The organism is Cupriavidus sp. FW216-B1 (assembly GCF_058789195.1).
Window position 1 is genome coordinate 1 of record NZ_JBYTEL010000024.1, and the last position, 55,143, is coordinate 55,143.

53 protein-coding genes (1 of these 53 only partly in view) are annotated in these 55,143 nt (G+C 70.4%); 41 read left to right on the forward strand and 12 right to left on the reverse strand.

The window, feature by feature from the left end:
• The coding region (locus AC3WXD_RS30190; RefSeq protein ID WP_492325310.1) for a methyl-accepting chemotaxis protein at positions 1-1,667 on the reverse strand (1,667 nt) is incomplete at its 3' end.
• Between the two features lie 393 nt (positions 1,668-2,060).
• On the opposite strand from AC3WXD_RS30190, the gene tam reads away from it, so the two are divergent.
• From tam to AC3WXD_RS30205, 3 genes are all read left to right on the forward strand, one after another.
• Positions 2,061-2,831 carry a trans-aconitate 2-methyltransferase gene (tam, locus tag AC3WXD_RS30195; RefSeq protein WP_020202683.1) on the forward strand — a complete coding sequence of 257 codons (771 nt, stop codon included), beginning with the start codon at positions 2,061-2,063 and terminating at the stop codon, positions 2,829-2,831.
• 115 nt (positions 2,832-2,946) lie between these two features.
• Entirely contained in the window at positions 2,947-3,327 is a 381-nt protein-coding gene (locus tag AC3WXD_RS30200) for a DUF427 domain-containing protein (RefSeq protein WP_020202684.1), read from the forward strand.
• Between the two features lie 94 nt (positions 3,328-3,421).
• A complete protein-coding gene (locus AC3WXD_RS30205; RefSeq protein ID WP_492325311.1) occupies positions 3,422-4,321 on the forward strand; it encodes a lysophospholipid acyltransferase family protein in 900 nt (299 codons plus the stop codon).
• A gap of 257 nt (positions 4,322-4,578) precedes the next feature.
• Here the strand turns inward: AC3WXD_RS30205 and AC3WXD_RS30210 are convergent, their stop codons facing one another.
• Positions 4,579-6,162, reverse strand: a complete 1,584-nt coding sequence (locus tag AC3WXD_RS30210; protein ID WP_492325312.1) for a Fic family protein — start codon at positions 6,160-6,162, stop codon at positions 4,579-4,581.
• A 147-nt stretch (positions 6,163-6,309) separates the two neighbouring features.
• On the opposite strand from AC3WXD_RS30210, the gene AC3WXD_RS30215 reads away from it, so the two are divergent.
• From AC3WXD_RS30215 to loiP, 22 genes are all read left to right on the forward strand, one after another.
• The gene (locus tag AC3WXD_RS30215) at positions 6,310-7,266 is read left to right on the forward strand and encodes a TIGR03571 family LLM class oxidoreductase (protein WP_492325313.1); all 957 of its coding nucleotides are present in this window, start codon (positions 6,310-6,312) and stop codon (positions 7,264-7,266) included.
• Positions 7,267-7,529: 263 nt separating this feature from the next.
• Positions 7,530-8,537, forward strand: a complete 1,008-nt coding sequence (locus AC3WXD_RS30220) for a sulfate ABC transporter substrate-binding protein (protein WP_020202688.1) — start codon at positions 7,530-7,532, stop codon at positions 8,535-8,537.
• Positions 8,538-8,618: 81 nt separating this feature from the next.
• Positions 8,619-9,269, forward strand: coding sequence for an NADPH-dependent FMN reductase (gene ssuE, locus AC3WXD_RS30225; protein ID WP_020202689.1), 651 nt, complete (start codon positions 8,619-8,621; stop codon positions 9,267-9,269).
• Positions 9,270-9,413: 144 nt separating this feature from the next.
• Entirely contained in the window at positions 9,414-10,448 is a 1,035-nt protein-coding gene (locus tag AC3WXD_RS30230) for a sulfonate ABC transporter substrate-binding protein (protein WP_454731710.1), read from the forward strand.
• A gap of 89 nt (positions 10,449-10,537) precedes the next feature.
• Positions 10,538-11,701 carry an FMNH2-dependent alkanesulfonate monooxygenase gene (gene ssuD / locus AC3WXD_RS30235; RefSeq protein ID WP_492325314.1) on the forward strand — a complete coding sequence of 388 codons (1,164 nt, stop codon included), beginning with the start codon at positions 10,538-10,540 and terminating at the stop codon, positions 11,699-11,701.
• An 11-nt stretch (positions 11,702-11,712) separates the two neighbouring features.
• Positions 11,713-12,522 (forward strand): aliphatic sulfonate ABC transporter permease SsuC, encoded by an 810-nt coding sequence (gene ssuC, locus AC3WXD_RS30240; protein ID WP_020202692.1) that lies wholly within the window; start codon positions 11,713-11,715, stop codon positions 12,520-12,522.
• A 23-nt stretch (positions 12,523-12,545) separates the two neighbouring features.
• Positions 12,546-13,403: an ATP-binding cassette domain-containing protein gene (locus AC3WXD_RS30245; protein WP_020202693.1), complete on the forward strand. Its 858-nt coding sequence runs from the start codon at positions 12,546-12,548 to the stop codon at positions 13,401-13,403.
• A 208-nt stretch (positions 13,404-13,611) separates the two neighbouring features.
• On the forward strand, positions 13,612-13,827 hold the full coding sequence (locus AC3WXD_RS30250) for a TOBE domain-containing protein (RefSeq protein WP_006161487.1): 216 nt from the start codon (positions 13,612-13,614) through the stop codon (positions 13,825-13,827).
• A 38-nt stretch (positions 13,828-13,865) separates the two neighbouring features.
• Positions 13,866-14,774, forward strand: a complete 909-nt coding sequence (locus tag AC3WXD_RS30255; protein ID WP_059412883.1) for an EAL domain-containing protein — start codon at positions 13,866-13,868, stop codon at positions 14,772-14,774.
• The gene (locus AC3WXD_RS30260; RefSeq protein WP_059412882.1) at positions 14,771-15,448 is read left to right on the forward strand and encodes an RBBP9/YdeN family alpha/beta hydrolase; all 678 of its coding nucleotides are present in this window, start codon (positions 14,771-14,773) and stop codon (positions 15,446-15,448) included. Before AC3WXD_RS30255 ends, AC3WXD_RS30260 begins: the two co-directional genes overlap by 4 nt.
• Positions 15,449-15,675: 227 nt before the next feature.
• Complete coding sequence (gene cysT / locus AC3WXD_RS30265; RefSeq protein WP_020202696.1) at positions 15,676-16,620, forward strand: sulfate ABC transporter permease subunit CysT; 945 nt, start codon at positions 15,676-15,678, stop codon at positions 16,618-16,620.
• A gap of 1 nt (position 16,621) precedes the next feature.
• Positions 16,622-17,560 carry a sulfate ABC transporter permease subunit CysW gene (gene cysW / locus AC3WXD_RS30270; RefSeq protein ID WP_059412881.1) on the forward strand — a complete coding sequence of 313 codons (939 nt, stop codon included), beginning with the start codon at positions 16,622-16,624 and terminating at the stop codon, positions 17,558-17,560.
• Positions 17,557-18,681 carry a sulfate/molybdate ABC transporter ATP-binding protein gene (locus AC3WXD_RS30275; RefSeq protein WP_020202698.1) on the forward strand — a complete coding sequence of 375 codons (1,125 nt, stop codon included), beginning with the start codon at positions 17,557-17,559 and terminating at the stop codon, positions 18,679-18,681. Before cysW ends, AC3WXD_RS30275 begins: the two co-directional genes overlap by 4 nt.
• Positions 18,678-19,625, forward strand: coding sequence for a CysB family HTH-type transcriptional regulator (locus AC3WXD_RS30280; protein ID WP_020202699.1), 948 nt, complete (start codon positions 18,678-18,680; stop codon positions 19,623-19,625). Before AC3WXD_RS30275 ends, AC3WXD_RS30280 begins: the two co-directional genes overlap by 4 nt.
• 251 nt (positions 19,626-19,876) lie before the next feature.
• Positions 19,877-20,083 carry a LiaI-LiaF-like domain-containing protein gene (locus AC3WXD_RS30285; protein WP_492325315.1) on the forward strand — a complete coding sequence of 69 codons (207 nt, stop codon included), beginning with the start codon at positions 19,877-19,879 and terminating at the stop codon, positions 20,081-20,083.
• 234 nt (positions 20,084-20,317) lie between these two features.
• A complete protein-coding gene (locus AC3WXD_RS30290) occupies positions 20,318-21,517 on the forward strand; it encodes a sensor histidine kinase (RefSeq protein ID WP_020202701.1) in 1,200 nt (399 codons plus the stop codon).
• A gap of 54 nt (positions 21,518-21,571) precedes the next feature.
• The gene (locus tag AC3WXD_RS30295; RefSeq protein ID WP_059412878.1) at positions 21,572-22,408 is read left to right on the forward strand and encodes a LytR/AlgR family response regulator transcription factor; all 837 of its coding nucleotides are present in this window, start codon (positions 21,572-21,574) and stop codon (positions 22,406-22,408) included.
• Between the two features lie 92 nt (positions 22,409-22,500).
• The gene (gene rraA, locus AC3WXD_RS30300) at positions 22,501-22,998 is read left to right on the forward strand and encodes a ribonuclease E activity regulator RraA (protein ID WP_059412877.1); all 498 of its coding nucleotides are present in this window, start codon (positions 22,501-22,503) and stop codon (positions 22,996-22,998) included.
• 2 nt (positions 22,999-23,000) lie between these two features.
• Positions 23,001-23,423: a gamma-glutamylcyclotransferase family protein gene (locus AC3WXD_RS30305; protein WP_059412876.1), complete on the forward strand. Its 423-nt coding sequence runs from the start codon at positions 23,001-23,003 to the stop codon at positions 23,421-23,423.
• A gap of 99 nt (positions 23,424-23,522) precedes the next feature.
• Positions 23,523-24,494 (forward strand): alpha/beta fold hydrolase, encoded by a 972-nt coding sequence (locus AC3WXD_RS30310; protein ID WP_492325316.1) that lies wholly within the window; start codon positions 23,523-23,525, stop codon positions 24,492-24,494.
• A 385-nt stretch (positions 24,495-24,879) separates the two neighbouring features.
• Positions 24,880-26,172, forward strand: a complete 1,293-nt coding sequence (gene aceA / locus AC3WXD_RS30315; protein WP_020202706.1) for an isocitrate lyase — start codon at positions 24,880-24,882, stop codon at positions 26,170-26,172.
• A gap of 444 nt (positions 26,173-26,616) precedes the next feature.
• A complete protein-coding gene (gene loiP, locus AC3WXD_RS30320) occupies positions 26,617-27,369 on the forward strand; it encodes a metalloprotease LoiP (RefSeq protein ID WP_081651378.1) in 753 nt (250 codons plus the stop codon).
• Positions 27,370-27,498: 129 nt separating this feature from the next.
• On the opposite strand, the gene AC3WXD_RS30325 is transcribed toward loiP, so the two are convergent.
• Both AC3WXD_RS30325 and AC3WXD_RS30330 read right to left on the reverse strand, forming a co-directional pair.
• On the reverse strand, positions 27,499-27,933 hold the full coding sequence (locus AC3WXD_RS30325) for a universal stress protein (RefSeq protein ID WP_020202708.1): 435 nt from the start codon (positions 27,931-27,933) through the stop codon (positions 27,499-27,501).
• A gap of 108 nt (positions 27,934-28,041) precedes the next feature.
• A complete protein-coding gene (locus tag AC3WXD_RS30330; RefSeq protein ID WP_156173877.1) occupies positions 28,042-28,989 on the reverse strand; it encodes a LysR family transcriptional regulator in 948 nt (315 codons plus the stop codon).
• Between the two features lie 251 nt (positions 28,990-29,240).
• Between AC3WXD_RS30330 and AC3WXD_RS30335 the strand changes: the two genes are divergently transcribed.
• Both AC3WXD_RS30335 and aceB read left to right on the forward strand, forming a co-directional pair.
• On the forward strand, positions 29,241-29,942 hold the full coding sequence (locus AC3WXD_RS30335) for a haloacid dehalogenase type II (protein WP_454731704.1): 702 nt from the start codon (positions 29,241-29,243) through the stop codon (positions 29,940-29,942).
• A 43-nt stretch (positions 29,943-29,985) separates the two neighbouring features.
• Positions 29,986-31,572 (forward strand): malate synthase A, encoded by a 1,587-nt coding sequence (aceB, locus tag AC3WXD_RS30340; protein ID WP_020202711.1) that lies wholly within the window; start codon positions 29,986-29,988, stop codon positions 31,570-31,572.
• A 96-nt stretch (positions 31,573-31,668) separates the two neighbouring features.
• On the opposite strand, the gene AC3WXD_RS30345 is transcribed toward aceB, so the two are convergent.
• Positions 31,669-32,565, reverse strand: coding sequence for a LysR family transcriptional regulator (locus tag AC3WXD_RS30345; protein ID WP_492325317.1), 897 nt, complete (start codon positions 32,563-32,565; stop codon positions 31,669-31,671).
• A gap of 118 nt (positions 32,566-32,683) precedes the next feature.
• Between AC3WXD_RS30345 and AC3WXD_RS30350 the strand changes: the two genes are divergently transcribed.
• The 3 genes from AC3WXD_RS30350 to AC3WXD_RS30360 all read left to right on the forward strand — a co-directional run bounded on the left by AC3WXD_RS30350 (position 32,684) and on the right by AC3WXD_RS30360 (position 35,327).
• The gene (locus tag AC3WXD_RS30350) at positions 32,684-33,601 is read left to right on the forward strand and encodes a dihydrodipicolinate synthase family protein (RefSeq protein ID WP_492325318.1); all 918 of its coding nucleotides are present in this window, start codon (positions 32,684-32,686) and stop codon (positions 33,599-33,601) included.
• 118 nt (positions 33,602-33,719) lie between these two features.
• The gene (locus tag AC3WXD_RS30355; RefSeq protein WP_492325319.1) at positions 33,720-34,679 is read left to right on the forward strand and encodes a Bug family tripartite tricarboxylate transporter substrate binding protein; all 960 of its coding nucleotides are present in this window, start codon (positions 33,720-33,722) and stop codon (positions 34,677-34,679) included.
• 216 nt (positions 34,680-34,895) lie between these two features.
• Entirely contained in the window at positions 34,896-35,327 is a 432-nt protein-coding gene (locus tag AC3WXD_RS30360; protein ID WP_492325320.1) for a CHRD domain-containing protein, read from the forward strand.
• A 38-nt stretch (positions 35,328-35,365) separates the two neighbouring features.
• Here AC3WXD_RS30360 and AC3WXD_RS30365 read toward each other — a convergent pair whose 3' ends face one another.
• Positions 35,366-36,058, reverse strand: coding sequence for a cytochrome b/b6 domain-containing protein (locus AC3WXD_RS30365; RefSeq protein ID WP_492325321.1), 693 nt, complete (start codon positions 36,056-36,058; stop codon positions 35,366-35,368).
• A gap of 65 nt (positions 36,059-36,123) precedes the next feature.
• Complete coding sequence (locus tag AC3WXD_RS30370; RefSeq protein WP_020202717.1) at positions 36,124-36,939, reverse strand: IclR family transcriptional regulator; 816 nt, start codon at positions 36,937-36,939, stop codon at positions 36,124-36,126.
• Between the two features lie 208 nt (positions 36,940-37,147).
• On the opposite strand from AC3WXD_RS30370, the gene AC3WXD_RS30375 reads away from it, so the two are divergent.
• Genes AC3WXD_RS30375 through AC3WXD_RS30410 form a run of 8 tightly spaced genes read left to right on the forward strand, consistent with a single transcriptional unit; the run spans position 37,148 to position 44,875 of the window.
• Positions 37,148-38,257 carry an ABC transporter ATP-binding protein gene (locus AC3WXD_RS30375; RefSeq protein ID WP_029043538.1) on the forward strand — a complete coding sequence of 370 codons (1,110 nt, stop codon included), beginning with the start codon at positions 37,148-37,150 and terminating at the stop codon, positions 38,255-38,257.
• Positions 38,254-39,135: an ABC transporter permease gene (locus AC3WXD_RS30380; protein ID WP_059412869.1), complete on the forward strand. Its 882-nt coding sequence runs from the start codon at positions 38,254-38,256 to the stop codon at positions 39,133-39,135. Before AC3WXD_RS30375 ends, AC3WXD_RS30380 begins: the two co-directional genes overlap by 4 nt.
• 5 nt (positions 39,136-39,140) lie before the next feature.
• Entirely contained in the window at positions 39,141-39,935 is a 795-nt protein-coding gene (locus tag AC3WXD_RS30385; protein WP_020423762.1) for an ABC transporter permease, read from the forward strand.
• Positions 39,932-40,291 carry a (2Fe-2S)-binding protein gene (locus tag AC3WXD_RS30390; RefSeq protein WP_492325322.1) on the forward strand — a complete coding sequence of 120 codons (360 nt, stop codon included), beginning with the start codon at positions 39,932-39,934 and terminating at the stop codon, positions 40,289-40,291. The genes AC3WXD_RS30385 and AC3WXD_RS30390 overlap by 4 nt, the downstream gene beginning before the upstream one ends.
• The gene (locus AC3WXD_RS30395) at positions 40,288-41,685 is read left to right on the forward strand and encodes an FAD/NAD(P)-dependent oxidoreductase (protein ID WP_492325323.1); all 1,398 of its coding nucleotides are present in this window, start codon (positions 40,288-40,290) and stop codon (positions 41,683-41,685) included. Before AC3WXD_RS30390 ends, AC3WXD_RS30395 begins: the two co-directional genes overlap by 4 nt.
• The gene (locus AC3WXD_RS30400; protein ID WP_020202723.1) at positions 41,678-42,856 is read left to right on the forward strand and encodes an NAD(P)/FAD-dependent oxidoreductase; all 1,179 of its coding nucleotides are present in this window, start codon (positions 41,678-41,680) and stop codon (positions 42,854-42,856) included. Before AC3WXD_RS30395 ends, AC3WXD_RS30400 begins: the two co-directional genes overlap by 8 nt.
• Positions 42,856-43,914, forward strand: coding sequence for an extracellular solute-binding protein (locus AC3WXD_RS30405; protein ID WP_020202724.1), 1,059 nt, complete (start codon positions 42,856-42,858; stop codon positions 43,912-43,914). The genes AC3WXD_RS30400 and AC3WXD_RS30405 overlap by 1 nt, the downstream gene beginning before the upstream one ends.
• Before the next feature lie 22 nt (positions 43,915-43,936).
• Positions 43,937-44,875 (forward strand): 2-hydroxyacid dehydrogenase, encoded by a 939-nt coding sequence (locus AC3WXD_RS30410; RefSeq protein WP_492325324.1) that lies wholly within the window; start codon positions 43,937-43,939, stop codon positions 44,873-44,875.
• Positions 44,876-45,748: 873 nt separating this feature from the next.
• On the opposite strand, the gene AC3WXD_RS30415 is transcribed toward AC3WXD_RS30410, so the two are convergent.
• Genes AC3WXD_RS30415 through AC3WXD_RS30425 form a run of 3 tightly spaced genes read right to left on the reverse strand, consistent with a single transcriptional unit; the run spans position 45,749 to position 49,988 of the window.
• Positions 45,749-47,227: a SidA/IucD/PvdA family monooxygenase gene (locus AC3WXD_RS30415; RefSeq protein WP_492325325.1), complete on the reverse strand. Its 1,479-nt coding sequence runs from the start codon at positions 47,225-47,227 to the stop codon at positions 45,749-45,751.
• On the reverse strand, positions 47,224-48,606 hold the full coding sequence (locus AC3WXD_RS30420; RefSeq protein WP_492325326.1) for an LLM class flavin-dependent oxidoreductase: 1,383 nt from the start codon (positions 48,604-48,606) through the stop codon (positions 47,224-47,226). Before AC3WXD_RS30420 ends, AC3WXD_RS30415 begins: the two co-directional genes overlap by 4 nt.
• Before the next feature lie 35 nt (positions 48,607-48,641).
• Positions 48,642-49,988: an LLM class flavin-dependent oxidoreductase gene (locus AC3WXD_RS30425; protein WP_059412864.1), complete on the reverse strand. Its 1,347-nt coding sequence runs from the start codon at positions 49,986-49,988 to the stop codon at positions 48,642-48,644.
• Between the two features lie 426 nt (positions 49,989-50,414).
• On the opposite strand from AC3WXD_RS30425, the gene AC3WXD_RS30430 reads away from it, so the two are divergent.
• Positions 50,415-51,896, forward strand: a complete 1,482-nt coding sequence (locus tag AC3WXD_RS30430; protein ID WP_492325327.1) for a vWA domain-containing protein — start codon at positions 50,415-50,417, stop codon at positions 51,894-51,896.
• Positions 51,897-51,998: 102 nt separating this feature from the next.
• Here AC3WXD_RS30430 and AC3WXD_RS30435 read toward each other — a convergent pair whose 3' ends face one another.
• Entirely contained in the window at positions 51,999-52,871 is an 873-nt protein-coding gene (locus AC3WXD_RS30435) for an alpha/beta fold hydrolase (protein WP_454731696.1), read from the reverse strand.
• Positions 52,872-52,929: 58 nt separating this feature from the next.
• Positions 52,930-53,370: a VOC family protein gene (locus AC3WXD_RS30440; protein WP_059412861.1), complete on the reverse strand. Its 441-nt coding sequence runs from the start codon at positions 53,368-53,370 to the stop codon at positions 52,930-52,932.
• A 198-nt stretch (positions 53,371-53,568) separates the two neighbouring features.
• Here AC3WXD_RS30440 and AC3WXD_RS30445 point away from each other — a divergent pair, with 198 nt between their 5' ends.
• Both AC3WXD_RS30445 and AC3WXD_RS30450 read left to right on the forward strand, forming a co-directional pair.
• A complete protein-coding gene (locus AC3WXD_RS30445) occupies positions 53,569-54,039 on the forward strand; it encodes an SRPBCC family protein (RefSeq protein WP_020202733.1) in 471 nt (156 codons plus the stop codon).
• Between the two features lie 110 nt (positions 54,040-54,149).
• On the forward strand, positions 54,150-55,143 hold the 5' portion of the coding sequence (locus tag AC3WXD_RS30450) for a DHA2 family efflux MFS transporter permease subunit (protein ID WP_029043544.1). Its footprint extends 410 nt past the window's final position; 994 of the gene's 1,404 nt are visible here — the first part of the coding sequence; its start codon is at positions 54,150-54,152; the stop codon falls past the right edge of the window.

Consider the following 55,143-nt stretch of genomic DNA (forward strand, 5'->3'; position numbering starts at 1 on the left):
GGGGGGGGGGGGGGGGGGGGGGGGGGGGGGGGGGCGGCGCGCGCCGGCACCGCCGCCGGCCGCGTTGCGGCGGGAAGGGCCCGGCGCGCGGGAAGGGTGGGGCGGGCGGGCACGCCGGCGGCGGCCTGGGCGCCGAGCCGGAACACGGCCACCGTGTCCTTGAGCTTGCCGGCCTGTTCCTCGAGCGACTGCGCGGCCGCGGCCGCTTCCTCGACCAGCGAGGCGTTCTGCTGGGTGACTTCGTCCATCTGGCTCACCGCCCGCGCGACCTGGTCGATGCCGCTGGTCTGTTCGACCGAGGCGGCCGAGATCTCGCCCATGATGTCGGACACGCGCTGGATGTCGCGGATGATCTCGGTCATGGTGGCGCCGGCCTGGTCGACCAGCGTGGTGCCGGTGGTGACGCGCGCCGAGGACTTGTCGATCAGGTCCTTGATCTCCTTGGCCGCGCTCGACGAACGCTGCGCCAGCGTGCGCACTTCGCCGGCCACCACCGCGAAGCCGCGGCCCTGCTCGCCGGCGCGCGCCGCTTCCACGGCGGCGTTGAGCGCCAGGATGTTGGTCTGGAAGGCAATGCCTTCGATGATGCTGATGATGTCGGCGATGCGCGCCGAGCTTTCGTTGATCTCGCTCATGGTCGAGACCACGTTGCGGATCACCTCGCCGCCGTGGTTGGCGGTTCCCGACGCGGTGGCGGCCAGCGAGGCGGCCTGGCGCGCGTTGTCGGCGTTCTGCTTCACGGTGCCGGTGAGTTCTTCCATGCTGGCGGCGGTCTGCTCCAGCGAGGCGGCCTGCTGCTCCGTGCGCGACGACAGGTCGACGTTGCCGGCGGCGATCTGCTTGGTGGCCGCGGCGATGGTCTCGCTGCCGGTGCGCACGGCCAGCACGGTCTGCGCCAGCCCGTCCTGCATGCGCGCGATGCCCGCCAGCAACAGGCCCATTTCGTCCTGGGAGTGCACGTGGACGGTGCGGCTCAGGTCGCCGGCGGTGATGTACTCGAAGTGCTCCAGCGCGGCCTCGAGCGGCCGCGCGATGGCGCGGCGCAGCGCCAGCCAGCTGTAGACGGCAAGCGCGAGGCCGCCGAGCAGCGCGACCACGGTGATGGTGCGGAAGCGCGAGAAGGAAGCCTCGGCATCCTCGTAGCTGGTGCGGGCGCGCTCGGTCTGCAGCTTGCTGAGCGCCTCGGCGCTGGACTGCAGCGCGGCGTAGAACGGCGTGTGCGCGACGCCGGTGGCGATGATCTTCTCATGGTCCCCCGACCTGATCGCGTCGGTGAAGGTATCGAGCGCGCCGTACAGCGCCTTGCGCTTCGCGCTCACTTCCTGGGCCAGGCGGTCTTCCTCCGCGTCGCGCGGCAGCGCCAGGTAGCGCTGCCAGGCGGCATCGGCGTTGCTGAGGAATTTCACGTTGCGCGCCAGCAGCTCGGCGGCGTGGGGCGAGGCCGGGTCCAGGGCGGCGCTGAACAGCGAGGTCCGCACGCGGCCCAGCCAGCTATCGGCCTCGGCGATGGCGATGGCGCTCGGCAACTGGTTGGCGTAGGTCGCGTGGTTGGCCTCGTTGCTGCGCGTCATGCCGAGCAGGCCGAGCGCCCCGACCACGACCAGGAGGAGGGAAAGCACGAACATCGCGATGGCGAGCCGGGCCTTGATGGTGAGCTTCGATAGCATTGCTTGATCCATGTATTGAGGAAAATCTCAATACGTATTTACGGCAGGGGCGATGCCGGCTGAAGCTGTACCGCCGCGTGCGCGCAGCGGCGGCACGCGCCCACGCGCGTCGGCGCCTGCGAAGCGGGTCCGCGCGCTATGCGTATTCCTGAGGCGGCGGCTGGCGGCGCAGGCGTTGGAACCCAGCAGAATCAAGGGATTGGGGCGCGTGCGGCGGCGCCCGCGCGGGAGCGGCGCGGGCATGCGTCGTTGCCGTTGTCCGTCAGGCCGGACAATGATTCCGCCGCCCGGGACAATAATCCGGCCCGGGCGGGTGCGTCCGGCGCCTCGCCAGGCGCGGTCGTTCGGGCCTATGCTCACGGCTTGTCAGGCACGAACAGCGAAGGAGCACAAATGACGTGGTCAGCCCAGCAGTATGTGAAATTCGAGAACGAACGCACCCGCCCGGTGCGCGACCTGCTGGCCGCCGTGCCGGGGCGCGCGCCGCGCCTTGCCGTGGACATCGGCTGCGGCCCCGGCAATTCGACCGAGGTGCTGGCGGCCAGCTTCCCGGGCGCCAGCGTCACCGGCCTCGACAGCTCGGCCGACATGATCGCCGCCGCGCGCAAGCGCCTGCCCGCGCTGCAGTTCGAAGTGGCCAGCATCGAGCACTGGCAGGCCCCCGGCCCCTACGACCTCATCCTCGCCAACGCGGTGCTGCAATGGCTGCCCGACCACGAGCGCCTGCTGCCGGCGCTGGCCGCCAAGCTGGCGCCCGGTGGCAGCCTCGCCATCCAGGTGCCGGACACGCTCGACACGCCCGCGCACCGCCTGATGCGCGACGTCGCCGCCGACGGCCCGTGGGCCGCCCGGCTCGCCGCCGCCGCGCAGGCGCGCACCACGCTGGCCCGCCCGGACTGGTATTACGCGCTGCTGCGCGCGCACTGCGGCACCGTCGACGTCTGGCAGACCACCTACTACCATGCGCTGGCGGGCGGCCCGGCGGCCATCGTGGAATGGTTCAAGGGCACCGGCCTGCGCCCGTTCCTCGATCCGCTCGACGAAGCCCAGCGCGGCGCCTATCTCGAGCGCTACACGGCGGAAGTGGCGCGCGCCTACCCGCTCCTGGCCGACGGCTCCGTGCTGCTGCCGTTCCCGCGCTTCTTCATCGTGGCGACGCGCTGAGGCGGGCCGGGCCGGCGCGGGAAAGGGTACCGAACCGGGGCGCCGGGCTGCGCTGGCGCCGGCATCGAAGTAACATTGCGGACATGGCGCCAGCCCGCACCCGGAGACCTTCCCCATGAACACGAAAACAGTCAAGATTCCCGGCCCCGATCACCCGATCACGATCGCCGCCAATCCCGGGCGCGTCGTCGTCAGGGCCGGCGGCGCGGTGGTGGCCGATACCCGCGCGGCGCTGACGCTGTGCGAGGCGTCCTACCCGGCGGTGCAGTACGTGCCGCGCGCGGACGTGGACATGGCGCGCCTGGAGCGCACCGACCATGCCACCTATTGCCCGTACAAGGGCGATTGCGCCTACTACAGTATTCCCGCGGGCGGCGCGCGCGCCGCCCGCGCGGTGTGGACCTACGAGCATCCCTACGCGGCCGTGGCGCAGATCGCCGGCTATCTCGCGTTCGACCCGGCCAGGGTCGACAGCATCGAAGTCACCGCCGGCTGAGCGCCGGCCGATCAATCTGCACAGGACCCGCTGCAAGTGCTTGAATGCATGAATGCGCGTGGCGACAGCCACGCACCGACGAACTGATGACAACATGGATGACCATTTTCGGCACGGGGCAGGTGCGCTGCCCATCTTGTTCCGGCTGCTTGCCAGGCTGCCGCTGCCACTGCTGCAGGCCACCGGGCGCCTGCTCGGCAAGCTGGCCTACGCGGCGCCGGGCCGCTACCGCGAGCGCCTGCGCGCCAACGCCGCCATCGCCGGCTATGCGGATCCCGCCTTCGCGCGCCACGCCGCCGGCGAAGCCGGCGCCATGATCATGGAACTGCCGCGGGTCTGGTTCCGCACCCAGCAGAGCGTGGGCCAGGTGGTCACCGACGACTGGCAGGTGGTGCAGGACGCCGTCGACGACGGCCGCGGCATCCTGTTCCTGACGCCGCACCTGGGCTGCTTCGAGATCACCGCGCGCTACACCGCCCAGCGCCTGCCGCTGACCGTGATGTTCCGCCCGCCGCGCAAGGACATCATGGCGCCGCTGCTGGATGCCGCGCGCGGCATGTCGGGCCTGCAGGTGGTGCCGGCCACCTCGCAGGGCGTGCGCGCCTTCGTGCGGGCGCTGCGCCAGGGCAACGCGGTCGGGCTGCTGCCGGACCAGGCGCCGAGCTTCGGCGATGGCGTGTGGGTGCCGTTCTTCGGCCGCCTGGCCTACACCATGACGCTGCCGGGCAAGCTCGCCATGCAGACCGGCGTGCCGATCATCCTGGCCGCGGGCGAGCGGCTGCCGCAAGGGCGCGGCTGGCGCATGCACTACGTGCGCCTGCCCGAACTGCCGGCCGCGGCGCCGGCGCAGGCGGCGCTGCTCAACGCCGAGATGGAACGGCTGATCCGGCGCTTTCCGCAGCAATACCTGTGGAGCTACAACCGCTACAAGGTGCCACCGGGCGCACCGCCCGCGCCGGTCGAGGCGGAGCCGGGCGTGCCGGAGGCGCTGTAGGCGCCGGGGGAGCCGGAAGTGCCACGGCAAGCGCCGCAGGCGGCACAACCGCCGCGCCGACGGAAATTTCCGCTCCCGACATGCGTTTGACGTGGGTCAATGGCCGCCGCGAGCCGTCCCGCTAAGATGGTTTCCGTCATGGAGATGCGGGGGCGCTCTTCATGACTTGTCTACCCGTTTCCAAGTACGGAAACTTAGCCCGCGCCACGCAAGTGGGGCGGGCTTTTTTCTTTGGCGGTCCATCTTGTGCGGTCTGGTCAGGTGTGGCGCGCTTGCGCGGCCTGCGCGCCGTCGCGAAACGCCGCGGCGACGGCTTCGACGATCGCCGGCCATATGCCGGGTTGCCGAAGCACGGGAATTTCCTTAGCGAGCGCGTTGCTGAGCTGGCCCTGGTTCTGCTCGATCGAGCGCAACACGCGGTCGGCCTGGTGGTCCGGCATTTCGACGATTTCCTTGAGCGCGCGGCGGGCCTGCGCGTGACTGCGCAGGTAGCGCGATTCTTCGCGCATCTGCTCGGTGAGTGTGCGTGCGATGAGGTCGGACAAGTACAACACATGGGGGCCGAGATCGGGATAGCGCCACAGGGGCCTGGCCGGGTCGGCGCCCGTGAAGGCGAAGTTCGATACGACGCCGTCCGGATACGTGGTCTGCGTGGATTCGAACGATACGTAGTCGCGCACGCCCTGCATGAGTGGTCCGGACACCTGGTCCAGCACCCTGTCGTAGTCGCGGCGGCCTGCCGCATCGTCCAGAATCGCCGCGGATACGGGCAGAATGACCGGTTCGGGAATGACGTTGTCCCGCCGCAGCACGTCGTTGATCAGGAAGCGGTGAACCCGGCCATTTCCATCGGCCAGCGGGTGTATATAGACAAAGCCGAAGGCGGCAACGGCGCTACGCATCACCGGCGACTGGCCGCGCGTGCGCGCCAGGAAGATCCGCAGTCCCTCCAGCATGGCGGGCACATCTTCCTGGACCGGGGCGACGTAATGCACGACTTCATTGAAGCGGACCGTTTCCCCCACGAACACCGGCGACTGCCGCAGGCCGAAATGCGTCAGCGTGGTCGTGTTGCCGAGAATGTCGCGCTGCAGTTCGGCTACGGCGGCGTCCGCCAGGGGCTGCTCGCCCTGAGCGGTGCGCCGCGCCATCACGTCGGCGAAGCGCTGGATGCGGGTCGTGCGATCGGCCTCTCCCTCGATGGCAAAGCTGGCCTTGCTTTCTCTCAAGGTCATCCAGGCGGCGGCACGCATGAGCAGGTCTTCGCCGAACTCGTTGGCCAGATCGTCGAACAGCCGGCGCACGTCCAGTGCCGCGGCCTGCTGGAAGGCCTCGGTCTTCACCAGCGTCGGGCAGAAGTGGCGCGTCCCGGGCAGGTTGTCGTTGATGCGCCAACGCTGGGTCTTCACGATCTGGCCAGCCGACGCGGCGACCAGCTTGGCATCGTCGAGCACGTCGACATAATTGCCGGCCAACCGCTCGGGCACCTGCAGATGGTCGCCGGTCAGCCACTCGTACAAGAAGGCCGCGCGGCGGGCATATTGCCCGGTGGGCTCGGCCATCACCCAGTCCTGGACGAAGCCGGGACCCGAGCGGGTGAACAAGCGCGCGAGGAATTCCAGTTGTGGCACTTCGTGCCGCAGGTGAAACTGCAGGTGCGCCGCGGCTTCGTCCGCCGGGCGCATGGTTTCGGGGTAGGTCTCCAGCCGGTAGCCGTCGTTGGCTTCGCTGGCGCGCCGTCCGCCGATCCGGCTGAGCACGGGCAGCCGTGCCAAGGGCATCACACTGTAGTGCGTGGCCAGCCAGGCGGCACCGGCCGGGTCATCAGGCAGGTCAGGCATGTGCAGGTTCCGGTAGGTTGACGCGCCGGCCTCGGCGCAAAAACGATCATCGGCGGGTCTTTGGGGTGTCCGCCGATTTCGGGTGAGCAAAATGGATTATAAATCCTCGGGTTTGCGCAAATTTGATTTTCTGCGGGGAGGGCATGCATGACATCGAGTGGAAATGTGGCGCCCGCGCCGTTCGCGCCGGACCGGCTCTCGGTCGGCCTGACGCTGCCGCTGCTGGGCGCGGGCCGCATCGTCGCGGATTTCGGGGAGCAGTTGAGCCTGGCCGCGCACGCGGACGCGCTCGGCTTTCGCGCGCTGTGGGTGCGCGACGTGCCGCTGAACAGCGCCGCCTATCCCGATCCGGTCGGGCATCTCGATCCCTGGGTCTTCCTCGGCGCGCTGGCCGCGCGGACCGGGCGCATCGCGCTGGTCAGCGGCGCCATCGTGCTCACGCTGCGCCACCCGCTGCATGTGGCCAAGGCGGCGGTATCGGTGGCGGCGCTGTCGCAGGGCCGCTTCATCCTCGGCCTGGGTTCCGGGGACCGGCCGGCCGAATATGCCGCCTTCGGGCAGGACACGGCGGCGCGGCGCGATCTGTATCTGCGCCACTGGCAGACCGTCGCGGCGGCGGTGGCCAGGCCCTCCCGCGTGGTGCCGGACCTCGTTGCCGAAGGCGAGGCGGGCGGCGCCGAAGCCTTCTTCCTGCTGCCGGAACTCGCGCAGCCGATTCCGCTGCTCGCGGTCGGCTCCGGCGGGCAGAGCGTCGACTGGATCGCGCGCCATGCCATCGGCTGGATGACGTACCACCGCGAGCCGGCGGTGCAGCGCGAGCGCTACCGCATGTGGCGCGCGGCGGTCGAGCGCGCCGCGCCGGGGCAGTTCCGCGCGTTCGGCGTGGCCATGCAGCTCGACCTCGCCGACGATCCCGGCGCGCCGCCCGCGGCCATCCCGCTCGGCTACCGCACCGGGCGGCGCGGGCTGGCCGCCGTGCTTGCCGGGATGCGCGACAGCGGCACGCACCACGTCACGCTCAACCTGGGTTCGTCGCCGCGCGCGCCGCGCGAGGTGATGGAGGAAATCGCGGCGGAGATCCTGCCGGCATTCCACGCCGGCTGAGGGCGAACGGGGCGGCAGGGGCGGCAAGGGCGGTCGCGAGGCGTCATGGGCGCCATCGGCGGGCACCCCGTATGACGCGCCGGGCATGTCCATATTTCCGCGAAATCTTATGCGGAAAACGTGCAAGGATCGGCGAAACCATTCGTTCCTTTCAGATAGGCCGGTCGGTAGTCTTCTTCCCTGACACAAGCCTTCCCACGAAGGAAGGCCATGAAACGCGGCGCAAAGGCGCCATTTCACGACAGATGACGGGAGCAAGACACATGATTCGCAAGCTGGCCATCGGATTCGCGGCACTGGCCGTGATCGGTTCCACCCAGGTCGCCTGGGCCAACACCACGCTGCTCAATGTTTCGTACGACCCCACGCGCGAGCTGTACGTGGATGTCAACGCCGCTTTCGCCAAGGCCTGGAAGGCCAAGGGCGGCGACGCCGTGACCATCCGCCAGTCGCACGGCGGCTCGGGCAAGCAGGCGCGCTCGGTGATCGACGGGCTGGATGCGGACGTGGTCACGCTGGCGCTGGGCTACGACATCGACGCCATCGCCGAGAAGGGCCTGCTCAAGGCCGACTGGCAAAAGCGCCTGCCGCACAACGCCTCGCCCTATACCTCGACCATCGTGTTCCTGGTGCGCAAGGGCAATCCCAAGGGCATCAAGGACTGGAACGACCTGATCAAGCCGGGCGTGCAGGTGATCACCCCCAACCCGAAGACCTCGGGCGGCGCGCGCTGGAACTATCTGGCGGCGTGGGGCTACGCGCTGCGCCAGCCGGGCGGCAATGAGCAGAAGGCCAAGGAATTCGTCGGCGCGCTGCTGAAGAACGTGCCGGTGCTCGACTCCGGCGCGCGCGGCGCGACCACCACCTTCGTCGAGCGCGGCCTCGGCGACGTGCTGATCGCGTGGGAAAACGAAGCGATCCTGGCCATCAAGGAACTGGGTCCGGACAAGTTCGACATCGTCGCGCCGTCCATCTCGATCCTGGCCGAGCCGCCGGTGGCGGTGGTCGACAAGGTGGTGGACAAGAAGGGCACGCGCAAGGTGGCCGAGGCCTACCTGCAGTTCCTGTACACCGACGAAGGCCAGGAAATCGCGGCCAAGAATTACTACCGCCCGATCTCCGAGAAGATCGCTGCCAAGTACGCGGCCAACTTCCCGAAGGTCAAGCTGTTCACCATCGACGAAGAGTTCGGCGGCTGGCAGAAGGCGCAGAAGGCGCACTTCGCCGACGGCGGCTCGTTCGACCAGATCTACCAGCCCGGCAAGAAATAAGCGGCGGCGTGAGTGCGGCGCCCACCGAACCCGCCGCGCCCGCCGCGCCCGCTGCGCCAACCAGCCAACAAGGAAAGCCCGATGTCCATCCTGACCCTGTCCGGCAGCCCCTCCGCACCGTCGCGCTCCGGACACCTGCTGACGCATCTGCGCGGCGTGCTCGAAGCCGCCGGCGAGCGTACCAGCCACCTGGCGCTGCGGGAACTGCCGCCCGCCGCGCTGCTGGCGGCCAGGGTGGACGACCCCGAGATCGCCGCCGCCACCCGCGCGGTGGCCGAGGCCCAGGTGGTGATCCTGGCCACGCCGGTCTACAAGGCGGCCTACAGCGGCCTGCTCAAGACCTTCCTCGACCTGCTGCCCCAGACCGGCCTGCGCGACAAGGTGGTGCTGCCGATCGCCACCGGCGGCAGCCTGGCCCACACGCTGGCCATCGACTACGCCTTGCGCCCGGTGCTGTCCGCGCTCGGCGCGCGCCACATCCTGCCCGGCATCTTCGCCGTGGACCAGCAGATCGCCTATTCCGAGACGCAAGGCCTGAGCCTTGATCCCGCGCTGGATGCGCGCCTGGCCGAAGGCGTGCTGCGCCTGCGCGAGGCGCTGGCCCATGCCCGCATCGCGGTGCCGCTGGACCTGCTGCCCGGCACGGCCGCCGGCGCGGATACGTCCACCGCGCCCGCCGCATTCTCGCGCGCGGCCGCGCGCCCGGCCGCGGCCGGGCGATGTTCCGCCTGAGTTGACGCGGGCGGCGCCTGCCGCCCGCCCGCGTGCCTCGCGCCTTGATTGCCATGCCGCCTGCGGGCCGGCAGGCGGGCATGCGCGCGCCGCATCGCCTTGCTTCGCTTCGCACAGGATCATCTTCGTACAGGACCATTCCACATGACTTCGCCCATCTCCACGCCCGCCGGCCACCACAGCGCGCCCGCCGCCGGCGCCAGCCTCAAGCGCCGCCTGCTGCTGGCCGCGCTGGTGGCCGCCACCGGCCTGGCCTATGCGCTGCTGCCCGGCCGCGCGCAGGCGCAGGACACCAGCAACAAGGTGCTGCGCATCGGCTACCAGAAGTACGGCACGCTGACGCTGCTCAAGGCGCGCGGCACGCTGGAAAAGCGCCTCGCGCCGCTGGGCATCGCGGTCAGGTGGACGGAGTTCCCGGCCGGCCCGCAACTGCTCGAAGGCCTGAACGTGGGCGCCATCGATTTCGGCACCGTGGGCGAAGCCCCGCCGATCTTCGCGCAGGCCGCCGGCGCGCAACTGGCCTACATCGGCAACGAGCCGCCCGCGCCGGCGGCCGAGGCCATCGTGGTGCCCAAGGGTTCGGCGCTCAAGTCGGTGGCGGACCTGCGCGGCAAGCGCGTGGCGCTGAACAAGGGCTCGAACGTGCATTACCTGCTGGTGCGCCTGCTGGAAAAGGCCGGCGTGCCCTACAGCGAGATCCAGCCGGTCTACCTGGCCCCGGCCGACGCGCGCGCGGCCTTCGAGCGCGGCGCGGTGGACGCCTGGGCGATCTGGGACCCGTTCCTGGCCGCCGCCGAGAAGCAGCTCGACGCGCGCGTGCTGGCCGACGGCCGCGGCGCCGACGGCAAGAACGTGGTCAGCAACCACCAGTTCTACCTGGCCTCGCGCCCTTACGCGCAGGCCCGGCCCGACGTGGTCAACCTGATCCTGGACGAGCTCGCCACGCTGGGCACCTGGGCCGAGAAGAACCCCAAGGAAGCCGTGACCGTGCTGGTCCCGCAACTGGGCCTCGACCCGGCCGTGGTGACGCTGGCGGTGTCGCGCTTTTCCTACGGCGCCAAGGCCGTGACGCCGGCCGTGCTGGGCGAGCAGCAGCGCATCGCCGACGTGTTCTACACGCTCAAGCTGATTCCCAAGCCGGTCAAGGTGGCCGACGCCGCCTGGCAGGCGCAGCGCTGAGCGGCGCGCCGGCCGCGCGCGATTCCACGAGGCTGTCGCCCAGAACGGCCCTGATCCCATAGCCCCCGACAAGCTCAACAGGTGAAGACATGCAGGTTTTCTGGTTCATCCCCACGCACGGCGACAGCCGCTATCTCGGCACCTCGGATGGGGCGCGCGAAGTCAATTTCGATTACCTGAAGCAGATCGCCACCGCCGCCGACAACCTCGGCTACGAAGGCGTGCTGATTCCCACCGGCCGCTCCTGCGAAGATCCGTGGGTGGCCGCCTCGATGCTGGCCGCGGTCACGCGCCGGCTGCGCTTCCTGGTGGCGGTGCGCCCGGGTCTGATGGCGCCCACGCTGGCCGCGCGCATGGCGGCCACGTTCGACCGCCTGTCCGGCGGGCGGCTGCTGGTCAACCTCGTGACCGGCGGCGACGTGTCGGAGCTCGAAGGCGATGGCCTGTTCCTCGACCATGCCGAGCGCTATGAAGCCTCGGCCGAGTTCATCCGCGTGTGGCGCGACGTGCTGGCCGCCAGCCACGAAGGCACCGCGGTCGACTTCGAAGGCAAGCATCTCAAGGTCAAGGGCGCCAAGGTCCTGTACCCGCCGCTGCAGCGGCCGCATCCGCCGGTGTATTTCGGCGGCTCGTCGGAAGCCGCGCACGAGCTGGCCGCCGAGCAGGTCGAAACCTACCTGACCTGGGGCGAGCCGCCGCAGGACGTGGCGAAGAAGCTGGCCGACGTGCGCGCGCGCGCCGCGCGCCACGGGCGTACCGTGCGCTTCGGCATCCGCCTGCACGTGATCGTGCGCGAGACCGACGCCGAGGCCTGGGCCGCGGCCGACCAGCTGATCAGCCACCTCGACGACGAGACCGTGGCGCGCGCGCAGGCGGTGTTCGCCAAGATGGATTCCGAGGGCCAGCGCCGCATGGCCGCGCTGCACGCCGGCGGCGGCAAGCGCTCGCGCGCGGAGCTGGAGATCAGCCCCAACCTGTGGGCCGGCGTCGGCCTGGTGCGCGGCGGCGCCGGCACCGCGCTGGTGGGCGACGCGCGGACCGTGGCCGCGCGCATGCAGGAATACGCCGAGCTGGGCATCGACACCTTCGTGCTGTCCGGCTACCCGCACCTCGAGGAAGCCTACCGCTTCGCCGAGCTGGTGTTCCCGCTGCTGCCGCGCTCGGTGCAGGACAAGCTGCCGGGCAAGGTGCTGTCCGGCCCGTTCGGCGAAGTGATGGCGACCGGCATCGTGCCGCGCGCGTCGCAGAGCTGAGGAGACACGCCATGAGCGCCCCCTCGACACTCCCGCCGCGCCGCATCGCGTGGCTGCATCAGGCCGCGGCCGCCGCCGCGCCGTGGGCGGTCCCGGTGCTGCTGGTGCTGGGCTGGCAGCTGGCCGCGCAGGCCGGCTGGCTGTCCAGCCGCATCCTGCCGGCGCCGCTCGACGTGGTGAAAGCCGCGTGGGGCCTGGCCGTGACCGGCGAACTGTGGCGCCACGTATGGGTCAGCAGCTGGCGCGCGGCGGCCGGCTTCGCCATCGGCGGCGGCTTCGGGCTCGTGCTGGGGCTGCTGACCGGCACCTTCCGCCCGGCCGCGACGCTGCTCGACAGCACGCTGCAGATGATCCGCAACATTCCCACGCTGGCGCTGATCCCGCTGGTGATCCTGTGGTTCGGCATCGACGAGACCGCCAAGCTGTTCCTGGTCTCGCTGGGCGTGTTCTTCCCGATCTACCTCAACACCTACCACGGCATCCGCGCGGTGGACCCGGGCCTGATCGAGATGGCGCGCAGCTACGGCCTGTCCGGCTGGCGGCTGTACCGCGAGGTGATCCTGCCGGGCGCCTTGCCCAGCATCCTGGTGGGCGTGCGTTTCTCGCTTGGCCTGATGTGGGTGATCCTGATCGTGGCGGAAACCATCTCGGCGCAATCGGGCATCGGCTACATGACCATGAACGCGCGCGAATTCCTGCAGACCGACGTGGTGCTGGTGGGCATCCTGCTCTACGCGCTGCTGGGCAAGCTGGCCGACCTGCTGTCGCGCGGGCTGGAGCGGTTCTGGCTGCGCTGGCATCCCGGCTACCAGGCGCATTGAGCGCGCGCCAAGGAGAACACGACATGCAGAGCAATCCGATCGAACACGCGGCACTGGCCGAGGTTCCCGCCAGCGAGGCCGTCCCCGGCCTGGCGCTGCGCGTGCAGCAGGTGGTCAAGCAGTACGGCGGGCGCGAGGTGCTGCACGGCATCGACCTGCAGGCCGCGCCCGGCGAGTTCCTCGCCATCGTGGGCCGCAGCGGCTGCGGCAAGAGCACCTTGCTGCGGCTGGTGGCGGGCCTGGAAGACAGCGACGGCGGCACCGTGGCGCTCGACGACGCGCCGGGCCGCGCGCAGCGCGAGGCAGTGCGGGTGATGTTCCAGGACGCGCGCCTGCTGCCCTGGAAGAAGGTGCTGGACAACGTGGCGCTGGGTTTGCCGCGTGCGCGCCGCGCCGACGCGGCCCGCGTGCTGGCGCAGGTCGGCCTGGCCGAGCGCGCCGACGAATGGCCGGCGCGCCTGTCGGGTGGCCAGCGCCAGCGCGTGGCGCTGGCGCGCGCGCTGGTCCACCATCCGCGCCTGCTGCTGCTCGACGAGCCGCTGGGCGCGCTCGACGCGCTCACGCGCATCGAGATGCAGGGCCTGATCGAAGGACTGTGGCAGCGCCTGGGCTTCACCGCGCTGCTGGTCACGCACGATGTCTCGGAAGCGGTGGCGCTGGCCGACCGCGTGGTGCTGATCGAGGACGGGCGCATCGCGCTGGACCAGCGCGTGGCGCTGCCGCGGCCGCGCCAGCGCGGCTCGGCGGCTTTCGCGCAGCTCGAGGACGCGGTGCTGCGCCGGGTCATGCAGCGCGCCGGCGAGGAGCCGGCGCCGCGTGAGGACGGCCAGGCCGACTGGCTGGCCGGGCGGACCGTGGATTCGGTGCGCTGGGCGATCTAGCGCCCGGCGGGAGGCAGGGCAGGGACAACAGAGACAGCAGGGACAACAGCGGCAGCAGCGGCAGCAGGAACGGCAGAAGCGGCAGAAGCGGCAGGCGGCACAGGTGGCACGGCGCACATCCCGCGTCCGTGCCGGGCGCGCCGCGGGCGCCACTCAGCGCCATCTTTTACGCATTCTTCATTTTCACTCGTACAACGGAGCTTCTATCATGAGCATTCAAGCCATCAACGTTCGCAACCAGTTCCGCGGCAAGGTCGCCGCCATCATCGAAGGCCCGGTGGTCTCGGAAGTCGACGTCGAGACGCCGGCCGGCATCGTCACCTCGGTCATCACCACCCGCTCGGTCAAGGATCTCGGCCTCACCATCGGCAGCGAAGTGGTTGCCCTGGTCAAGGCCACCGAGGTTTCGCTGGCCAAGCTCTGAGGCCCCGCCTCAGGCGGCAGGCGCAAAAGGAATTCGTCATGGCAAGCGCGGATGAAGCAGGCGTGGGGCTGGCAGCCCTCACGCATTACCTGGACGGACTGCCGCGGCAACCCGGCAGCGACCGCCAGCTATGGCGGGACGAGCACGGCCAGGTGCAGGGCCAGTTCTACAACTGTTCGCTGACCAGCGCCTTCGAGCCGCTCATCACCCTGTCGAGCCGCGACGTGGTGGCGCACGAAGGCACGCTGCGCACCTATGCCGGCGACGGCGTGGGGCTGGCGGCGTGGAAGCTGTTCGCGATGGCGGCCGACGACGCCTCGCTGGTGTCGCTCGACCGGCTCTCGCGGCTGGTGCACGCGATCAACTATTTCGCCGCGGACGGCGACCGCAAGCTGGTGCTCAACGTGCACAACCGGCTGCTGGCCGCGGTCGCGGACGACCACGGCGCGGCGTTCCGGCGCGCGCTGCAGTCGCTCGGCCTGCCGCTCGACCGCTTCGTGATCCAGGTGCCGGCCAGCGCCAACGACGACCTGCCGCTGTTGCTCCACGTGGTCGGCAACTACCGGCGCAACGGCTTCGCCGTGAGCCTGCAGGCGTCCGACCCGGCCGAGGCCGGCGCGCTGATGGCGCACGCGCTGCCCAATTGGCTCAAGCTCGACATGCGCCGCAACTGGACCGACCGCCAGCTCGCCGGGCTGCAGGCCAGCGCCGACAGCGCCGGCGTGACCCTGATCGGGCGCCGGCTGCAGAACGCCGAGCATGCCGAGCGGCTGCAGGCGGCGGGCATCGTGCTCGGGCAGGGCGTGTTTACCGGAGAGGCGGTAAGCGCACGCCGGCTGCGCGAGACGCGGCCGGACACGGAGGCGCCCGGCGCCGGCGATGCCGGCGGGCAGGCGCGCTCCGGGCCGGGCGGCGCGCCGCTGGAGTACAGCAAGGAGCCGATATGACGCAAAGCAAGGGGATGGCCGCCGCGCCGGCGGCCGAGGTGCGGCTGAAAGTGCCGAAGGGCCTGCAGATCCTCACCGTGCCCGGCCTGCACGGCAGCGGCCCGGGCCACTGGCAGAGCCGCTGGGAGCAGCGCTTTCCCGACTGGCAGCGCGTGGAGCAGCACGACTGGTCGCGCCCGAGCCTGCCGCTGTGGGCCGAGCGCGTCTCGGAGAGCATCATGCGCGCCCAGCGCGTGGCGTCGCGCGGGGCCATCCTGGTGGCGCACAGTTTCGGCTGCCTGGCCACGCTGCGCCAGGCCGCGCTCGACGCCGAGGGCATCGCCGGCGCCTTGCTGGTGGCGCCGGCCGATCCGGACAAGTTCGGCGTGGCCGGCCTGCTGCCGGCGCACCGGCTGCCGTTCCCGACCATCCTCGTGGCCAGCCGCAACGATCCCTGGATGCAGCAGCGCACCGCGTTCAGCTGGGGCACGTTGTGGGGCAGCGAACTGCACGACGCGGGCACGCTGGGTCACATCAATGCCGATTCCGGCCTGGGCCAGTGGCCGGCGGGGCTGGCCCTGCTCGATACCCTGATCCAGCGCATCGAGGCGCAAGGCAGCGCCGGCCTGGCTGGAGACCGCGCCGGGCCGTGGGATGCTGAGGTGGAAGTGTCCTCGACCATCCCTTATATCTAAAACGTCTAAGAAAATACGCAAATATTCGTTCTGTTTATAAGGACGTATCTGCAGAATTTGTCTCGTAGGCCGGTGCGTTATGCGCCGGCGTCATAAAGAAGCCGCCAGCGGTTTCCCGTTCCGCCCCCTGCAAGCCCGGCCGCCCAGTGCGCCTGCCAGGCGCGCGCAGCCGGTGCGCGCGTGACGGGCAGGGCGCGGGCGGATACAGACGGCGCTCACGAGACGATATGCCTCCCTCGATTTCCCTGGCGGACAACCCGCCCCCGGCCCGGCCGGATGCCCCGCAGGCGCACGGACGCCTGCCCGGCAAGACCAGCCGGCGGCATTTCACGGTGCTGCCCGGCTTCGGCCTGTCGCTGGGCTTCACGCTGTTCTACCTGACGCTGATCGTCCTGATCCCGCTGTCGGCCACCTTCCTCAAGACCTTCACCATGAGCTGGGAAGCGTTCTGGGGCGCGGTGACGGCACCGCGCGTGGTGGCCTCGCTGGAGCTGAGCTTCGGCGCCTCGCTGATCGCCGCCATCGTCAATACTGTGTTCGGCCTCGTGGTGGCGTGGGTGCTGGTGCGCTACCGCTTTCCGGGCAAGCGCCTGATCGACGCGCTGGTGGACCTGCCGTTCGCGCTGCCGACCGCGGTGGCCGGTATCGCGCTGACCGCGCTGTATGCCGGCAACGGCTGGATCGGCCGCTACCTGGAGCCGCTCGGCATCAAGGTGGCGTTCACCCCGCTGGGCGTGGTGGTGGCGCTGACCTTCATCGGGCTGCCGTTCGTGGTGCGCACGGTGCAGCCGGTGCTGGAGGACGCGGAGCAGGAGCTGGAAGAGGCCGCCGCCAGCCTCGGCGCCACGCGCCTGCAGACCTTCGCGCGGGTGATTCTGCCGACCATCCTGCCGGCGCTGCTGACCGGCTTCGCGCTGTCGTTCGCGCGCGCCACCGGCGAGTACGGCTCGGTGGTGTTCATCTCCGGCAACATGCCGATGGTCTCCGAGATCGCGCCGCTGATGATCTATTCGAAGCTGGAGCAATACGACTACGCGGGCGCCACCGCGGTGGCGGTGGTGATGCTGGTGATCTCGTTCGCGCTGCTGCTGCTCATCAACGTGCTGCAGGCATGGACGCGCCGCCACCACACGGCCGGGCGCGCCGCCGCGGCGCAGGAACAGGAGAGCTGAGATGGCCGGCATCGTCACCAAGGGCCTGGGCGGCCGCGCCCAGCCCGCCGCGCATTTCGCGGACGCCACCGCGGAAGCGCCGTGGGTGCGCTACACGCTGATCACGGTCGCGGTCCTGTTCCTCGCGCTGTTCCTGTTCATCCCGCTGGCCTCGGTGTTCTACGAGGCGCTGCGCAAGGGCGTGCAGACCTATTTCGATTCGCTGGTCGAGCCCGACGCGGTGGCCGCGATCCAGCTCACGCTGCTGGTGGCCGCCATCGCGGTGCCGCTCAACGTGGTGTTCGGCGTGTCGGCGGCATGGGCCATCGCCAAGTTCGAGTTCCGCGGCAAGAACCTGCTGACCACGCTGATCGACCTGCCGTTTTCGGTCTCGCCGGTGATCTCGGGGCTGGTCTACGTGCTGCTGTTCGGCGCGCAGGGCTGGCTCGGGCCGTGGCTGGAAGCGCACGACATCAAGATCATGTTCGCGGTGCCGGGCATCGTGCTGGCCACCATCTTCGTGACCTTCCCGTTCGTCGCGCGCGAGCTGATCCCGCTGATGCAGGCGCAGGGCAGCGAGGAGGAAGAGGCCGCCATCGTGCTGGGCGCGTCCGGCTGGCAGACCTTCCGCCGCATCACGCTGCCCAACATCCGCTGGGGCCTGTTGTACGGCGTGATCCTGTGCAACGCGCGGGCGATGGGCGAGTTCGGCGCGGTGTCGGTGGTGTCGGGCCACATCCGCGGGCTGACCAACACCATGCCGCTGCACGTGGAGATCCTCTACAACGAATACAACTTCGCGGCGGCCTTCGCGGTGGCCTCGCTGCTGACGCTGCTGGCGCTGGTCACGCTCGGCATCAAGACGCTGGTGGAATACCGGGCGCGCCGCGAGCACGCCGAAGACGAGAATATCGCGCCGGAGAACCCGGGCGCGGGCAATTTGCAAGGACAGGCATCATGAGCATCCAGGTCAGGAATGTGCAGAAGCGCTTCGGCAATTTCGTCGCGCTCGACGACGTCTCGCTCGATTTCGACGAAGGCCAGCTGACGGCGCTGCTGGGACCCTCGGGCTGCGGCAAGACCACCCTGCTGCGCATCATCGCCGGGCTGGAGCGCGCCGACGCGGGCCAGGTCCTGCTGGAAGGCCGCGATGCCTCCAACCAGCACGTGCGCCAGCGCCAGGTGGGCTTCGTGTTCCAGCACTACGCGCTGTTCAAGCACATGACGGTGTTCGAGAACGTGGCCTTCGGCCTGCGCGTGAAGCCGCGCGGCGAGCGCCCGGCCGAGGCGCAGATCCGTGAGAAGGTGCGCTCGTTGCTGGAGCTGGTGCAGCTCGACTGGCTGGCCGACCGCTATCCGCCGCAGTTGTCCGGCGGCCAGCGCCAGCGCATCGCGCTGGCCCGCGCGCTGGCGGTGGAGCCGCGCGTGCTGCTGCTCGACGAGCCGTTCGGCGCGCTCGACGCCAAGGTGCGCAAGGAACTGCGCCGCTGGCTGCGCCGCCTGCACGACGAGCTGCACGTGACCAGCGTGTTCGTCACCCACGACCAGGAAGAGGCGCTCGAGGTGGCCGACCAGGTGGTGCTGATGAACCGCGGCCACGTGGAGCAGGCCGGCACGCCCGAGGCGGTCTACAACCACCCGGCCACGCCGTTCGTGTTCGGCTTCCTCGGCAACGTCAACCTGTTCCACGGCCGCCTGGAAGTGGGCGAGCGTGGCGGCCTGCTGCACACCGGCGAGGCGATCCTGCCGGTGGTCGGCAGCGGCCACGAGACCGCCGGCGACGCGGTCGCCTACGTGCGCCCGCACGACCTCGACCTGGAGCGCTACGCGCCGGGCGCCGAGGGCATCGCCGTGACCCTGCGCCGCGCGCTTACGCTCGGCCCGGTGGCCCAGCTCGAGCTCGAGCGCGAGGACAACCAGGAAGTGATCGAGGTGGCCCTGCCGCTCGAGCGCTTCCGCCACCAGGGCTTCCGCGAAGGCGAGCTGCTCGCGGTGCGGCCGCGCCAGCTGCGCGTCTTTGTCCAATCCGAATCGTCAACCCGCGCGCCGGCCAAGCCCGCGCCCGCAGGAGCCGCACAATGAACTTCCAGCAACTGCGTTCGATCCGCGAGGCGGTGCGCCGCCAGTTCAACCTGACCGAGGTCGCCAACGCGCTCTATACCTCGCAGCCCGGCGTGTCGCGCCAGATCCGCGAGCTCGAGGAAGAGCTCGGGGTGGAAATCTTCGAGCGCTACGGCAAGCGCCTGACCGGCCTGACCGAGCCCGGCCGCGAGATCGTGCGGATCGTGGAGCGGCTGCTGCTCGAGGCCGAGAACCTGCGCCAGGCCGGCGACGAGTTCGCCGGGCGCCACACCGGCCGGCTGACCGTGGCGACCACCCACACCCAGGCGCGCTACGCGCTGCCCAAGGTGGTGCAGAGTTTCCGCCGCGCCTATCCGCACGTGACGCTGGCGCTGCAGGAAGCCTCGCCGGCGCATATCGTGGAGCTGCTGCTGACCGGGCAGGCGGACATCGGCATCGCCACCGAGGCGGTGGCCAGCGAGGCCGGCCTGACCTCGTTCGAGGCCTATAGCTGGCAGCACGTGCTGGTGGTGTCGCCCGGGCATCCGCTCACGCATGTGCCCGAGCCGACGCTGGAAGACATCGCCGGCTTCCCGATCATCACCTACGACGCCGGCTTCACCGGCCGCCGCAAGATCGACGGCGCGTTCGCCGCCGCCGGCCTGCAGCCGGAGATCGTGCTGACCGCGATGGACGCCGACGTGATCAAGACCTACGCCGAGCTGGACCTGGGCGTGGGCATCATCGCCTCGATGGCCTACGACGAGCGCAAGGATGCCGGCCTGGTGCGGATCTCGGCCGACCACCTGTTCGAGCCCAACACCACCAGCGTGGCCGTGCGCCGCGGCGCCTACCTGCGCGGCTACGCGCACGCCTTCATCAACATGTTCGCGCCGCACCTGTCGCGCGACACGGTCAGCAACGCGCTGTCCGAGCCGGCCGGCGGCCCCGCGGTCGAGGCCTGAGCGCCGGCGCCGGCCACGGCGCGCACGTTCTCCGGGCTGTTGCGCCGCCGCCGTCACTGGCGGCGGCGCCGTATCCGGCGGTGCCGCTCGCGCCGCATCCTCGCGCTTCGCGCCCCCGATCCTCCATTCGTCGCACGCCACTTCCGCCATGCACGCGGCAGGCGTACAGTTCGTGCAGTACGTGGCGGATCACTCCGGCGCCGCAGCATGCGGCGACACGCCCGCGGAAAGACGAACGAGGCGAGCGCAACATGACACGAGGCCGTGGCGGCAGGGGGCTGCTGCTCCCCATCATCCTGATCGCGCTGGGCGCGCTGTTCCTGGCGCGCAACGCCGGCATGCTGCCCGCGCGCGCCGTTCGCGACGGCTGGCCGCTGATCCTGGTCGCGCTCGGCGCCGGGCTGCTTGCGCGCCGGCTGGTGCCGCGCCGCGCCGCGCGGCGGGAGCCGCGGCCGTGAGCGCTCGCCCTGCATGGCTGCGCAGCGCGTGCCTGCGTGCCGGGGTGGGCGGGCATGCACGGAGGCCGGCCGTCGGCGGCGCATGGCGATGAGCCTCCCTTACAATAGGTTTTCGCCGGCCCGCCCGCGGCACCCGCGCAGGCCGGCGCGGCTTCTGTTCTTACCGATGTCACCGATCCTGCTGATTTCGCCGGCCTGGCCGGCACCCGAGCCTCGTATGGAGCTTCCGTCCTCATGAAATCGCTGGGCCGCTGTCCGGCCGCCATGCCTTCGCGCGTTTCCATCCTCGGGCGCGACCTCGTGTTCGTGCTGTGCATGAACACCGTGATTGCCGTGAGCCTGAACTATGGCTTCCGCACCGGCGGCTCGCTGTTGCACAACTTCGTCTACAGCCACCTGATCGGCCTGTCGATCTGGCTGCTGATCGACGTCGCCCGCGTGCTGATCTGGTGGAACGAGCGCCCCACGCGCTGGCCGTTCATCTGCCTGGCGGCGGTCGCCGTGCCGCTCGGGGTGCTGCTGGGCAGCTGGGCCACGCGCATCGTGCTGGGCGAGCCGGCCAAGTCCTTCCAGGAAGCCAGCGACATGCTGCGCATGTGCCTGGTGGTGGGCATGCTGGCGGCGGCCAGCATGATCTATTTCTACTGGTCGCGCGAGAAGCTGGCGCACCTGGAGCGGCAGGCCGCGCTGGACGCGCTGCAGCGCGAGGAGGCCGAGAAGCAGCTGGTGCGCGCGCAGCTGATGGCGCTGCAGGCGCAGATCGAGCCGCATTTCCTGTTCAACTCGCTGGCCAACCTGGATTGCCTGATCGCCACCGACCAGAAGGCCGCGCGGCGCCTGCTGCAGCGGCTGATCGGCTTCCTGCGGATGTCGCTGGCGCACACGCGCGCCGAGCAGTGCACGCTGCGCCAGGAGTTCGAGCTGTTGCGCAGCTATCTCGACATCCAGGGCCTGCGCTTCGGCACGCGCCTGAACTACAGCATCGACCTGCCGCCGGAGCTGGCGGAAGTGGAGATCCCGCCGATGCTGATCCAGCCGCTGGTGGAAAACGCGGTCAGCCACGGCATCGAGCCGTGCATGCATGGCGGCAGCATCGCGCTGTCCGCGCGCGCGCTCGGCGCCGGCGCGGTGCAGGTGGTGATCGCCGACACCGGCGTGGGCTTCGGCCACGCCGTGACCAAGGGCTCGGGCCTGGGGCTGACCCACGTGCGCGAGCGCCTGGCGCGCATCTTCGGCGCGTCGGCCGGCATGCAGATGGAGGAGAACGCGCCGCGCGGCGTGATCGTGCGCCTGACGCTGCCGGTGATGCGCGCGCCGGCCGCCGCCGTGCCCACGCCAGCACAGTCGCAGGCGCCGGCCGGCGGCATCGGCGCCGGGCTGGCCCCGGTGGCGCGTGCCGCCGTGCGCGGGGCCGCTCCGGCCTCGCATTCCTGACGCGCCGGGCACCGCCGGCGCCGTCCCGTTTTCCGACAGTCCATTACCGTTGCCATGTCCCCGACCTTGTTGATCGCCGACGACGAGCCGCTGCTCGCGCGCGCGCTGCATGCCGAACTGAGCGGCCTCTGGCCCGAGGCGCGCATCGTCTCCGTGGTGCACGACGGCGTGTCCGCGCTGGAGGCGGCGCGCCAGCACGGGCCGCAGGTGGCCTTTCTCGACATCCGCATGCCGGGCATGAGCGGCATGGACGTGGCGCGCGAGCTGATGGCGTTCGACCGGCCGCCGCTGGTGGTGTTCGTCACCGCCTACGACCAGTTCGCGCTCGAGGCCTTCGAGCGCGAGGCCGTCGACTACGTGCTCAAGCCGGTGCAGCCGGACCGGCTCGAAGCCACCGTGCAGCGTCTCAAGGGGCGGCTGGCCGAGCATGCCCAGGCCAGCGAGGAAGCCGGCGCGGGCGGGGCGGCGCTGGACGCCGCGCGCCTGGCGCAGCTGCTGGCGCGGCTGGAGACGCTGGAGCCCGGCGGCGGCGCGCAGCCGCCGGCCGCGGGGCCGGCGCAGCACGGCTACCTGCGCTTCATCAAGGCGCTGGTGGGGCAGGAGATCCGCATCATCCCGGTCGACGAGGTGATCTACCTCGAGGCCACCGACAAGTACGTCAACGTGGTCTCCACCGGCGGCGAGGCGCTGATCCGCACCAGCCTGCGCGAACTCTCGCAGCAGCTCGATCCCGAGCGCTTCTGGCAGATCCATCGCGGCACCGTGGTCAACATCGACTGCGTGGCCAGCGCCGTGAACCAGTCGCTCGGGCGGCTCGCGCTGAAACTGCGCAACCGCTCCGAGACCCTGGCGGTGGCGCGCCAGTACGCCTACCTGTTCAAGCAGATGTAGTGCCCGGGGGCATGCCTGCCGCGGGCGGTTTTCCTCTATGATGCGGCCCGATACCCGATGCTTTTTCCACTCTCACGAATCAGGAGCCGCCCATGAACTTTGCAACCACCGATCTGTGCGATGACAACGAAGACCGCCTGGCCGACGGCACGCTGCGCGTGCTGACGCCGGGGTTCCGCCATTTCGGCAAGCGCGCGGTCTTCGCCGGCCCGGCCGCCACGCTCAAGGTGTTCGAGGACAACTCGCTGGTGCGCGAGGCGGTGGAGTCGCCCGGCAACGGCCGCGTGCTGGTGGTCGACGGCGGCGGCTCGCTGCGCTGCGCGCTGGTGGGCGGCAAGCTCGGCGTGCTGGCCGAGAAGAACGGCTGGGCCGGCATCGTCGTCAACGGCTGCGTGCGCGACAGCGCGGAGCTGGACGCATGCGACATCGGCGTGCGCGCGCTGGCGCTGCACCCGCAGAAAAGCCAGAAGCGCAACATCGGCGAGCGCGAGGTAACGGTGCAGATGCCCGGCGCGGTGGTGCGCCCCGGCAACTGGATCTATGCCGACGCCGACGGCGTGCTGGTGGCGGACGGCAAGCTGGAGGGCTGAGCATGCCGGTGGTCTTTGTCTACGGCACGCTGCGCGCCGGCGAGGTCAACGACCTCAACGCCGCCGCGCGCCGGCACGGCATCGCGGCGCCGCGCCTGCTGGGCAGCGCCACCGTGCCGGGCCGGCTCTATGACTTCGGCAGCTATCCCGGGCTGGTGCCGGACGCCGACGCGCCCGGCGTGGCCGGCGACCTCTATGAAGTGGACGCCGCGCTGGTGCCGGTGCTCGACGAGATCGAGGAGGTCTACCCGGGCCAGGCCTCGCTGTTCGTGCGCGAGGAGCGCGCGGTGTCCGCCGCGGGCGGGCCGGTCGTCTGCCTGCTGTATCCGGTGGCCGAGTCCGCCGTGGCCGGGCTGCCGCGCATCGCGTCGGGAGACTGGGTGGCGTACCGCCGCGCGCGCGAGGCCGGCCTGCGCCAGGCCTGAGCGCGCCGCCGTTTCAAACGGCATGGCCGGTGCTCGCCGCGCCCGCGCGGCTGGCGTAGCATCGGCAACCATTCCATCACCCGATGTCATGGTCCACGCATGCCTTCTTCCCCGCTTCCCTCCGAGGCCGCGCCCGCCCGGCTATCCGTCCGGTCCGGCGATGTCCGCCTCGCCGTCCAGACCTGGGGCGATCCGTCGCGCCGCGCCATCGTGCTGGTGCACGGCTATCCCGACAACAGCGCGGTCTGGCACGGCGTGGCGCCGCTGCTGGCCGATGACTACCACGTGGTTGCCTACGACGTGCGCGGCGCGGGCGCGTCGTCGGCGCCCGCGGGCGTGGCCGCCTACCGGCTGGAGCGGCTGGCGGAGGACTTCGGCGCGGTGATCGATGCGGTGTCGCCCGGCGCGCCGGTGCATCTGGTCGGGCACGACTGGGGCTCGATTCAGTGCTGGGAGTTCGCCACCGAGCCGCGCCTGCGCGGGCGCATCGCCTCGTTCACCTCATGCTCCGGCCCCTGCCTCGACCATGCTGGCCACTGGATACGCGGCAACCGCCGGCTCTCGCGCGCGGCGCTGGCGCGCTCGCTGCGGCAGGCGCTCTCGTCCTGGTACATCTATGTATTCCACCTGCCGTGGCTGCCGGAGCTGAGCTGGCGGCTGTGGATGGGCCGCGCGTGGCCGCGCTACCTGAAGCTGTCGGAGGGCGTGGCGGCGCGGCCCAGCCCCACGCAGGTGGCCGACGGCTGCCACGGCCTGGCGCTGTACCGCGCCAACATGCTGCGCCGGCTGCTCGCGCCGGGCGAGCGCCATGCGCACGCGCCGGTGCAGGTGATCGTGCCGCTGCGCGACCGCTACGTCAGCCCGGCGCTGTCGGCGGACCTGTCGCGCTGGGTGGGACGGTGGTGGCGCCGCGAGGTGGCGGCGCGGCACTGGCTGCCGCTGGCCGACCCGGCCGGCATGGCCGCCATGATCCTGGAGCTGGCCCGGCATGTCGACGGCGCTCCCGAGGCGCAGGCGCTGCAGCGCGCGCGCATGCCGGACGGGCAGGGCGCCGGTGCGGCGGCGGCGTGATCGCTCCGCATGCCATCTTCCACTTTTCCACAATGCGGAATGTCGTTTTGAGCCACAAAAAATGTGGCTGCGTAGCACAACGGTCGTTTCTCATGATGGGAGATGTCGTGCCGTATCGTGAAATTACATTTGCAAGATACTGATTTTATTGAATAAAAAAACTTAGCAAGGACTGCATTCCGACCTGTTGCGACGCGGGACGTTTCCCTACACTCTTATATAAGACACATGACCTGAGACGCGAAAAACGGGGGTGGCGAGGCAGCAGGAAACGGCCTCCGCAAGCACCCCCGCGGCGTCCCGGTCGGCTGCCAGGTATCGGTGCCCGGCAGGCCTGTCGCAAGTTTTCTTACGCCATACCCGTCTCAATCACTAGGAGAGTGCAATGTCCCGCGAACAAGAAATCCAGAAGCTGCAGAAGGAATGGGAAACCAACCCGCGCTGGAAGGGCGTGAAGCGCAACTACAGCGCCGCCGACGTGGTGCGCCTGCGCGGCTCCGTGCAGGTCGAGCACACCCTGGCCCGCCGCGGCGCCGAGAAGCTGTGGCACCTGCTGAACACCGAGCCGTTCGTCAACACGCTGGGCGCGCTGACCGGCAACCAGGCCATGCAGCAGGTCAAGGCCGGCCTCAAGGCCATCTACCTGTCGGGCTGGCAGGTCGCCGGCGACGCCAACCTGGCCGGCGAAATGTACCCCGACCAGTCGCTGTACCCGGCCAACTCGGTGCCGCAGGTGGTCAAGCGCATCAACAACACCTTCCAGCGCGCCGACCAGATCCAGTGGAGCGAAGGCAAGGGCGACACCGACTACTTCGCGCCGATCGTGGCTGACGCGGAAGCCGGCTTCGGCGGCGTGCTGAACGCCTTCGAGCTGATGAAGTCGATGATCGAAGCGGGCGCGGCCGGCGTGCACTTCGAAGACCAGCTCGCCTCGGTCAAGAAGTGCGGCCACATGGGCGGCAAGGTGCTGGTGCCGACGCGCGAAGCCGTCGCCAAGCTGACCGCCGCGCGCCTGGCCGCCGACGTCTCCGGCGTGCCGACCCTGGTGATCGCCCGCACCGACGCCGAAGCGGCCGACCTGCTGACCTCGGACGTCGACGACAACGACAAGCCGTTCTGCACCGGCGAGCGCACCGTGGAAGGTTTCTACCGCGTGCGCAACGGCCTGGAGCAGTCGATCTCGCGCGCGCTGGCCTATGCCGAAGTGGCCGACCTGGTGTGGTGCGAAACCGGCAAGCCGGACCTGGAATTCGCCAGGAAGTTTGCCGAAGCCGTGCACGCCAAGTTCCCGGGCAAGCTGCTGGCCTACAACTGCTCGCCGTCGTTCAACTGGAAGAAGAACCTCGACGACGCCACCATCTCCAAGTTCCAGAAGGAACTCGGCGCGATGGGCTACAAGTTCCAGTTCATCACGCTGGCCGGCTTCCACTCGCTGAACTACTCGATGTTCAACCTGGCCTACGGCTATGCCCGCAACCAGATGAGCGCCTTCGTCGAACTGCAGGAAAACGAGTTCGCCGCGGCCGAGAAGGGCTTCACCGCCGTCAAGCACCAGCGCGAAGTCGGCACCGGCTACTTCGACGCCGTGACCCAGACCATCGAAGGCGGCCAGTCGTCGACCACCGCGCTCAAGGGCTCGACCGAGGACGAGCAGTTCTTCGACAAGAAGGTGGCCTGAGTTTCCCGGGGCTCCGGCCCCGGAGTTGCAGCATGGCAGGATAACCAGAACGATACCTGCTCACCTTGAAGGACGTGCGACCATCGCGTCCTTCAATTAGGCGCCGCGCCGTGTCTCTTTCAGAGGGACGGCGCGGCTTTTTGTTTTCCGGCGCGAGGATGTGGATCAGGGGCTAGGAAAGATCGCGTGGGTCGATGCGAAACATCCGAAAAATATTAAAAATTGTGTCGTTGTCGATTCAGACGTTTCCAATTCACTTGCGATGATTTCGGCGATATGATGCCGCTGCGTGTCCGGAAGAGCACGCAGGGAAGCGCCGGCGAGCCACCGGCGCCGTCCCTTGGGGGCAAGCCTTCGGGCCATGCCTCCGGGTCGTTCATTCGCGTCATCCATCCGTGTTGCCGGCGCAGTTTCCGGCCGGTGCGCATCCAACAAGACAACTCCATGAAGCACACACTTTCCCTCGTGGCCGTCGCCGGCCTTTCCGCTCTTGTGGTCGGCTGTGCCGGCACCAATGTCGACGGCATGGTGGGCGCGGGCACCTCGATGTTCAAGGCGGCCTCGCTCGGCGATGCGGACGTCAAGTCGATGTCCGACCAGGCCTGCGCCGAGTCCGACAAGACCAACAAGATCGCCGCGGCCAACAGCGCCTATGGCAAGCGCCTGGCCAAGATCATGGCCGGCCTGCAGTCGACCGACATCTCCAACGTCAATGCCAAGGTCTACCTGACCAAGGACGTCAACGCCTGGGCGATGGCCAACGGCTGCGTGCGCGTGTACAGCGGCCTGATGGACATGATGACCGACGACGAAGTGCGCGGCGTGGTGGGCCACGAACTGGGCCATGTGGCGCTGGGCCACACCAAGAACAAGATGCAGGTAGCCTACGCCGCAATGGCCGCGCGCGGCGCGCTGGCGGCCAGCGGCAGCGGCGCGGTGGCCACGCTGTCGTCCTCGCAGCTGGGCGAGCTGGGCGAGCAACTGATCAACGCGCAGTTCTCGCAGACGCAGGAAAGCGCCGCCGACGACTACTCGTTCGACGTGCTGACCAAGAACAAGGCCAACACCCGCGGCCTGGTCACGGCTTTCCAGAAGCTGGCCAAGCTCGACGGCGGCAAGTCCAGCATGTTCTCGTCGCACCCGGGCTCGGCGGACCGCGCCAAGCACATCGAGGACCGCATCAAGCAGGGCAGCTGACCCGGCGCCGGCCTCGCGCCGGCGTCTTCCGCGCATGCAAGAAAGGCTGGCCGCCCGTTACCGGGCGGCCAGCCTTTTTTCCTTGTTTCCGCCGCCGTGGGCTACAAGCCGGCGCCGGAGGAAGGCGGATCAGCGGTACACGATCACGGGAATGTCGGTATGCGTGAGCACCTTCTGCGTCTCGCTGCCCAGCAGCAGGCCGGACAGGCCGCGCCGGCCGTGCGAGGCCATGAAGATCACGTCGCAGCCGTGGCGCTCGGCCGCGTCGATGATGCCGAGGTAGGGCACCGCGAAGGTCGTCATGTCGCAGTCGAAGGCGATGCCGTCGGCCGCGGCGGCGCTTTCCACTTCCTTCAGGTACAGCCGCGCCTGGCTCTCGACGCGGTCCTTGAAGGCCTGCGGGGCTTCCACCACGATCTCGCTGAAAGGCGTGTAAGGGTATTCCTCCAGGCACACATAGGCGGTGACGCGCGCCTTGATCGTCTTGGCCAGTTCCAGCGCGCCGTCGATGGCTTTCTTGGACAGTTCAGAACCGTCGGTGGGTAGCAGGATGTGCTTGAACATGCTGGACTCCTTTGGGGCAACGAGGCAGTAAGGGGGCGGTGCGCCGCATCAGGAGCAGGTCCAACGGCGCCTGCCCTTGATGCATTGTAGGCAGAGGTGGCGCATGGGTCATTGGCCTATATCAAATTCCTCCGCGGCGTGGGCCTCGCCGGCCCGGCGCCAGTAGGCCGGGTTGCCGTAGGTGTTCTTCAGGTGGTCGATGAACAGCCGCACGCGCAGCGGCAGGTGCTTGCGCTGCGGGAAGACCGCGTGGATGCCGATCGGCGGCGCCTGGAATTCGTCCAGCACCGTGACCAGGCGGCCGCTGGCGATCTCCTGCCCGACCTCCCACCAGGAGCGCCACGCCAGCCCGTGCCCCTGCAGGCACCAGGCATGCAGCACCGCGCCGTCGGTGCATTCCATCGAGCCGCCCACCTTGACCATGAGCGGCTTGCCGCCTTGCTGGAAGGCCCAGCCGCGCTGCACGTTGGCGCTCGCGCCGAAGGCCAGGCAGTTGTGCCGCGCCAGGTCCTCGGGCGCGGCCGGCACGCCGGCGCGCGCCAGGTAGGCGGGGGCGGCCACCACCACGCGGCGGTTCTCGGCCAGGCGGATGGACACCAGGCTGGAGTCGGGCAGGTCGCCGAGCCGGATGGCGCAGTCGAAGCCCTCGTTGACGAGGTCGACCACGCGGTCCGACAGGTCCAGCGTGAGCGTCACGTCCGGGTGTGACTCGATGAACAGCGGCACCAGCGGCGCCACGTGCCTGCGGCCGAAGCCGGCCGGCGCGGTCACGCGCAGGTGGCCGCTGGCCTTGACGCCGCCGGCCGAGACGCTGGCCTCGGCGTTGTGCAGGTCGTTGAGGATGCGCTGGCAGTCTTCCAGGAAGGCCGAGCCTTCGAAGGTCAGGCTGATCTTGCGCGTGGTGCGCAGCAGCAGCTTCACGCCCAGGCGCTCTTCCAGCGCGTCGATGCGGCGCCCGATGATGGCGGGCGCCACGCCCTCGGCGGCGGCGGCGGCGGACAGGCTGCCGCGCGCGGCGACCGAGACGAAGGTCTCCAGTTGCTTGAAATGATCCACGAATCTCGCCGGTGTGTGCCTCATGCCGCCCGGCGGGCCGCGTGCCGGGCAATGGAGTGGATTTGGTGCCTATTCTTATTGGCGTCAGCGAAGATTAGTAGTGTAAAAGTAAAAGATCAAGTGACCCGCAACGGCTATGCCGCGGTGCGGCGCCTACCTACAATGCATGCATTCACTGGTGTACAGGCCGCGCGGCACGGATGAGCGATGCGCGCCGGCCTGACGCGATCGTCCGAGGAAGCCCCAGGCTCATGCACAAGATCCGCGCAGTCGTCTTCGATGCCTACGGCACGCTGTTCGACGTGTATTCCGTCACCGCGCGCGCCGAGCAGCTCTTTCCCGGCAAGGGCGAGGCGCTGGCGCTGCTGTGGCGCGAGCGCCAGATCGACTACACCCGCATCCGCTCGCTGGCCGGCCCGGACGGCGCGCACTACAAGCCGTTCTGGCCGATCACGGTGGACGCGCTGCGCTACGCCGCCGAGCGCCTGCAACTGGACCTGGGCCCGGCCGCCGAAGCGCAACTGCTCAAGGAATACGCCTGCCTGTCGGCGTTCCCGGAGAACCTCGGCGCGCTCAAGCGCCTGCGCGCCGCCGGGCTGCCGCTGGGCATCCTCTCCAACGGCAACCCGGAGATGCTCGACATCTCGGTCAAGAGCGCCGGCATGCACGGCCTGTTCGACCATGTGCTGTCGGTCGACGCGGTGCGCCTGTACAAGACCGCGCCGGCCGCCTACGCGCTGGCCCCCGCGGCCTTCGGCGTGGCCCCGGCCGAGATCCTGTTCGTCTCGTCCAACGGCTGGGACGCATGCGGCGGCGCCTGGTACGGCTTCACCGCTTTCTGGATCAATCGTGCCGGCCATCCGGCCGAGCGGCTCGACGTGAGCCCTGCCGGCACCGGGCACGACATGAACGACCTGCTGCAATTCGCCCGCACCCGCGGCGTGGCGCTCTGACGGCAGGCAACCCGAACCAACCATCGAACACAGGAGAACACAGATGGCCATCACGCTGCCTGCGGGCATGAAGATCACCGGCGAGATCCTGCCGGCCTATGAAGACATCCTTTCGCCGGCGGCCCTGGCCCTGGTGGACAAGCTGCACCGCGCCTTCGAGCCGCGCCGCCAGGAACTGCTGGCCGCGCGCGTCGAGCGCACCAAGCGCCTGGACGCCGGCGAGCTGCCCGACTTCCTGCCGCAGACCAGGAGCGTGCGCGAAGGCGACTGGAAGGTCGCGCCGGTGCCGCCCGCGCTGCATTGCCGCCGCGTGGAAATCACCGGCCCGGTCGAAGCCAAGATGGTCATCAACGCGTTCAACTCGGGCGCCGACAGCTACATGACCGACTTCGAGGACTCCAACACTCCCAACTGGCACAACCAGTTGCAGGGCCAGGTCAACCTCAAGGCCGCCGTGCGCCGCACGCTCACGCTGGACTCGAACGGCAAGCACTACAAGCTGAACGACAAGATCGCCACGCTGCAGGTGCGCCCGCGCGGCTGGCACCTCGACGAAAAGCACGTCACCATCGACGGCCAGCGCGTCTCCGGCGGCATCTTCGACTTCGCGCTGTTCGTGTTCCATAACGCGAAGGAACAGATCGCCCGCGGCGCCGGCCCGTTCTTCTACCTGCCGAAGATGGAAAGCCATCTCGAAGCGCGCCTGTGGAACGACGTCTTCGTCATGGCGCAGAACGAGATCGGCCTGCCGCAGGGCACCATCAAGGCCACCGTGCTGATCGAGACCATCCTGGCCGCGTTCGAGATGGAAGAAATCCTGTACGAGCTGCGCGAGCACAGCGCGGGCCTGAACGCCGGGCGCTGGGACTACATCTTCTCGTGCATCAAGAAGTTCAAGGTCGACAAGAACTTCTGCCTGGCCGACCGCGCCAAGGTCACGATGACCTCGCCGTTCATGCGCGCGTATGCGCTGCTGCTGCTCAAGACCTGCCACAAGCGCGGCGCGCCCGCGATCGGCGGCATGAGCGCGCTGATCCCGATCAAGAACGATCCGGAGAAGAACGCGGTGGCCATGCAGGGCATCATCAACGACAAGAAGCGCGACGCCACCGACGGCTACGACGGCGGCTGGGTGGCCCACCCGGGCCTGGTCGAGCCGGCCATGAAGGAATTCGTGGCGGTGCTGGGCGACAAGCCCAACCAGTTCGGCAAGCAGCGCGACGACGTCAGCGTGTCGGCCAAGGACCTGCTGGACTTCCAGCCGGAAACCCCGATCACCGAGGCCGGCCTGCGCATGAACATCAACGTCGGCATCCATTACCTCGGCTCCTGGCTGGCCGGCAACGGCTGCGTGCCCATCCACAACCTGATGGAAGACGCCGCCACCGCCGAGATCTCGCGCTCGCAGGTGTGGCAGTGGATCCGCTCGCCCAAGGGCAAGCTGGAAGACGGCCGCAAGGTGACGGCCGAGATGGTGCGCGGCCTGATCCCCGAGGAACTGGCCAAGGTCAAGGAAGTGGTCGGCGGCGAGACCAGGACCTACGACCGTGCCGCCCAGATCTTCGAGCAGATGTCCACGTCGGAAGACTTCGCCGAATTCCTGACGCTGCCGCTGTACGAAGAAATCTGATGCCGTAGCCGCGCGCCGGGACCATCCCGGCGCATGGCAAGCCGGCCACGCCGCGCCGCCCCCGGACAGGGGGCGGCGCGGTTTTTTTTGTCCCGGCTACGCGGATGCCGGGAAGGTCTCCTGCAGCAGCGCGCGCACCGTGTCGGCCACGCCGTGCTGGCTGCCGCGGCGCCATGCCAGGTGCAGCTCCACGTCCAGCCCCGCGGCGTCCTCGAGCGGGCGGAAGGCCACGCCGGCATACCCGAGCCGGTGCGCGGACTGCGGCACCAGCGCCACGCCCATGCCGGCGTCCACCAGCGACAGGATGGAGTGCGTGTGGCTCAGCGTCTGCACGGTCTCGGGCGCCACGCCCTCGGCGCGCAGCCGGCCCGCCACCACCTCGTACAGGTAGCGCGACTCCGACGGGCAGAACTCGATGAACGGCTGCCCCTCCAGCGACCGCAGCGTGAGCGCGGCGCAGGTCATCAGCGCGTGCCCGACCGGCGCCGCCAGCACGAACGGCTCGCGCAGCAGCGGCGCCGACAGCGCGAAACTGCGCGGCGCGAACGGCCGCACCACGCCGAGCTCGATGCGGCCCGCGCCGATTGCCTCCAGTTGGGCGTCGGTCTGCATCTCGCGCAGCGACACGTGGACGTCGGGGAATTTCGCGCCGATGGCCGACAGCAGCTGCGGTAGCAGCGTGAAGCTGGCGGCCGGGATGAAGCCCATCGTCACGCTGCCGGCGTCGGCCCGCATGGCGCGCCGCGCGGCCAGCGTGGCGGCCTGGCTGCGGCGCAGGATGTCTTCCGCCTCGCGCAGGAAGGTGGCGCCGGCCAGGGTCAGCCGCACGGTGCCGCCCGAGCGCTCCAGCAGGCGCACGCCCACCTCATGCTCGAGCAGCTGGATCTGCCGCGTGAGCGGCGGCTGTGTCATGTTCAGCAAGGCAGCCGCCCGGCCGAAATGCAGCTCCGTCGCCACGGCGACGAAGCTGCGCAGATGCGAAAGCTGTAACACGATTCAATTCTTGTATTGCGGCATCGCCTGTTTGAATTGGACGCCGCGCCCGCTTCCTTCTTAGAGTGGCACCTCCTGACTCTTGCGTCTTTTGAGTCTTTTCCTCTGGGAGATAAAGGTGGCAACTTTTGAAGGCCCGGCGCTGCGCAGGGCGCTTGACGGCATTTCCGGCATTCTGGTCACGCCCTTCGACGCAGATGATACCGTTTCGCCGGCGCCGCTCGCGCCCGTGGTGGATCGCGCGGTCGAAGCCGGCGTGCACGTGCTGGTCGCCAACGGCAACACCAGCGAGTTCTACGGGCTGCGCGAGCAGGAAGCCGTGCAGATGGTGCAGGTGGCCGCCGAGTGCGTGGCCGGCCGCGTGCCGCTGCTGGCCGGCGTGGGCCGCAGCGTGCACGAGGCCTGCGCGCTGGCGCGCGCCTCGCGCCAGGCCGGCGCCGACGCGCTGATGGTGCACCAGCCGCCCGATCCGTTCGTGGCGCCGCGCGGCGTGGCGGCCTACGTGCGCCGCATCGCCGAGGCGGGCGAGGGCCTGCCGCTGGTGCTCTACCTGCGCAACGACAACATCGGCCTGGCCGCGATCGAGGCGCTGTGCCGCATCCCCGGCGTGATCGGCGTGAAGTGGGCCTCGCCCACGCCGCTGGTGCTGGCCGAAGCCATGCGCCGCACCGCCGATCTCGGCCTGGCCTGGGTCGGCGGCCTCGCCGAGGTCTGGGCGCCGCCGTTCTACGCGGTCGGCGCGCGCGGCTTCACCTCGGGCCTCATCAACGTGCTGCCGGAGCGCTCGGTGGCCATCCATGCCGCGCTCGAAGCCGCCGACTACGCGCAGGCGATGCGCCTGATCGGCGAGATGCTGCCGTTCGAGGAACTGCGCGCGCAGGAGAACAACGGCGCCAACGTCACGGTGGTCAAGGCCGCGCTGCGGATCATGGGCAACGACTGCGGCGCCACGCGGCCGCCCTCGGCGTGGCCGCTGAACGCGGGCCAGCAGGCGCAGTTGCAGGCGCTGCTGGCGGGCTGGGGCCTGGCCCGCTGATCCGGCGATCCGCCCGTTTTCCCCGATTCCCGCATCTCCGACCCCCGGCGGGGGCATCGTTTCCCCGCCGGCCCGAAGCACGACACAACACACCGGTTTCACCCGCAGGAGACAACCCATGCAGATCCACCGCCCGCTGCTTGCCATGCTGGCCGCCCTGTCGTTGAGCGGCGCCGCCGCCGCGCAGGGCTATCCCACCCATCCCATCACGATCGTGATCGGCTCCAGCCCCGGCAGCGCCACCGACGGCCTCGCGCGCGCCATCGGCATGGAAGTGACCAAGCTCACCGGCCAGGCCGTGGTGGTCGACAACCGCGCCGGCGCCTTCGGCGGCATCGCCGCCCAGACCGTGGCGCGCGCCGCGCCCGACGGCTACACGCTGTTCATGACCACCAACACCACGCAGGCCGCCAACCCGCACCTGCTCAAGAAGCTGCCCTACGACCCGATCAAGGACTTCGCGCCGGTCTCGCTGCTGACCAAGGGCTACCAGCTGCTGGTGGTCAACCCGCAGGTCAAGGCGCACAGCGTGGGCGAGCTGGTCGCGCTGGCCAAAAAAGAACCGGGCAAGATGAGCTACGGCTCCGGCAGTTCGTCGGCGCAGGTGGCCACCGAGCTGTTCCAGCAGGCCACCGGCACCAAGTTCACCTACGTGCCCTACAAGGCCAATCCGCAGGCGGTGATCGACCTGGTGGCCGGGCAGACCGACCTGATGATCGTCGACCTCGCCGCCAGCCTGCCGCAGGTCAAGGCCGGCAAGCTGCGCGCGCTCGGCATCAGCAGCCCGAAGCGCTCGGCGCTGGTGCCCGGCGTGCCGGCCATCGCCGAGACGCTGCCCGGCTACGAGGCCGGCTACTGGAACGCGCTGTACGCGCCCGCCAGCACGCCCGCGCCGGTGGTGCAGCGCCTCAACGACCTGATGCGTCGCGCGATGGCCGCGCCCGAGGTCAGGCAGGTGGTCGAGCAGACCGGCATGGAGGCCGCGCTGTCCTCGCCCGAGGAACTGGGGCGCTTCCAGCTGGCAGAGCTGAGCCGCTGGGGGCAGATCATCAAGACGGCCGGCATCCAGCCGGAGTAAGGGCGTAGCCGGTAGTGTGGCGGCGCGGCGGTCCCGCGCCTGCCGGCCCCGGGGGGCCCTGTACGGCGGTTGTCGGCGCGGTTGCCAGTGACTATGCTAGTCGGGCACATGGCCCGGCTTCCCGGGCCGGCCCGGGCAGACCGGACAGGAGACGATCAAATGCAGGTTTCGATACTTGTTCCGCCGCGTGCCCCGGTTTCGCGGCGCGCGCGCCTAATGTCCGCCGCGTTCGCCGCGCTCGCCGGCCTTGCGGCGGCCACGGCGATGGCGGCGCCCGTTTCGTTCACGGTGCCGCTGACCGGCGCGCAGCAGGTGCCGCCGGTCCAGACCGCGGGCAGCGGCTCCGCCGACCTCACCTATGATCCCGCCACGCGGGTGGTCGCCTGGACGATCAGCTTCAGCGGTCTGTCCAGCGCGCCGACGATGGCGCATTTCCACGGTCCCGCCGCGGCCGGCAAGAACGCCGGCGTGCAGGTCTGGCTGGCCGAGAAGGGCGCCGCGCTGGCCAGTCCCGTCAAGGGCCAGGCCACGCTGTCGCCGGACGAGGCGAAGGAATTCGCATCCGGCGAGATGTACATCAACGTGCATACCAAGGACCATCCGTCCGGCGAGATCCGTGGCCAGGTGCTGCCGCCCAGGAGCAACTGACGCGACCGACGTAACGGACGGCCGGCGCGGCGCGCGTATCAGAGATACGCCGCCAGCAGCGCCGCCGCCGCCGCGCCCGCGGCCAGCATGAGCAGCGCCAGCGCCACGGGCGCGCGGCGCGGCGCGGGGATGCGCGCGGGCAGGAGCTTGCGCCCGGTCAGCATCGGGCGCAGCAGGTTTTGGCCCTTGGCCGCCGCGTACAGCGCGATGGCCAGCACGTGCAGCGCCACCGCCGCCAGCAGCACATCCCACAGCAGCGCGTGCAGCGCCGAGATCGCATTGGCGAGCGGCGCCGGCACCCATTCGCTCAGCGGTCCTTCGTTGGCGATGTCGTTGTTGATGTAGAGCCCGCTGAGCGTCTCGCCGAGCAGCAGCGCGAGCAGCAGCAGCACCATCCAGCCGCCGGCCGGGTTGTGGCCGACCTGCAGGTCGGCCTCGCGGCGGAACAGGTGGCGCAGGTGGCGCCAAGCGGCGGCGGGCGAAGCCATGAAACTGCGAAAGCGCGCGGTCTCGCCACCGCAGCAGCCCCACAGCAGCCGGAAGAAAACCAGCGCGAGCAGCATCTCGCCGGCCCGCGCGTGCCAGTCCATCCAGTTCAGCCGGGCGGTGCCGTAGGCCACGGCCACCAGCACCACCGCCAGCCAGTGGAACAGCCGCGTGGGCGCGTCCCAGACCGTCACGGGGCGGCCCGCGGGCGGCGCCGGCGGCGCGGCCGGGTCGTCAGGTTTCATCGCTCGGCTCCGTCGGGCATCGGGCCCTTGCCGGCCTTTACTTTAGGCCCGCCTGCCGCCGCGGCCTAGCGCTGCGTCAGCTCGGCCGCGGGATTCCACAGCGCCGGGTCGAACGGGTTGATCTGCCGGCCGACCTCGGCGGTCTCGCGCTGCATCAGCTCCACCACGATGGGCAGGCGCTCCGGGCTCAGCCGCTCGATCAGCGTGCCGACGCCCAGCGCCGCCACCGCGCGGCCTTCGCGGTCCAGGATCGGCACCGCCACGCCCGCCATGCCGTCGAGCAGCCCGGCGCGGCGCGAGGCGTAGCCGCATTCGCGGACCTGCTCGATCTCGCTGCGCAGCGACACTTCGTCGAGCAGGCCGTATTCGCGCAGCCGCGGCAGGTTGAACTGCAGCACCGCCTCGCGCTCCTCGTCGGGCAGGAAGGCGAGGATGGCGGTGGCGGCCTGGCCCACGCCCAGCGGCACGCGCCCGCCGATGCCGCCGGTGAAGGTGCGGATGGCGTAGGGCCCTTCGTTGCGGTCCAGGCACACGGCGTCGAAGCCACTGCGCACCAGCAGGAAGATCGCGTCGTTGAGGCGCGCCCCCAGCCGGAGCAGCACCGGGCGGCAAAGCTGGCGCAGCCCGCTCAGGTTGCCGGCCTGGGCCGCCAGCGCGAAGAACTCGATGCTCAGCCGGTAGCGCTTGGAGCGCGTGTCCTGCTCGACCATGCCTTCCTTGACCAGCGATTGCAGCAGCCGGTGCGTGGTGGCCTGCGTCAGGCCGGTTTCCTGTGCCACGTCCTTGACGCGCGATGCGCTGTGCTGGTGCAGCGCCAGCGCGCGCATCACGGCAAACAGCCGGGCGGCGCCGCCGGCGGCGGGTTCCGTTACGTCTTCCATACAGTCGGCATCTCTTTCGTCGGAATTGAAGCAACGGCAGAAGGTCGCTTGATTTCAATCAATGGAATTTTACGAATAAAAATCCCACTGAACAGAATTATCTCACCGAACGGGTATGTTTCCTGCTCAAAATAAGCCGTCTCCTAACGGTTCGGATCCCGCCCCCACGATGCGCCGGATGCCGCCGCCGCCACCCAGGAAAAAGCGCATGTCCTTTCTTACCTTGAGCAATGTGAGCAAGTCGTATGGCGACAACCAGGTCGTCAGGTCGATGAACCTGTCGGTGGAGCGGGGCGAGTTCGTGTCCCTGCTGGGCCCCTCGGGGTGCGGCAAGACCACCACGCTGCAGATGATCGCGGGCTTCGCCACCGTCAGCAGCGGGCGCATCGCGCTGGACGGGCGCGACATCACCCATGCCCGGCCCAACACGCGCGGCCTCGGCATCGTGTTCCAGACCTATGCGCTGTTCCCCCACATGAGCGTGGAGGAGAACGTGCGCTTCGGCCTGGAGATGCGCAAGGTGCCGCGCGCCGAGCAGGCCGCGCGCGTGGCGCGCGTGCTGGAGCTGGTGCACCTGCGCGGCTACGAGGCGCGCTATCCGCGCGAGCTGTCGGGCGGCCAGCGCCAGCGCGTGGCGCTGGCGCGCGCGCTGGTGATCGAGCCGCCGGTGCTGCTGCTCGACGAGCCGCTGTCGAACCTGGACGCCAAGCTGCGCGAGGAAATGCAGTTCGAGCTGCGGCGCATCCAGCGCACGGTCGGCACCACCACCATCATGGTCACGCACGACCAGCACGAGGCGATGTCGGTCAGCGACCGCGTGGTGGTGATGGAGCAGGGCGTGCTGGTGCAGGTGGACAAGCCCTACGCGCTCTACGAGCAGCCGCGCACCGAGTTCGTCTCGTCGTTCGTCGGCAAGAGCAACCTGATCCCGGGGCGCGTGCTCGAAGGCGGCGCGCTGCCGCGCATCGAGCTGGCGGGCCAGCCCGCGCTGGTGGTCGGCCTGCCCGGCGCGGCCTGCCAGGCCGGCGCCGCGGTGCTGTTCAGCCTGCGCCCGGAGAAGGTGCATCTGGTGGCGCCCGGCGCGGGCCGCTTCGACGGCCGCGTGATCGAGCGCTTCTTCATGGGTAGCCACTGGCTGCACCGCATCGCCAGCCCGCTCGGCGAGCTGCTGGCGATGCAGAGCAACGACGGCCCGCCGCCGCAGCAGGACGGCGAGCAGGTCGGCATCACCTGGCGTGACGACAGCGCGCGCCTGCTGCCGGCCCCGGCAGCCACCGGCGCGGCGGCGCCGGCAGCGGTGCAGGCGGTGGCGGCATGAGCACCGCCGCAACCCTGCAAGGGCCGCCCAGGGCGCGCCCGTGGCCGTGGCTGATGTCGGCGCCCGGCCTGGTCCTGTTCCTGGTGATGCTGGTCACGCCGCTGGCGCTGACCGCCATGCTGGCCTTCAGCGTGTTCGACCACGACACCGGCAGCGTGGCCGGCGGCGTCACGCTGGCCAACTTCCTGGCCATCGTCACCGATGCCTATTACTACGAGATCCTGTGGCGCACCTTCTGGATCGCGCTGGTGACGACGCTGGTGTGCGTGCTGGTGGGCGTGCCGCAGGCCTTCATCCTTAGCCGCATGCGCAATCCGTGGCGCTCGGTGCTGCTGGTGGCGGTGCTGGCGCCGCTGCTGGTGTCGGTGGTGGTGCGCGCGTTCGGCTGGAGCATCCTGCTGGGCAACGCCGGGCTGGTGAACCAGATGCTCGGCGCGCTCGGCATCGCGCCGGTGCGCATCCTCTACACCAACCTCGGGATCGTGATCGGGCTGGTGCACGTGATGCTGCCGTTCATGATCATCCCGGTGTGGACCACGCTGCAGAAGATCGACCCGAGCGCCGCCGATGCCGCGCTCTCGCTCAACGCCTCGTTCCTGACCACCATGCGCCGCATCGTGCTGCCGCAGATGACGCCGGGCATTCTCTCCGGCAGCCTGATCGTGTTCGGCCTGAGCGCCAGCTCGTTCGCGATTCCCGGCCTGCTCGGCGGGCGCCGCCTGAAGATGGTGGCCACGCTGGTCTACGACGAATACCTCAATACCCTCAACTGGCCGCTCGGCGCGGCCATCGCCATCGTGCTGCTGCTGGCCAACCTGCTCATCATGCTCAGCTACAACCGCCTGCTCGAGCAGCGCTACAAGAAGCGCCTGGGGTGAACGCCATGAACAAGAACGGACCTCTCGCCCTGTGTTTCAACGCGCTGGTGATCGCCTTCACCGTGGCGCCGCTGCTGGTCGTCTGCCTGGTGGCCTTCACGCCCGGCGAAACGCTGAGCCTGCCGACCACCGCGTTCTCGCTGCGCTGGTTCCGCACGCTGCTGGAGCACGACGAATTCCTGCAGTCGTTCTGGACCAGCCTGGGGCTGGCCGCGGCCAGCGCCACGCTGTGCTGCCTGATCGCGGTGCCGGCCGGCATCGCCATCACGCGCCATGCGTTCGCGGGGCGCAACCTCGTCAACAGCCTGCTGCTGTCGCCGCTGCTGATCCCGCACCTGGTGCTGGGCGTGGCGCTGATGCGCATGTTCTCGCTGGTCGGCGGCGCCGGCAGCCTGGGCTGGCTGCTGCTGGCCCACACCATGGTCATCACGCCCTACGTGCTGCGCCAGGTGGTGTCCGCGCTGACCGGCTTCGACGCCAGCGCCGAGCAGGCCGCGGTGTCGCTCGGCGCGAGCCGCGCCACGGTGTTCCGCCGCATCGTGCTGCCGATGATCCTGCCCGGCGTCACCGGCGGCTGGATGCTGGCCTTCATCAACAGCTTCGACGAAGTCACCATGTCGATCTTCGTCACCTCGCCGTCGACGGTCACGCTGCCGGTGCGCATGTACATGTACGCGACCGAGTCGCTGGACCCGATGATGGCCGCGGTGTCCGCGCTGATGATCGCGCTGACCGCGGCGGCGATGCTGGTCATCGACCGCGTCTACGGCCTCGACCGCATGCTGGTGGGGCGCGCATGAGCACGCCATCCGATTCCGCGCGCGGCGCCGGCCAGTTGCGGCGGCTGCAGGAGCAGCGGCGCGCCGTGCTGCGCTTCGAGCTCGACGGCGTGTTCTGCGAAGGCCTCGAGGGCGACACCGTGCTGACCGCCATCCTGGTCCAGCGCCGGCGCCTGCGCGACAACGAATTCACCGGCGCGCCGCGCGCCGGCTTCTGCCTGATGGGCGCCTGCCAGGACTGCCTGGTGTGGCTCGAGGGCGGCGAGCGCGTGCGCGCCTGCGCGACCCCGCTGCGCGCCGGCATGCGCCTGCGCACGGCGCCGGTGTTCGCCGCGGCGCAGGCCGAGCCAGCGGAGCAAGCGAAGGAGCGGGCATGACGCGCGACGGCAACACGGTCATCGTCGGCGCCGGCCCGGCCGGCGTGCGCGCGGCGCAGACGCTGGTGCGCCACGGCCTGCGCCCGGTGGTGATCGACGAGGCGCCGCGCTGGGGCGGGCAGATCTACCGGCAGCAGCCGGACGGCTTCCGCCGCAGCGCGCGGCAGCTGTACGGCTTCGAGGCGGGCCGCGCGCGCGCCCTGCACGAGGCCTTCGCGGCCTTGCTGCCGCACGTCGACTACCGGCCCGGCCAGCTGGTCTGGAATGCCGACGGGCACGTGCTCGACCTGTGGGACGCCGTCAGCGGCCGCCACGCGAGCCTGCCGTGGCGCGACATCATCCTGGCCACCGGCGCCACCGACCGCATCCTGCCGGTGCCGGGCTGGACCACGCCGGGCGTGTATTCGCTGGGCGGCGCGCAGGTCGCGCTCAAGTTCCAGGGCTGCGCCATCGGCCAGCAGGTGGTGCTGGCCGGCAGCGGGCCGCTGCTGTACCTGGTGGCCTACCAGTACAAGAAGGCCGGCGCCGACGTGCGCGCCGTGCTCGACTACGCCAGCACGGCGGAGCAGGCTGGCGCGCTGCTGCCGATGAGCCGGCTGCCGGCGGTGCTGGCCAAGGGGCTGTACTACGTGGCGTGGCTGCGGCTGCACGGCGTGCCGATCCACGCGAACGCGCGCCTGGCGCGCGTCGAGGGCGAACATGGCGTGCAGGCCGTGCACTGGGTCTCGCGCACCGATCCGTCCGCGACCCGCCGCATCGCCTGCGACGCGCTCGGCTTCGGCTACGGCCTGCGCCCGGAGAGCCAGCTGGCCGACCTGCTCGGCTGCGGCTTCGCGTTCGATCCGCAGCAGCGCGCGCATCTGGTCGCGCAGCAGCAGGGCCGGGCGAGCGTGCCGGGCGTGTTCGTGGCCGGCGACGGCGCGCGCATCATGGGCGCCGACGCGGCCGAGCTGGCCGGCGAGCGCGCGGCGCTGACGCTGCTCGCGCAGCGCGGCATCGCCGTCGACGCGGCGCGGGCGGCGAAGCTCGATGCGCGGCTGGCGCGCATCGCCGCGTTCCGCGCCGGGCTGGAGCGCGCGTTTCCGTTTCCGCGCGACTGGGCCGCGCAGGTGCCCGATCACACCGTGGTGTGCCGCTGCGAGGCGGTCACGGCGGGCGAGATCCGCCGCGCGGCGCGCGAGCAGGGCGCCGACGAGATGAATCGCATGAAGGCGCTGTGCCGGGTCGGCATGGGCCGCTGCCAGGGCCGCATGTGCGGCGTGGCCGGCGCCGAGCTGCTGGCCGATGCCTGCGCGCGGCCGCTCGAGCTGGTGGGCCGCATCCGCGGGCAGGCGCCGGTCAAGCCGGTGCCGATCTCCGGCCTCGCCGCCGGCGAGGAGGGCAATCATGGCTGAAACCCTGCAAGCCGACGCGCTGGTCGTGGGCGGCGGCATCGTCGGCGCGTCGGCCGCGCTGGCGCTGCGCGCGCGCGGCCTGTCGGTGGTGCTGCTGGAGCGCGACCTGTGCGGCTCGCGCTCCAGCGGCGTGAACTACGGCGGCGTGCGGCGCCAGGGGCGCGCCTTCGCGCAACTGCCGCTGGCGCAGCGCGCGCACCGCATCTGGCAGGACCTGCCGGCGCTGCTCGGCACCGACGGCGAATACGTGCGCAGCGGCCACCTGAAACTGGCGCGCACGGCGGACGACATGGCCAAGCTCGAGCGCTATCGCGACGGCGCGCAGCCTTACGGCCTGGCGCTGGAGCTGCTCGGCCCCGGCGACTTGCGCCGGCGCTATCCGTGGCTCGGCGCCGGGCTGGCCGGCGCCTCGCTCTGCCCGGACGACGGGCAGGCCAATCCGCGCCTGGTGTCGCCGGCCTTCGCGCGCGCCGCGGCGGCCGCCGGCGCCGTCATCCGCGAGCGCGAGGCGGTGCTGCAGGTGGAGCACGGCGGCGCCGGCTTCGTCGCCACCACCGCCTCGGGCCTGACCGTGCGCGCGCCCAACCTGCTCAACTGCGCCGGCGCCTGGGCCGGGCCGCTGGCCGCGCGCTTCGGCGACGCGGCGCCGCTGACCCAGGGCCACCCGGCGATGGCCGTCACCGAGCCGCTGCCGTTCTTCCTGCCGCTGAGCCTGGGCATGGAGGGCGGCGACGTGTACTGCCGCCAGGTCGCGCGCGGCAACGTGGTGCTGGGCGGCGGCCGGGTCGAGCCGGGCGCGTCCGGCGTGGACGCGATCCGCTCCACCACCGCCGCGATCCTGGCGCAGATGCGCCGCATCGCCACGCTGATCCCGCGCCTGGAACAGGCCCAGATCATCCGCACCTGGAGCGGCATCGAAGGCTACCTGCCCGACCGCCAGCCGGTGCTCTGCGCCAGCCCGCGCGTGCCCGGCCTGTTCCACGGCTTCGGTTTTTCCGGCGCCGGCTTCGAGGTCGGCCCCGCCGCCGGCGCGGTGCTGGCCGAGCTGGTCGCCGACGGCGCCACCACGACCCCGATCGCCGCCTTCGACCTGCGCCGCTTCGCGCCGGGTACGGGCGTGCCTGCTGCTTCCCCCGCTGACTCACCCCGCATCGCCAAAGGAGTGCATTGATGACCAGACCGTTCGCTAAACAGATCCGGGCCGCCGCCGGCATGGCCGCCGCTTCGCTGCTGCTCGCCGCCGGCGCGCATGCCGCGACGCGCACGCTGTACGTCGGCATGAACGGCGGCTCGATGGAAAAGACCTACACGGACTTCGTGTTCAAGGCCTTCGAGAAGGCCAACGACGTCAAGATCGTGGTGGTGCCCGGCACCTCGTCCGACATCATGGCCAAGGCGCTGGCCGCCCGCGCCAAGCCGCAGATGCACGTGATGTTTCTCGACGACGGCCTGATGTACCGCGCCATCCGCATGGGCCTGTGCGAGAAGCAGCCGGCCTCCGCCGCCGGCAAGGCGCTCTATCCGCAGGCCCACATCGAGGGTGACATGGCCACCGGCGTGACCATGAGCATGACCGGCCTCGGCTACAACACGCGCGTGTTCAAGGAGAAGAACTGGGCGCCGCCCACCTCCTGGCAGGACCTGGCCGATCCCAAGTACAAGAACAAGGTGGTGTTCCAGTCGCTGCCGTCGTCCACCTTCGGCCTGCACGGCTTCCTGATGCTCAACCGCATCCGCGGCGGCAGCGAGTCCAACGCCGAGCCCGGCTTCAAGGCGTGGCCGCAGACGGTCGGCCCCAACGTGCTGGAATACGTGTCGAACTCGGCCAAGCTGTCGGAGATGGTGCAGTCCGGCGAGGCCGCGATCTTTCCGTTCACGCCCAGCATGACCACCATCTTCCAGGGCAAGGGGCTGCCGGTGGCCTATGCCCAGCCCAAGGAAGGCGCGGTGGTGCTGATGGTGGCCCAGTGCGTGATCGCCAACAACTCGGAGCCGGAGCTGTCGCAGAAGCTCGCCGCCTACCTGCTGACCGCCGCCGCGCAGAAGGCCGCGCTGGAAGGCGGCTCGTACAACCCGACCAACACCGAGGTGACGGCCACCGGCAAGGCCGGGCAGGAGCTGGCGCGGATGAAGGAATACCTCAAGACCGCGGTGACGGTCGACTGGAGCCAGATCAACCAGAACCGCGCCAACTGGGACCGGCAGTGGAACCGGCTGGTCGAGCGTTGAGCGGCGCCGCCGGGGTTTGCGCATGATCCTGCTGATCAAGTCCGGCGGCGCGCAGGCGCTGCCCGAATGGCGCGATGCGTTTGCCGCCGTGCTGCCCGAGGCCGAGGTGCGGCTGTGGGGCGACCCCGGCGTGCCGGCCGCGGCGGTGCGCTACGCGCTGGTGTGGGAGCCCGAGCGCGGCGCGCTGGCGCGCTACCCCAACCTCCGGCTGGCGATCAGCGCCGGCGCCGGCATCGAGCACATGCTGGCCGACGACCTGCTGCCGCCCGGCCTGCCGCTGGCGCGGCTGGTGCTGCCGGAGACGCAGCAAGGCATGGCCGAGTTCGTGGCGATGGGCGCGCTGATGCTGATGCGCGGCATGGGTGGCAGCGCGCGCGACCAGCAGCAGCGCCGCTGGCGCGCGCCGCCGCCCACGCCGCTGGCGCAGCGCACGCGCGTGGGCGTGATGGGGCTGGGCGCGCTCGGGCTGCACGCGGCGCGCTACCTGGCGGGCATGGGATTCTCGGTGCAGGGCTGGTCGCGCTCGGCCAAGGCCATCGACGGCGTGGCCACATACCACGGCATGGCGCAGTTGCCGGATTTCCTGGCGCGCAGCGACATCCTCGTCAACCTGCTGCCGCAGACCGCCGGCACGGCCGGCCTGCTCAACCGCGAGCGCCTCACCATGCTGCCGCGCGGCGCGCAACTGCTCAACGCCGGGCGCGCCGCGCACGTGGTGCAGGGGGATTTGCTCGATGCGCTCGATAGCGGGCACCTCGGCGGCGCGCTGCTCGACGTGTTCGATGTCGAGCCACTGCCGGAGTCTTCGCCGCTGTGGGATCACCCCAGGGTCATCGTCACGCCGCATTGCGCGGCGACGCCTTCGCGGCGGGATCGGGCGCGGCGCGTGGCGGAGTTGATTCGCATGGCGGAGGGTGGGGGGGAGGTGGAGGATGTTTATGAGGTGGGGAGGGGGTATTAGGGGAGGAGGTATGAAATTCAAAGGCAAAGGCCACTTCAAAGTCAACTTCTTAAAGTCAAAGTCAACGGCTTAAAGTCAACGTCAAAGTCAAAGGCTTTCGCTCCTCCGGAGCGACCTACTTTCTTTTGTCCGAAAAGAAAGTAGGCCAAGAAAGCGGACTGCCTTGCCGGCAGGGGCAGAGCCGAACAGTGTTGCTTAGGTTGGTGGTTTCGTGGTGGGGTTCGTGGTTCTGCTGGGATTCTGCCGGTACCGGTTTTGGCTGCCACTGTCTCTCGGGTGGTGTTCGATTCGTGGTGGCGCTGCATGATGGCGTTGGCCCGGGTGGTTCGGGCTGCTGCCGCGACCGGGACGAATGGGTGCGGCATAGGGACGGTGCTGGATTCGTGGTGGGCGCGGTGGCCCCGGTTTGAACCCGGTGCGGGATCTTGAGATGTGCCAGCGGGGAGCCCTCAGCGCTTACCGAAACCCAACACACCCGCGCTGGGTCCACCACGCCCACCACGAAACCACGAGGATGCTATGTCGTGGCGGCTCGAACTGGTAACGGCAGATGCCCGAACCAGCAGTGCACTCGCCACCATAGGTCTGACCCCGAAACCGATACCGCCAGCCAGATCGTGGCCGCTCGCACCGGTAACGGCAGGATGCCAGCAGAACCACCGCCCCCACCACGAAACCACCAACAAGAGAAATCCCAACGTTTCTGCCCCTGCCGGCCAGGCAGCCCGCTTTCTTTGCCTACTTTCTTTTCGGGGAAAAGAAAGTAGGTCGCTCCGGGGGAGCGAAAGCCTTTGACTTTGATTTTGACTTTGAAGAAGTTAACGTATTTGACTTATAAGTCGAATTTTATTTTTATAAATATTAACAAAATTATCACTCAACCTCCAAATCCTCCCCCTTCCACAATGCCGCCGCATAAAACTCCGGCCCAAAATCCACCGGCACCTCCCCCCGAATACGCCGCTCATGCAGCGGCAAATCCGCCAACAGCAAATCCCGGCTGATGCGCGCCACCGCGCCAGGAATATCGCGCCGCATGCTCGGCACGTCGCCGAGCGGCACGCCGGTGCTGGCGAACCCGCCCGGGTTGTGCACGTGGATGTCGCGCAGCCACGGCGCGCTGCCGGGCGTCTTTTCCAGGTATTCCAGCCCGCTGCCGAGGTAGGGCGAGGCGCCCAGTTCGTCGTCGCGCGCGTCGGCTGGCGGCTGGTAGCGGTCGCGCCAGCGCAGCACGTGCGGCGCGATGTCGGCCAGTTCGGGCCGGGCGGCGGGGTCGACCAGGTAGCCGGTGCCGGCGATGGCGAAGTCGAAGCGCAGCGTCTCGCCGCGTACCTGCGCGGCGATGCGTCCGCCTTCGATCTCGGCCGCGCGCCACGGCGCGCTCAGGTGCAGGTGGAACTGTTCGAAGCCGAGCACGCGCTCCACCGAGTCGGCCGGCGGCGTGGAGCCGGCGCGGCGGTAGCGCAGGGCCTGTTCCCAGCGCGTGGCGTCGGGCAGCGCATGGTAGTTGTCGTAGAGGCCGGGGTAGGCGCGGATGCGCGAGACCGGCGTGGCGGCAATGTGATCGCGCCGCGCGAACAGGTGCACGGCGGCGGCGCCGGCTTCGAGCGCGACCGCGGCGGCGTCGAAGGCGGAGGCCGCGGCGCCGAGCACGGCCACGGTCTTGCCGCGCAGCGCGGCGAAGTCGATGGCGTCGGCGGTGTGGGCGGCCAGGCCCGCGGCCACCGCCGCCGACAGCACGGCCGGCACGAACGGCGCGCCGTTGCCGGCCACGCCGCTGGCGAGGATGACCTTGCGCGCGGTCTCGGTGCGCGGCTGGCCGTCGATCTCCAGGTGCAGGCGGAAGTGCGGCACGGCGGCGCCGGTCACGGGTTCGATGCGCTTCACGCGCGTGCCGTAGCGGACGTCGATGCCGAGGAAGCTGCGGAACCAGTCGAGATAGTCGGCCCAGGCCAGGCGCGGAATGCGGTCGATGGCGGCGTAGGCCTGCGCGCCGTGGCGCGCTTCGTACCAGGCCTGGAAGCCGAGCGCGGGCAGGCCGAGCTCGGGGCCGACCAGGTTCTTGGGCGTGCGCAGCTTCTGCATGCGCGCGCGCTCGCGCCACACGCCCGCGCGCGCGCCGTCGGGCGCGGCATCGAGCACGGTGACGCGGCCGATGCCGGCGCGCCGCAGCGCGAAGGCGTAGGCGCTGCCGCTCTGGCCGCCGCCGACGATGGCGACGTTGTGGTCGATGCCGGCATGGGCGGGCACCCAGTCGTCGGGCGCGGGGCCGATCAGGCGCAGCGTCTCGCGCGCGAGGAAATCGGGATCGGCGGCGGCGCCGGCTTGGGCGAGGGAGGACAGGTCGGTCATGCGGCGATGGCGGTGGTCGGCGTGGTCTGGCCGGCGCTGGCTTGCGCGGCGGGATGGGCGGGGCGCTTGAGCCCGAGGTGCTCGCGCAGCGTGGTGCCCGCGTATTCGGTGCGGAACAGGCCGCGCCGGCGCAGCTCCGGCAGCACCAGCGCGATGAAATCGGTGAGGCCGCCGGGCAGCACCGGCGACATGATGTTGTAGCCGTCCGCGCCGTACTTGCGGAAGCGTTCTTCGAGCTGGTCGGCGATCTGCTCCGCGGTGCCGACCAGCTGCCAGTGGCCGCGCGCGCCGGCCACGCGCTGGTAGAGCTGGCGGATGGTCAGGTTCTCGCGCCGCGCGAGGTCGATCAGCAGGCGCTGGCGGCTCTTGCTGGCGTTGGTCTCGGGCAGCTCGGGGATGGGGCCGTCGAGCGGGTAGCCCGACAGGTCGAAGCCGCCGCTCAGGCTGGACACCAGCGCCAGGCCCACCACCGGGTCGATCAGCGACTGCAGCTGCTCGAACTTCTCGCGCGCTTCGCTCTCGCTGTGGCCGACCACCGGGAACACGCCGGGCAGGATCTTGAGGTCATCCGCTTCGCGGCCATACTTGGCGAGGCGGCCTTTCACGTCGGCGTAGAACGCCACCGCGTCCTCCACGGTCTGCTGCGCGGTGAACACGGCCTCGCCGGTGCGCGCGGCCAGTTCCTTGCCGGCCTCGGACGAGCCGGCCTGCACCACCACCGGATGGCCCTGCGGCGTGCGCGAGACGTTGAGCGGGCCGTGCACCTGGAAATGCTTGCCCTTGTGCCCGAGCACGTGGCGCCGCGCCGGGTCGTAGTAGCGGCCGCTGGCCTTGTCGCGCAGGAAGGCGTCGTCTTCCCAGCTGTTCCACAGGCCGCCCACCACGTCGGCGAACTCGGCGGCGCGCTCGTAGCGGTCGGCATGCGCGAAGTGGTGCTCGCGGTTGAAGTTGTGCGCCTCGTGCTCGCTCGACGACGTGACCAGGTTCCAGCCGGCGCGCCCGCCCGAGATGTGGTCGAGCGAGGCGAACTTGCGGGCGATGTGGTACGGCTCGTTGAAGCTGGTCGAGGCGGTGCCGACCAGGCCGATGCGCTCGGTCACGGCGGCCAGCGCGGACAGCAGCGTGATCGGCTCGAACTGCGCCTGGTAGCTGTGCGCGGTGCGGCTGAGGAATTCCACGTCGTCGCCGCGCGTGCCCACGCCGTCGGCGAGGAAGACCAGGTCGAACTTGGCGGCCTCGGCGGCTTGCGCCAGCGCCACGTAGTGCTTGAAGTCGATGCCGGCGTCGGCCTTGGCGTCGGGGTGGCGCCAGGCGGCGATGTGGTGGCCGCTCGGATAGAGGAAAGCGCCCAGGCTGAGGAAGCCGCTGCGTTGAGCCATGATGAGTTGTCCCTTGGTTGGTTGTCCCTTGCGTGTCAGGCGGCCTTGCGCGCGCCTTGCCGGCCCCGCGGGCGCGCCAGCCCGAGGTGGTCGCGCAGGGTGGTGCCTTCGTACTCGGTGCGGAAGATGCCGCGGCGCTGCAGGATCGGCACCACGCCGTCGACGAAATCCTGCAGCCCGCCGGGCAGGGCGTCGGGCATCAGGTTGAAGCCGTCGGCGGCGCCGTGGCGGAACCAGTGCTCGATGTCGTCGGCGATCTGCTCGGGCGTGCCGACGATCACGCGGTGCCCGCCGCCGCCGGCCAGCTCGCGCACCAGCTCGCGCACGGTGTAGCCGTGGCGGCGCGCGGTGGCCAGCGTGGCGTTGAAGAAGGTGTGGTTGCCGTTGCCGCTGGCGGGCAGCGCGAGGTTGTCGGGCAGGCGCTCGTCGAGCCTGAGGCGCTCCGGCGCGATGCCGAGGATGCCGGCCAGCCGCGCGAGGCTGTAGTCCCACGGGATCAGGTCGACCAGCTCGTCGCGGCGCCGGCGTGCCTGCGCCTCGGTGGCGCCGATGATGGTGGTGAGGCCGGCCAGCACCTGCACCGCGTCCGGCCCGCGCCCGAGCGCCTGCGCGCGCGACTTGAGCTCGCGCCCGTAGGCCAGCGATTCCTCGAACGACTGCGAGGCCGAGAACACCGCCTCGGCATGGCGCGCGGCCAGCTCGCGCCCGTCGGCGGAGCCGCCCGCCTGCACCACCACCGGGTGGCCCTGCGGCGGGCGCGGCAGGTTGAGCGGGCCCTGCACGCTGAAGTGCTCGCCGTGATGGGCGACCGGATGCACCTTGCCGGGATCGACGAAGCGCCCGCCGGCCTTGTCGCCGATGAAGGCGTCGTCCTCCCAGCTGTCCCACAGCGCTTTGACCACCGCGGTGAACTCGGCCGCGCGCGCGTAGCGCTGCGCGTGGTCCGGCGCGGCCTCGCGCCCGAAGTTGCGCGCCGACGGCACGTCGGCGGTGGTCACGACGTTCCAGCCGGCGCGCCCGCCACTCACGTGGTCCAGCGTGGCGAAGCGCCGCGCGATGTTGTAGGGCTCGTTGTAGCTGGTCGAGGCCGTGCCGATCAGGCCGATATGCGTGGTGGCCGCGGCGACGCTGGCCAGCAGCACGGTCGGCTCCAGCGCGGTGATCGGGCGGAAGTGGATCTGGTCGACGATGGCGGCGCTGTCGGCCAGGAACACGGCGTCGAGCTTGGCGGCCTCGGCGATCCGCGCCACGCGCACGTAGTGGCGCACGTCGGCGAAGGCGTAGGGATCGGCCTCGGGCAGCCGCCACGCGGACGGCACGAAGCCAGAGTGCAGCAGGTTGATGTTGAGGTGAAGCTGGCGCGGGCGTGTGGTGGCGCTCATTGGAATGTCCCCGGTTGCGGATGGCCTTCGCCGGGCACCCGGCGGTCCACGGCGCGGGTCTTGTACTCGGGTTGCGTGGAGCGCGGGAGTGCCGCGCAGGGCCTGCGAAGGCTTGACGATAGAACAAGCCGCGCGCGCCACCAACGAAGCAAAGCGCGCTTGCTTATCCGTTTGGCGTGGCGGCGCGCGCGGCCGGCCGGCGGCACATCCGCCGCCTCGATTCCTTGCGCTGGATCAAGCGCGGCGGCTTTGTTCCTTTTGTCACCATCGCCAGACGTTTCCCTCGCTTCGTACAAATACGGCTGACGCCTTTTCCGGGCCGGCGATGGAATCATCGGCGGGCGAATGCGCTTGCGTTGCCGGCAGGCATGGCCGCGCGAATGCGTCGCGACAGAACGATAACTGCATTTTCCCGAGGAAGAATCGATGCGCGAATTTCGACATGCCGTGCTCAGCCTGCTGGCGGTGGCGGTACTGGCCGCCTGCGGCGGCTCCGACGATGGCAATGGCACGCCCGCGGGCATGGCGCCGGCCAGCCCCGATCCTTCGGCTCCCGCCGCGCCGAAGACGGTGGCGGTGGCCGGCGTCCTGGTACAGCCGCAGGACAGCGCCGCGCGCGGCATCATGATCGTGCGCCAGGCGGGCACGGCGCTGCGCAAGCCCGCCAGCGTGGCCTGCCCCGAGGTGCCCGATGGCTACGACCCGCTCGCCGCGCTCGCCGTGCACTTCAGCAGCGCCGACGGCACGGTGGTCGTCACCCTGACCACCGATGCCTGCGGGGCCTTCTCGGGCGACGTGCCCGACACCGCGGTGCAGGCGCATGCCCAGCCCGGCAGCCTGGGCGCGATCAGCCGTCCGCTGTCGTCCTTCATCGTCGGCGCGGGCGCCGGCAAGCCGCCGGTGTCGGCGCTGCCGGCCAACGCCACCTACGTGCTCAGCGTGGTCCAGGACCTCGGCGGCGGCAAGGTCGCGCTGACCGTGACCGACGACAAGACCGGCAAGGCCGTATTGGGCCTGGCCGCCGCGGATTTCGGCTTTGCCGTGGCCGGCACGGCGTTGCCGCTGGGCGCGCTGTCCTACGGCGCCAGCGCCGCGCAGAATGCCAGCGTGGCGATGGTGATGGATGCCAGCGGCTCGATGTTCGGCGCGGTCGGCACGACCGGCAAGAGCGCGCTGCGGATCGCCGGCGCGGCCGGCCACGTGCTGCTCGACGGCCTGCGCAGCGGCGCCGACGAGGCCGGCGTGGTGATCTTCGACAGCAAGGTGGAGAAGATCGACGATGCCAACCTGGCGCGCAACTACAACTGGTATCGCGGCGGCGCGGCGGTGGCCGCTTACCGCTTCAGCGCCAGCGGGCTGACGCAGGACATCGCCGCGCTGCGCCCGGTGGTGGACCTGTACAACGACGATTCGCAGATCTACGGCGGCAACGGTCCCGACCCGGTCCACCCGGCCACCGGCGACTGGCAGATCCGCGGCGGCTACCGCTATGGCGGCACCACGGCGTTCTATGCCGCCACGCAGGCCGGCCTCGACCTGCTCGATGCCGGGGTCAACGCGCGCCGCATCGTGGTGGCGATGACGGACGGGCAGAACAATGTCTCGCCGTACTCGCCCGCCAGCGTCATCGGCGCGGCGCAGGCCAAGGGCGTGCCGCTGTACACGGTCGCGTTCGGCAGGCAGGGCGACGTCAACGAGCCCGACATGCAGAAGATGGCGGCCGACACCGGCGGCGAATACAAGCGGGTCGAGGGCACCGACCTGGCCGGCCTGTTCCAGAGCATCCAGACCGGCATCCGCTTCCAGTACCTGGCCAGCCTGGCGACGCCGCCGGTCTCGGGCGACGTCCTGACCATCACGGTCAGGCAGGGCAGCACGCAGATCAGGCGCGACCTGCAGATCCGCTGAGCGCGGCCGCGGGGCTGGCGGGGCGCCGGCGTTGCGCTCTCGCCGGTCTCCGCGTCTTGGTGACGGCAGGGCGGGCGCGCGGCGCTGCCGCCCGCCTTGCGTTCAGCCTTGCAGATGTTCCAGCAGGGCCTGGTCGAACAGCGCGGGCTCCTCCATCTGCGGCGAGTGCGCGCTGCGCTCGAAGTGCCGCACGGTCAGCCGGTGCGCGTCGGCGCGATAGGCGTCCCAGGCCGAGGCCGGCGCGCTCAGGTAGTCGCAGCGCCCGAGCGCGAGCAGGATCGGCGCGCGGACCTCGCGCAGCAGCGCATGCATGTCGAGATCGCGGAAGGTCTCGCCCCACAGCCGGTCGATGACCGGCATGTTCACGCGCACGCCGCGCCACAGCGGCGCGGGGTCGTAGCGCGGGTCGAACCAGCTGCGCGCGCGCATCCGGATGCACAGCGCGATGAAGCCCTGGTCCGGCTGCGCGGCGAGGTCCCGGGCGAGCGCCGCCATCTGTTCCGCGTCGATGCGCTTGCGTTCCGGCGCGACGGTTTCCTGCCAGCGCCGCTCCTGCGCCGCCAGGTGCGCCGGCGAGAAATCCGGGCTGGTCGCCACGGCCACCACGTGGCCGACATGCGCGGGGAAACGGCGCGCGTATTCCAGCGCCAGGTAGCCGTTGCCGGAATGGCCGAGGATGTCCACGCGGGCCAGGCCCAGGTGCAGCCGCATCCGTTCGATGTCGCCGACGACCCGTTCGAGCGCGGCGTCCTGCGCGGCCAGCGGCCGCTCGATGCCGGCGAAGCCGCGGTGGTCGATGAAGGCCAGCCGGCGCCTGCGCCGCAGCGCCTGCGAGAAGGTGCGCGGATGGTAGATGGCGCTGCCGACGACCAGCAGGGGCGGGTCCTCGCCTTCGCCCTCGAGCCGGTAGCGCAGCGCGAAGCCGTCGGACAGCAGGCGGCCGGTCCGGCCGCCGGATGGCGGGTCGTCGCTCATCGGGTTTTCCTCCGCCCACGTGGATGTGCTGCCGCCATTATCGCCGCGCGTGGCCGGTTCAGCCAGGCAGGGCCCCGCCGCGCGCGGGCGCCCGGCGGGGCGGGCGGCCCGCCGCCGGCGCGTGGTGCGGCGCATGGTCGTGGCCGTGCCATTCGACGAAGCACAGCCCGTGTCCGAACGGATCGCACAGCATGGCGCAGCGGCCCTCGGGCAGGTCCTGCGGCCAGTCTTCCAGTTCGGCGCCCGCTGCCAGCGCGCGCTCGATGGCGGCTTCCAGGTCGGCCACGACGAAGTCGAGCCGCGCGGGTGTCCGGCGCGGGCGCCGCATGCCGGGCATGGCGGCGCGGCCCGCGCGCAGGTAGATCGGCGCGCCGCCGCCGCGCATTTCCGCCACCGCGCCGCCGGACAGGGTGCGCGCCAGGCTCAGTCCCAGTCCGCGTCGATAGAAGCCGATGCCGCGCGCGAGGTCGTCGACATCGAGTTGGATCAGCAATTGCATCGCAGTCTCCTGCCCGCGTTGCGGGCGTGATCGGGCCGCGATTGTGCGCCGGCACTCCTGACAGTAACTGTCAGGAGTGTTGCGGGCCGGCGCGCTTGCCGGGGCATGGCGCGGGCAGGCGGCGCCGGGGAAGTTTTGCTGCAGACCTTGACGCGGAACCTTCATAATGTCGGCTAACCATCGACCAGGAGAGGGAAGTTGCGCTTCGAGCACCTTGTGGAGATCAACGATCCACGCAATATCCAGTTGGACACGCTGACGCCGGAACAGCTCTGGCAAGGGCTGGTGCTGCGCTCGGCGGAGCCCGAGCTGTTCGTCCTGGGCCTGGACCGTGCCGAGATCGTGGCGCGGGGTGACGACTTCGTGGTGCGGGTGCTGCATTTCGGCAAGGCCACGATCCGCGACCGCGTGGTGTTCGTGCCGCGCCGCGAGGTGCGCTACGAAACCGCCGCCACCGCCGAGCATGCCGGCGGCACGCTGACGATGGCGATCGAGACGCCGGGCCCGGGCGCGCTGCTGCTGCGCTTCGTCTACGAGACCACCATGCCGGCCATCGACGAGCGCGGCGACGACCGCTACGCCGAGATCGTCAAGTCGGCCTATCACGAGGCCGACATCGACACCGTGCGCAAGATCCGCGAACTGGCCGCCAGCGGGCGCCTGGGGTGAGCGCGCAGCCTTCGCCGCCCGCCCCCGGCGGGCCGACGGACGGCGCGCAGGCCAACGACGCCACGGACACGGCGCCGGGCAGGGCGGGCGGCGGCCCCACGCGGGCATCGCTGCGCGCGCGCTACGGCGAGCAGTTGCGCTGGCTGGTGCTGCTGACGCTGATGCTCGGCACGGTGTCGTCGATCGTCTCCTCCACCATCGTCAACGTGGCCGTGCCGGCGCTGAGCCGGCATTTCGCGCTGGGCCAGGAGCGCGCGCAATGGGTGGCGGCCAGCTTCATGATCGCCATGACGCTGTCGATGCTGCTCACGCCGTGGCTGCTCAACCGCTACGGCCTGCGCCGCACCTTCGTGGGCAGCCTGCTGCTGCTGGGCGCGGGCGGGCTGGTGGGCGGCTTCTCGCCGACCTACGCGGTGATGATCGCCATGCGCGTGGCCGAGGGCATCGCCGCGGGCATCCTGCAGCCGCTGCCCAACATCCTGATCCTGCGCGTGTTCGCCGAGCGCGAGCAGGGCAAGGCGATCGGCCTGTTCGGCTTCGGCGTGGTGCTGGCGCCGGCGGTGGGCCCGAGCGTGGGCGGCTTCCTGGTGGAGGCGTTCGGCTGGCGCTCGATCTTCTTCGTGGTGGTGCCGCTGACGCTGATCGGCCTCTGGATGGCGCGCCGCTTCATGGCGGTGGATTCGGCCATGATGGGCGAGCGCAAGCCGCTCGACTGGCGCGGCCTGGGCCTGGCCGGCATCGCCACCGTGAGCCTGCTCAACGGCGTGGTGCAGATGCGCGAGAGCCTGCCGGCCGGGCTGGCGCTGGCGGGCTTCGGCGTGCTGATGCTGGTGCTGTTCGTGCTGTGGCAGCTGCGCGCGGCGCATCCGCTGATGAACATGCGCCTGTACAGCTACCGCCAGTTCGCCGCCGGCGCGGTGGTGGCCTTCATCTACGGCGCGGGCCTGTTCGGCTCGACCTACCTGCTGCCGGTCTACATGCAGATGGCGCTGGCCTACACGCCGTCGCGCGCGGGGCTGGTGCTGCTGCCGGCCGGGCTGGCGCTGGCCTTCACCATCGCCGCGGCGGGGCGGCTGACCAACCGCATCGCGCCGCACCGGCAGG

Coding starts and splice junctions, on each gene's coding strand:
- AC3WXD_RS30425 (WP_059412864.1), bottom strand. CDS start 49,988: ATGAGCGCCACCACACGCCCGCGCCAGCTTCACCTCAACATCAACCTG.
- AC3WXD_RS30440 (WP_059412861.1), bottom strand. CDS start 53,370: ATGCAATTGCTGATCCAACTCGATGTCGACGACCTCGCGCGCGGCATC.
- AC3WXD_RS30335 (WP_454731704.1), top strand. CDS start 29,241: ATGCACAAGATCCGCGCAGTCGTCTTCGATGCCTACGGCACGCTGTTC.
- AC3WXD_RS30375 (WP_029043538.1), top strand. CDS start 37,148: ATGTCCTTTCTTACCTTGAGCAATGTGAGCAAGTCGTATGGCGACAAC.
- AC3WXD_RS30280 (WP_020202699.1), top strand. CDS start 18,678: ATGAACTTCCAGCAACTGCGTTCGATCCGCGAGGCGGTGCGCCGCCAG.
- ssuC (WP_020202692.1), top strand. CDS start 11,713: ATGAGCGCCCCCTCGACACTCCCGCCGCGCCGCATCGCGTGGCTGCAT.
- AC3WXD_RS30420 (WP_492325326.1), bottom strand. CDS start 48,606: ATGGCTCAACGCAGCGGCTTCCTCAGCCTGGGCGCTTTCCTCTATCCG.
- AC3WXD_RS30260 (WP_059412882.1), top strand. CDS start 14,771: ATGACGCAAAGCAAGGGGATGGCCGCCGCGCCGGCGGCCGAGGTGCGG.
- AC3WXD_RS30395 (WP_492325323.1), top strand. CDS start 40,288: ATGACGCGCGACGGCAACACGGTCATCGTCGGCGCCGGCCCGGCCGGC.
- cysT (WP_020202696.1), top strand. CDS start 15,676: ATGCCTCCCTCGATTTCCCTGGCGGACAACCCGCCCCCGGCCCGGCCG.
- AC3WXD_RS30390 (WP_492325322.1), top strand. CDS start 39,932: ATGAGCACGCCATCCGATTCCGCGCGCGGCGCCGGCCAGTTGCGGCGG.
- rraA (WP_059412877.1), top strand. CDS start 22,501: ATGAACTTTGCAACCACCGATCTGTGCGATGACAACGAAGACCGCCTG.
- AC3WXD_RS30355 (WP_492325319.1), top strand. CDS start 33,720: ATGCAGATCCACCGCCCGCTGCTTGCCATGCTGGCCGCCCTGTCGTTG.
- AC3WXD_RS30205 (WP_492325311.1), top strand. CDS start 3,422: ATGGATGACCATTTTCGGCACGGGGCAGGTGCGCTGCCCATCTTGTTC.
- AC3WXD_RS30255 (WP_059412883.1), top strand. CDS start 13,866: ATGGCAAGCGCGGATGAAGCAGGCGTGGGGCTGGCAGCCCTCACGCAT.
- cysW (WP_059412881.1), top strand. CDS start 16,622: ATGGCCGGCATCGTCACCAAGGGCCTGGGCGGCCGCGCCCAGCCCGCC.
- AC3WXD_RS30245 (WP_020202693.1), top strand. CDS start 12,546: ATGCAGAGCAATCCGATCGAACACGCGGCACTGGCCGAGGTTCCCGCC.
- AC3WXD_RS30295 (WP_059412878.1), top strand. CDS start 21,572: ATGTCCCCGACCTTGTTGATCGCCGACGACGAGCCGCTGCTCGCGCGC.
- AC3WXD_RS30380 (WP_059412869.1), top strand. CDS start 38,254: ATGAGCACCGCCGCAACCCTGCAAGGGCCGCCCAGGGCGCGCCCGTGG.
- ssuE (WP_020202689.1), top strand. CDS start 8,619: ATGTCCATCCTGACCCTGTCCGGCAGCCCCTCCGCACCGTCGCGCTCC.
- AC3WXD_RS30405 (WP_020202724.1), top strand. CDS start 42,856: ATGACCAGACCGTTCGCTAAACAGATCCGGGCCGCCGCCGGCATGGCC.
- AC3WXD_RS30250 (WP_006161487.1), top strand. CDS start 13,612: ATGAGCATTCAAGCCATCAACGTTCGCAACCAGTTCCGCGGCAAGGTC.
- aceB (WP_020202711.1), top strand. CDS start 29,986: ATGGCCATCACGCTGCCTGCGGGCATGAAGATCACCGGCGAGATCCTG.
- AC3WXD_RS30290 (WP_020202701.1), top strand. CDS start 20,318: ATGAAATCGCTGGGCCGCTGTCCGGCCGCCATGCCTTCGCGCGTTTCC.
- AC3WXD_RS30210 (WP_492325312.1), bottom strand. CDS start 6,162: ATGCCTGACCTGCCTGATGACCCGGCCGGTGCCGCCTGGCTGGCCACG.
- AC3WXD_RS30310 (WP_492325316.1), top strand. CDS start 23,523: ATGCCTTCTTCCCCGCTTCCCTCCGAGGCCGCGCCCGCCCGGCTATCC.
- AC3WXD_RS30360 (WP_492325320.1), top strand. CDS start 34,896: ATGTCCGCCGCGTTCGCCGCGCTCGCCGGCCTTGCGGCGGCCACGGCG.
- AC3WXD_RS30415 (WP_492325325.1), bottom strand. CDS start 47,227: ATGACCGACCTGTCCTCCCTCGCCCAAGCCGGCGCCGCCGCCGATCCC.
- AC3WXD_RS30430 (WP_492325327.1), top strand. CDS start 50,415: ATGCGCGAATTTCGACATGCCGTGCTCAGCCTGCTGGCGGTGGCGGTA.
- AC3WXD_RS30370 (WP_020202717.1), bottom strand. CDS start 36,939: ATGGAAGACGTAACGGAACCCGCCGCCGGCGGCGCCGCCCGGCTGTTT.
- AC3WXD_RS30200 (WP_020202684.1), top strand. CDS start 2,947: ATGAACACGAAAACAGTCAAGATTCCCGGCCCCGATCACCCGATCACG.
- AC3WXD_RS30365 (WP_492325321.1), bottom strand. CDS start 36,058: ATGAAACCTGACGACCCGGCCGCGCCGCCGGCGCCGCCCGCGGGCCGC.
- loiP (WP_081651378.1), top strand. CDS start 26,617: ATGAAGCACACACTTTCCCTCGTGGCCGTCGCCGGCCTTTCCGCTCTT.
- AC3WXD_RS30305 (WP_059412876.1), top strand. CDS start 23,001: ATGCCGGTGGTCTTTGTCTACGGCACGCTGCGCGCCGGCGAGGTCAAC.
- AC3WXD_RS30285 (WP_492325315.1), top strand. CDS start 19,877: ATGACACGAGGCCGTGGCGGCAGGGGGCTGCTGCTCCCCATCATCCTG.
- AC3WXD_RS30410 (WP_492325324.1), top strand. CDS start 43,937: ATGATCCTGCTGATCAAGTCCGGCGGCGCGCAGGCGCTGCCCGAATGG.
- AC3WXD_RS30275 (WP_020202698.1), top strand. CDS start 17,557: ATGAGCATCCAGGTCAGGAATGTGCAGAAGCGCTTCGGCAATTTCGTC.
- AC3WXD_RS30385 (WP_020423762.1), top strand. CDS start 39,141: ATGAACAAGAACGGACCTCTCGCCCTGTGTTTCAACGCGCTGGTGATC.
- ssuD (WP_492325314.1), top strand. CDS start 10,538: ATGCAGGTTTTCTGGTTCATCCCCACGCACGGCGACAGCCGCTATCTC.
- aceA (WP_020202706.1), top strand. CDS start 24,880: ATGTCCCGCGAACAAGAAATCCAGAAGCTGCAGAAGGAATGGGAAACC.
- AC3WXD_RS30215 (WP_492325313.1), top strand. CDS start 6,310: ATGACATCGAGTGGAAATGTGGCGCCCGCGCCGTTCGCGCCGGACCGG.
- AC3WXD_RS30325 (WP_020202708.1), bottom strand. CDS start 27,933: ATGTTCAAGCACATCCTGCTACCCACCGACGGTTCTGAACTGTCCAAG.
- AC3WXD_RS30435 (WP_454731696.1), bottom strand. CDS start 52,871: ATGAGCGACGACCCGCCATCCGGCGGCCGGACCGGCCGCCTGCTGTCC.
- AC3WXD_RS30220 (WP_020202688.1), top strand. CDS start 7,530: ATGATTCGCAAGCTGGCCATCGGATTCGCGGCACTGGCCGTGATCGGT.
- AC3WXD_RS30230 (WP_454731710.1), top strand. CDS start 9,414: ATGACTTCGCCCATCTCCACGCCCGCCGGCCACCACAGCGCGCCCGCC.
- AC3WXD_RS30400 (WP_020202723.1), top strand. CDS start 41,678: ATGGCTGAAACCCTGCAAGCCGACGCGCTGGTCGTGGGCGGCGGCATC.
- tam (WP_020202683.1), top strand. CDS start 2,061: ATGACGTGGTCAGCCCAGCAGTATGTGAAATTCGAGAACGAACGCACC.